Annotated in this window: 46 protein-coding genes and 3 pseudogenes (2 of these 49 running past the window's edge); 31 read left to right on the top strand and 18 right to left on the bottom strand. The window is 66.0% G+C overall.

Annotation, left to right across the window (positions count from 1 at the left end; all coding sequences use genetic code 11):
* Both BM43_RS21640 and uvrA read right to left on the bottom strand, forming a co-directional pair.
* Nucleotides 1-218, bottom strand: partial view of an AI-2E family transporter gene (locus tag BM43_RS21640; RefSeq protein WP_017918290.1) — the start only. 871 nt of this gene lie to the left of the window's left edge; 218 of the gene's 1,089 nt are visible here — the first part of the coding sequence; the start codon lies at nt 216-218; the stop codon falls past the left edge of the window.
* A gap of 201 nt (nt 219-419) precedes the next feature.
* Nucleotides 420-3,293 (bottom strand): excinuclease ABC subunit UvrA, encoded by a 2,874-nt coding sequence (gene uvrA, locus BM43_RS21635; protein WP_036049150.1) that lies wholly within the window; start codon nt 3,291-3,293, stop codon nt 420-422.
* A gap of 230 nt (nt 3,294-3,523) precedes the next feature.
* Here uvrA and BM43_RS21630 point away from each other — a divergent pair, with 230 nt between their 5' ends.
* Both BM43_RS21630 and BM43_RS21625 read left to right on the top strand, forming a co-directional pair.
* Entirely contained in the window at nt 3,524-4,711 is a 1,188-nt protein-coding gene (locus tag BM43_RS21630; RefSeq protein ID WP_013699394.1) for an MFS transporter, read from the top strand.
* Between the two features lie 79 nt (nt 4,712-4,790).
* On the top strand, nt 4,791-5,384 hold the full coding sequence (locus BM43_RS21625; RefSeq protein WP_036049151.1) for a single-stranded DNA-binding protein: 594 nt from the start codon (nt 4,791-4,793) through the stop codon (nt 5,382-5,384).
* A 364-nt stretch (nt 5,385-5,748) separates the two neighbouring features.
* Here the strand turns inward: BM43_RS21625 and BM43_RS39280 are convergent, their stop codons facing one another.
* Nucleotides 5,749-5,988 (bottom strand): helix-turn-helix domain-containing protein, encoded by a 240-nt coding sequence (locus BM43_RS39280; RefSeq protein ID WP_035945107.1) that lies wholly within the window; start codon nt 5,986-5,988, stop codon nt 5,749-5,751.
* 924 nt (nt 5,989-6,912) lie between these two features.
* Between BM43_RS39280 and BM43_RS21620 the strand changes: the two genes are divergently transcribed.
* From BM43_RS21620 to BM43_RS21605, 7 genes are all read left to right on the top strand, one after another.
* A complete protein-coding gene (locus tag BM43_RS21620) occupies nt 6,913-7,113 on the top strand; it encodes a BPSL0761 family protein (protein WP_035488867.1) in 201 nt (66 codons plus the stop codon).
* A 127-nt stretch (nt 7,114-7,240) separates the two neighbouring features.
* Nucleotides 7,241-7,852, top strand: coding sequence for a hypothetical protein (locus tag BM43_RS39275; protein WP_080742091.1), 612 nt, complete (start codon nt 7,241-7,243; stop codon nt 7,850-7,852).
* A 263-nt stretch (nt 7,853-8,115) separates the two neighbouring features.
* Nucleotides 8,116-8,832 carry a hypothetical protein gene (locus BM43_RS40700; protein WP_144417686.1) on the top strand — a complete coding sequence of 239 codons (717 nt, stop codon included), beginning with the start codon at nt 8,116-8,118 and terminating at the stop codon, nt 8,830-8,832.
* A gap of 91 nt (nt 8,833-8,923) precedes the next feature.
* Nucleotides 8,924-10,591 (top strand): VPA1262 family N-terminal domain-containing protein, encoded by a 1,668-nt coding sequence (locus BM43_RS39270; protein ID WP_080742090.1) that lies wholly within the window; start codon nt 8,924-8,926, stop codon nt 10,589-10,591.
* Nucleotides 10,588-11,994: a hypothetical protein gene (locus BM43_RS21615; RefSeq protein WP_036049154.1), complete on the top strand. Its 1,407-nt coding sequence runs from the start codon at nt 10,588-10,590 to the stop codon at nt 11,992-11,994. Before BM43_RS39270 ends, BM43_RS21615 begins: the two co-directional genes overlap by 4 nt.
* A 411-nt stretch (nt 11,995-12,405) precedes the next feature.
* Nucleotides 12,406-13,698, top strand: a complete 1,293-nt coding sequence (locus BM43_RS40695) for an SAVED domain-containing protein (protein ID WP_144417685.1) — start codon at nt 12,406-12,408, stop codon at nt 13,696-13,698.
* Between the two features lie 4 nt (nt 13,699-13,702).
* Nucleotides 13,703-15,049: a nucleotide-binding domain-containing protein gene (locus BM43_RS21605; RefSeq protein ID WP_227743018.1), complete on the top strand. Its 1,347-nt coding sequence runs from the start codon at nt 13,703-13,705 to the stop codon at nt 15,047-15,049.
* Between the two features lie 175 nt (nt 15,050-15,224).
* Here the strand turns inward: BM43_RS21605 and BM43_RS39265 are convergent.
* The 7 genes and pseudogenes from BM43_RS39265 to BM43_RS21575 all read right to left on the bottom strand — a co-directional run.
* Nucleotides 15,225-15,410 (bottom strand): annotated as a pseudogene (locus tag BM43_RS39265) (IS3 family transposase); the annotation flags it as partial.
* 12 nt (nt 15,411-15,422) lie between these two features.
* Entirely contained in the window at nt 15,423-16,475 is a 1,053-nt protein-coding gene (locus BM43_RS21600; RefSeq protein ID WP_036049159.1) for an IS110 family RNA-guided transposase, read from the bottom strand.
* A gap of 213 nt (nt 16,476-16,688) precedes the next feature.
* A pseudogene (locus tag BM43_RS39260) lies at nt 16,689-17,638 on the bottom strand (IS3 family transposase); the annotation flags it as partial.
* A 316-nt stretch (nt 17,639-17,954) separates the two neighbouring features.
* Nucleotides 17,955-19,607: a bifunctional aspartate transaminase/aspartate 4-decarboxylase gene (locus BM43_RS21590; RefSeq protein WP_036049164.1), complete on the bottom strand. Its 1,653-nt coding sequence runs from the start codon at nt 19,605-19,607 to the stop codon at nt 17,955-17,957.
* Between the two features lie 93 nt (nt 19,608-19,700).
* A complete protein-coding gene (aspT, locus tag BM43_RS21585; protein WP_036049167.1) occupies nt 19,701-21,386 on the bottom strand; it encodes an aspartate-alanine antiporter in 1,686 nt (561 codons plus the stop codon).
* A gap of 780 nt (nt 21,387-22,166) precedes the next feature.
* Nucleotides 22,167-22,847: pseudogene (locus BM43_RS21580) on the bottom strand (lytic polysaccharide monooxygenase); the annotation flags it as partial.
* A gap of 393 nt (nt 22,848-23,240) precedes the next feature.
* Nucleotides 23,241-24,563: an AraC family transcriptional regulator gene (locus BM43_RS21575; RefSeq protein ID WP_036049171.1), complete on the bottom strand. Its 1,323-nt coding sequence runs from the start codon at nt 24,561-24,563 to the stop codon at nt 23,241-23,243.
* A 266-nt stretch (nt 24,564-24,829) separates the two neighbouring features.
* Between BM43_RS21575 and BM43_RS21570 the strand changes: the two genes are divergently transcribed.
* The 7 genes from BM43_RS21570 (at nt 24,830) to BM43_RS21540 (ending at nt 32,594) form a co-directional block, all read left to right on the top strand.
* Nucleotides 24,830-25,603: an SDR family oxidoreductase gene (locus BM43_RS21570; RefSeq protein WP_036049174.1), complete on the top strand. Its 774-nt coding sequence runs from the start codon at nt 24,830-24,832 to the stop codon at nt 25,601-25,603.
* A gap of 411 nt (nt 25,604-26,014) precedes the next feature.
* Nucleotides 26,015-26,929, top strand: coding sequence for a LysR family transcriptional regulator (locus BM43_RS21565; protein ID WP_013699387.1), 915 nt, complete (start codon nt 26,015-26,017; stop codon nt 26,927-26,929).
* A gap of 181 nt (nt 26,930-27,110) precedes the next feature.
* The gene (locus BM43_RS21560; RefSeq protein WP_036049177.1) at nt 27,111-27,557 is read left to right on the top strand and encodes a MarR family winged helix-turn-helix transcriptional regulator; all 447 of its coding nucleotides are present in this window, start codon (nt 27,111-27,113) and stop codon (nt 27,555-27,557) included.
* Nucleotides 27,554-28,036: a MarR family winged helix-turn-helix transcriptional regulator gene (locus BM43_RS21555; protein ID WP_036049180.1), complete on the top strand. Its 483-nt coding sequence runs from the start codon at nt 27,554-27,556 to the stop codon at nt 28,034-28,036. Before BM43_RS21560 ends, BM43_RS21555 begins: the two co-directional genes overlap by 4 nt.
* A gap of 126 nt (nt 28,037-28,162) precedes the next feature.
* Nucleotides 28,163-29,719 (top strand): efflux transporter outer membrane subunit, encoded by a 1,557-nt coding sequence (locus BM43_RS21550; RefSeq protein WP_036049183.1) that lies wholly within the window; start codon nt 28,163-28,165, stop codon nt 29,717-29,719.
* A gap of 76 nt (nt 29,720-29,795) precedes the next feature.
* The gene (locus BM43_RS21545) at nt 29,796-31,010 is read left to right on the top strand and encodes an EmrA/EmrK family multidrug efflux transporter periplasmic adaptor subunit (protein ID WP_036049185.1); all 1,215 of its coding nucleotides are present in this window, start codon (nt 29,796-29,798) and stop codon (nt 31,008-31,010) included.
* Nucleotides 31,011-31,043: 33 nt separating this feature from the next.
* A complete protein-coding gene (locus BM43_RS21540) occupies nt 31,044-32,594 on the top strand; it encodes a DHA2 family efflux MFS transporter permease subunit (protein WP_042284464.1) in 1,551 nt (516 codons plus the stop codon).
* An 84-nt stretch (nt 32,595-32,678) separates the two neighbouring features.
* Here the strand turns inward: BM43_RS21540 and BM43_RS21535 are convergent, their stop codons facing one another.
* Nucleotides 32,679-33,596 (bottom strand): LysR family transcriptional regulator, encoded by a 918-nt coding sequence (locus tag BM43_RS21535; RefSeq protein ID WP_036049188.1) that lies wholly within the window; start codon nt 33,594-33,596, stop codon nt 32,679-32,681.
* Nucleotides 33,597-33,708: 112 nt separating this feature from the next.
* Here BM43_RS21535 and BM43_RS21530 point away from each other — a divergent pair, with 112 nt between their 5' ends.
* Nucleotides 33,709-34,458 (top strand): SDR family oxidoreductase, encoded by a 750-nt coding sequence (locus BM43_RS21530; RefSeq protein WP_036049191.1) that lies wholly within the window; start codon nt 33,709-33,711, stop codon nt 34,456-34,458.
* Between the two features lie 19 nt (nt 34,459-34,477).
* On the opposite strand, the gene BM43_RS21525 is transcribed toward BM43_RS21530, so the two are convergent.
* Nucleotides 34,478-35,782, bottom strand: coding sequence for an NAD(P)/FAD-dependent oxidoreductase (locus BM43_RS21525; RefSeq protein ID WP_036049194.1), 1,305 nt, complete (start codon nt 35,780-35,782; stop codon nt 34,478-34,480).
* A gap of 94 nt (nt 35,783-35,876) precedes the next feature.
* Nucleotides 35,877-36,896, bottom strand: coding sequence for an outer membrane insertion signal protein (locus BM43_RS21520; RefSeq protein WP_036049197.1), 1,020 nt, complete (start codon nt 36,894-36,896; stop codon nt 35,877-35,879).
* Nucleotides 36,897-37,300: 404 nt separating this feature from the next.
* Here BM43_RS21520 and BM43_RS21515 point away from each other — a divergent pair, with 404 nt between their 5' ends.
* A complete protein-coding gene (locus tag BM43_RS21515) occupies nt 37,301-37,735 on the top strand; it encodes a CHRD domain-containing protein (RefSeq protein WP_013699377.1) in 435 nt (144 codons plus the stop codon).
* A gap of 70 nt (nt 37,736-37,805) precedes the next feature.
* Complete coding sequence (locus tag BM43_RS21510; protein WP_036049199.1) at nt 37,806-38,744, top strand: alpha/beta hydrolase; 939 nt, start codon at nt 37,806-37,808, stop codon at nt 38,742-38,744.
* Here BM43_RS21510 and BM43_RS21505 read toward each other — a convergent pair.
* A complete protein-coding gene (locus tag BM43_RS21505) occupies nt 38,726-39,592 on the bottom strand; it encodes an EcsC family protein (RefSeq protein WP_013699375.1) in 867 nt (288 codons plus the stop codon). The genes BM43_RS21510 and BM43_RS21505 overlap by 19 nt on opposite strands.
* Nucleotides 39,593-39,696: 104 nt before the next feature.
* Here BM43_RS21505 and BM43_RS21500 point away from each other — a divergent pair, with 104 nt between their 5' ends.
* Nucleotides 39,697-41,292: an MFS transporter gene (locus BM43_RS21500; protein ID WP_036049202.1), complete on the top strand. Its 1,596-nt coding sequence runs from the start codon at nt 39,697-39,699 to the stop codon at nt 41,290-41,292.
* A 77-nt stretch (nt 41,293-41,369) separates the two neighbouring features.
* Nucleotides 41,370-41,849, top strand: coding sequence for a MarR family winged helix-turn-helix transcriptional regulator (locus BM43_RS21495; protein ID WP_036049207.1), 480 nt, complete (start codon nt 41,370-41,372; stop codon nt 41,847-41,849).
* A gap of 79 nt (nt 41,850-41,928) precedes the next feature.
* Here BM43_RS21495 and BM43_RS21490 read toward each other — a convergent pair whose 3' ends face one another.
* Both BM43_RS21490 and BM43_RS21485 read right to left on the bottom strand, forming a co-directional pair.
* Nucleotides 41,929-42,510 carry a DJ-1/PfpI family protein gene (locus BM43_RS21490; RefSeq protein ID WP_013699372.1) on the bottom strand — a complete coding sequence of 194 codons (582 nt, stop codon included), beginning with the start codon at nt 42,508-42,510 and terminating at the stop codon, nt 41,929-41,931.
* Nucleotides 42,511-42,697: 187 nt separating this feature from the next.
* Complete coding sequence (locus BM43_RS21485) at nt 42,698-43,978, bottom strand: amino acid deaminase (protein WP_036052990.1); 1,281 nt, start codon at nt 43,976-43,978, stop codon at nt 42,698-42,700.
* 119 nt (nt 43,979-44,097) lie between these two features.
* Here BM43_RS21485 and BM43_RS21480 point away from each other — a divergent pair, with 119 nt between their 5' ends.
* The 3 genes from BM43_RS21480 (at nt 44,098) to BM43_RS21470 (ending at nt 47,041) form a co-directional block, all read left to right on the top strand.
* Nucleotides 44,098-45,048, top strand: a complete 951-nt coding sequence (locus tag BM43_RS21480; RefSeq protein ID WP_230676247.1) for a MurR/RpiR family transcriptional regulator — start codon at nt 44,098-44,100, stop codon at nt 45,046-45,048.
* A 1-nt stretch (nt 45,049) separates the two neighbouring features.
* Nucleotides 45,050-46,525 carry an N-acyl-D-amino-acid deacylase family protein gene (locus BM43_RS21475; RefSeq protein ID WP_036049210.1) on the top strand — a complete coding sequence of 492 codons (1,476 nt, stop codon included), beginning with the start codon at nt 45,050-45,052 and terminating at the stop codon, nt 46,523-46,525.
* A 129-nt stretch (nt 46,526-46,654) separates the two neighbouring features.
* On the top strand, nt 46,655-47,041 hold the full coding sequence (locus BM43_RS21470; protein ID WP_006477830.1) for a RidA family protein: 387 nt from the start codon (nt 46,655-46,657) through the stop codon (nt 47,039-47,041).
* A 128-nt stretch (nt 47,042-47,169) separates the two neighbouring features.
* On the opposite strand, the gene queF is transcribed toward BM43_RS21470, so the two are convergent.
* Both queF and ilvA read right to left on the bottom strand, forming a co-directional pair.
* On the bottom strand, nt 47,170-47,994 hold the full coding sequence (gene queF / locus BM43_RS21465) for an NADPH-dependent 7-cyano-7-deazaguanine reductase QueF (protein ID WP_025101712.1): 825 nt from the start codon (nt 47,992-47,994) through the stop codon (nt 47,170-47,172).
* 17 nt (nt 47,995-48,011) lie between these two features.
* Nucleotides 48,012-49,535, bottom strand: coding sequence for a threonine ammonia-lyase, biosynthetic (gene ilvA, locus BM43_RS21460; protein WP_036049213.1), 1,524 nt, complete (start codon nt 49,533-49,535; stop codon nt 48,012-48,014).
* A gap of 491 nt (nt 49,536-50,026) precedes the next feature.
* Here ilvA and BM43_RS21455 point away from each other — a divergent pair, with 491 nt between their 5' ends.
* From BM43_RS21455 to ubiB, 7 genes are all read left to right on the top strand, one after another.
* Nucleotides 50,027-54,040 (top strand): DUF3683 domain-containing protein, encoded by a 4,014-nt coding sequence (locus BM43_RS21455; protein ID WP_036049215.1) that lies wholly within the window; start codon nt 50,027-50,029, stop codon nt 54,038-54,040.
* A gap of 33 nt (nt 54,041-54,073) precedes the next feature.
* Nucleotides 54,074-54,517 carry an HIT family protein gene (locus tag BM43_RS21450; RefSeq protein WP_036049218.1) on the top strand — a complete coding sequence of 148 codons (444 nt, stop codon included), beginning with the start codon at nt 54,074-54,076 and terminating at the stop codon, nt 54,515-54,517.
* The gene (locus BM43_RS21445) at nt 54,514-54,927 is read left to right on the top strand and encodes a gamma-butyrobetaine hydroxylase family protein (RefSeq protein WP_036049221.1); all 414 of its coding nucleotides are present in this window, start codon (nt 54,514-54,516) and stop codon (nt 54,925-54,927) included. The genes BM43_RS21450 and BM43_RS21445 overlap by 4 nt, the downstream gene beginning before the upstream one ends.
* 67 nt (nt 54,928-54,994) lie before the next feature.
* Entirely contained in the window at nt 54,995-55,726 is a 732-nt protein-coding gene (gene ubiE / locus BM43_RS21440; protein WP_025096869.1) for a bifunctional demethylmenaquinone methyltransferase/2-methoxy-6-polyprenyl-1,4-benzoquinol methylase UbiE, read from the top strand.
* 42 nt (nt 55,727-55,768) lie between these two features.
* Complete coding sequence (locus BM43_RS21435; protein ID WP_036052996.1) at nt 55,769-56,830, top strand: Tim44 domain-containing protein; 1,062 nt, start codon at nt 55,769-55,771, stop codon at nt 56,828-56,830.
* A gap of 123 nt (nt 56,831-56,953) precedes the next feature.
* Nucleotides 56,954-57,598 (top strand): ubiquinone biosynthesis accessory factor UbiJ, encoded by a 645-nt coding sequence (locus BM43_RS21430; protein ID WP_036049224.1) that lies wholly within the window; start codon nt 56,954-56,956, stop codon nt 57,596-57,598.
* 12 nt (nt 57,599-57,610) lie between these two features.
* A protein-coding gene (gene ubiB, locus BM43_RS21425; protein ID WP_013699360.1) for a ubiquinone biosynthesis regulatory protein kinase UbiB crosses the window boundary here: on the top strand, nt 57,611-57,671 show its start. It continues 1,517 nt past the right edge of the window; 61 of the gene's 1,578 nt are visible here — the first part of the coding sequence; its start codon is at nt 57,611-57,613; the stop codon falls past the right edge of the window.

The following is a 57,671-nucleotide window of genomic DNA, read 5'->3' as shown; positions in this document are numbered from 1 at the left end:
ATGGCATGGACCAGCTGATAGACGAGCAGCCCGGCCAGCAGGCCGGACAGCAGATGGAGATGGAGCACCAGGAGCAGGCCGGCGACGGCGAGGAGGTAGCTGCCGATCTCGATCGCCGACAGCTTGGGCAGGCTGAAATCGCTGGTCAGCCTGACACTGCGCAGATGAGGCTCGCGCGACGGGTTGGCGTCGCGCGTCGTCTCGGTTTGCTTCTCCATGAGGTTTCCTGTTTCCGGCAGGCCGGTTCGCGCGCTATGGACAGGCGCGCGTCGCCCGCATCGCGCGAGTATAGCAACGATTGGTGACCGAAAAAGCCGGTGCGGGTACCAAGTGACGGGGGCGGAACGCGCCGCGCGCGGCAGCGGGGCCGGCCGGCGCGACCCGGCTGGAGCGGATCGCGCGGCGGATGCAGAGGTAGCTTACTTCTTCTTGTCGCGCTTGAGCAGCGGCGCGAGATAGCGGCCGGTGAAGCTGGCCTTGGTCTTGGCGACCTGCTCGGGCGTGCCCTGGGCGATGATCTGGCCGCCGCCGGCGCCGCCTTCCGGGCCGAGGTCGATGACCCAGTCGGCCGTCTTGATCACGTCGAGGTTGTGCTCGATGATCACCACCGTGTTGCCCTGGTCGCGCAGCCGGTGGATCACCTCCAGCAGCAGGGCGATATCGTGGAAGTGCAGGCCGGTGGTCGGCTCGTCGAGGATGTAGAGGGTGCGGCCGGTATCGCGCTTGGACAACTCCAGCGAGAGCTTGACGCGCTGCGCCTCGCCGCCCGACAGCGTGGTGGCCGACTGGCCCAGGCGGATGTAGCCGAGCCCGACGTCGAGCAGGGTCTTGAGCTTGCGCGCCACCACCGGCACCGCGCTGAAGAACTCGTAGGCGTGCTCGACCGTCATGTCGAGCACTTCGCTGATGTTCTTGCCCTTGTACAGCACCTCCAGCGTCTCGCGGTTGTAGCGCTTGCCGTGGCAGACGTCGCAAGGCACGTAGACGTCGGGCAGGAAGTGCATCTCGACCTTCAGCATGCCGTCGCCCTGGCAGGACTCGCAGCGCCCGCCCTTGACGTTGAACGAGAAACGGCCCGGATCGTAGCCGCGCTCCTTGGAGGACGGCACGCCCGCGAACAGCTCGCGGATCGGCGTGAACAGGCCCGTGTAGGTGGCCGGGTTCGAGCGCGGCGTGCGGCCGATCGGCGATTGATCGACGTTGATCACCTTGTCGAAGTGCTCCAGCCCCTCGAGCGACTCGTAGGGCGCGGGCTCCGCCGAGGAGCCATACAGGTGGCGCGCCACCGCCTGGTAGAGCGTGTCGTTGATCAGGGTCGACTTGCCCGAGCCGGAAACGCCGGTGATGCAGGTCAGCAGGCCGACCGGCAGCTCCAGGTCGACGTGCTTGAGGTTGTTGCCGTGCGCGTCGCCGATCCGCAGCATGCGGTCCTCGTCCGGCGCGATGCGCTCGTCCGGGTACTCGATGATCTTCTTGCCGGCCAGGTACTGGCCCGTCAGCGACGCGCTGTTGGCCTGCACCTGCCTGGGCGTGCCCTCGGCGATCACCACCCCGCCGTGCTCGCCGGCGCCGGGGCCCATGTCGACCACGTAGTCGGCGGTGCGGATCATGTCCTCGTCGTGCTCGACCACGATCACCGAGTTGCCGAGGTCGCGCAGGTGCTTGAGGGTGGCGATCAGGCGGTCGTTGTCGCGCTGGTGCAGGCCGATCGAGGGCTCGTCGAGCACGTACATCACGCCGGTCAGGCCCGAGCCGATCTGCGAGGCGAGCCGGATGCGCTGCGCCTCGCCGCCCGACAGGGTTTCGGCGCTGCGTTCGAGCGAGAGGTAGTCGAGGCCGACGTTGTTGAGGAAGGTGAGTCGCGCGACGATCTCCTGGATCACCTTGTCGGCGATCTCGCGCTTGGCGCCGTCCAGCGTCAGGCCGTCGAAGTAGCCGAGCGTGTCGCGCAGCGGCCAGCCGCTGACTTCATAGATGGCGCGCGCCTGCTCGCCGCTGCCCACGCGCACGAAGCGCGCCTCGCGGCGCAGGCGCGTGCCGTCGCAGGACGGGCAGGGCTGGTTGTTCTGGTACTTGGCCAGTTCCTCGCGCACCGCGGCCGAATCGGTCTCGCGGCAGCGGCGCTCCAGGTTCGGGATGATCCCCTCGAACACGTGCTCGCGGATCGAGGTGCGGCCGCGCTCGTTGATGTAGGAGAAGGGGATGGTCTGCTTGCCCGAGCCGTAGAGCAGGATCTTGCGGACCTTTTCCGGCAGGTCCTCGAAGGCCGCGTCGATGTCGAACTCGTAGAACGCCGCCAGGCTCTGCAGCATCTGGAAGTAGAACTGGTTGCGCCGGTCCCAGCCCTTCACCGCGCCGGCCGCCAGCGACAGCGAGGGATGAGCCACCACCCGCTTCGGATCGAAGAAGGTGATCTGGCCCAGGCCGTCGCATTCCGGGCAGGCGCCCATCGGGTTGTTGAACGAGAACAGGCGCGGCTCGAGCTCCTGCAGCGAATAGGAGCAGATCGGGCAGGCGAACTTCGAGCTGAACAGGTGCTCCTGGTCGGTGTCCATCTCGAGCGCGATGGCGCGACCGTCGGCCAGGCGCAGCGCCGTCTCGAACGATTCCGCTAGGCGCTGCTTCATGTCGGCACGCACTTTCAGGCGGTCCACCACCACGTCGATGGTGTGCTTGTCGTTCTTCTTCAGCTTGGGCAGCGACTCGACCTCGTAGATCTTCGCCACGCCCTCGTTGGCCGTGCCGCCGCCCGAGCGTACCCGGAAGCGCACGAAACCCTGCGCCTGCATCTCCTCGAACAGCTCGGCGTGCTCGCCCTTGCGGTTCGCGACCACCGGGGCGAGGATCATCAGCTTGGTTTCCTCCGGCAGCGCCAGCGCCGCGTCCACCATCTGGGACACGCTCTGCGCCTCGAGCGGGATCTCGTGGTCGGGGCAATAGGGCGTGCCGACACGTGCGTACAAAAGTCGCAGGTAGTCGTGGATCTCCGTCACGGTGCCGACGGTCGAACGCGGGTTGTGCGAGGTCGCCTTCTGCTCGATCGAGATCGCCGGGGAGAGCCCCTCGATCAGGTCGACGTCGGGTTTCTCCATCAGTTGGAGGAACTGCCGCGCGTAGGCGGACAGGCTCTCGACGTAGCGCCGCTGCCCTTCTGCATAAAGGGTGTCGAACGCGAGCGAGGATTTGCCGGATCCCGACAGGCCCGTAATGACGACCAGTTTGTGGCGCGGCAGGTCGAGATTGACGTTCTTCAGGTTGTGGGTGCGGGCCCCACGGATACGGATCTGTTCCATGAACCTGGCGAAAGAGGAGGAAACCAAACCTGCTACTATAACGGCTTTTCGAGACCGTCGTTTCAGGCTCCCCAGGCCGCGATTCCGCCTGCGGCGCAGCGGGTTCGGGGCACGTGAGACGCACCTTGCCGGTGCGTTCGCGGCGAGCCGGCGGCGGCGCTCGGAGCCGGCTGGATTCCCGCCGCCCGCCAGCCGGGCGGATGCCGCTCAATACCGACAAGCTTCCCCCGATGTCCAATCCGTCAGCTTCCCCCGTTCGCATGAGCGCGCCCGAACTGCGCGCGACCACCTCGCTCGCGGCGATCTTCGCGCTGCGCATGCTGGGGCTGTTCATGATCATGCCGGTGTTTTCGGTCTACGCGAAAACCATCCCCGGCGGCGACAACGTCCTGCTGGTCGGCATCGCGCTGGGCGCCTACGGCGTCACGCAATCGCTGCTCTATATCTTCTATGGCTGGGCTTCCGACCGGTTCGGCCGCAAGCCCGTGATCGCCTTCGGCCTGCTGGTGTTCGCGCTGGGCGCCTTCATCGCCGCCTTCGCCCACGACATCACCTGGATCATCGTCGGGCGCGTCGTGCAGGGAATGGGGGCCGTATCTTCGGCCGTGCTGGCCTTCATCGCCGACCTGACCTCGGAGCAGAACCGCACCAAGGCGATGGCGATGGTGGGCGGCTCGATCGGCGTATCGTTCGCGGTGGCGATCGTCGGCGCGCCGATCGTGTTCCACTGGGTGGGCATGAGCGGCCTGTTCACCATCGTCGGCGTGCTGTCGCTGCTGGCGATCGGCGTGGTGCTGTGGGTGGTGCCCGACGCGCCGAAGCCGGTGCATGTCAAGGCGCCGTTCTCGGAGGTGCTGCACAACGTCGAACTGCTGCGCCTGAACTTCGGCGTGCTGGTGCTGCATGCCACCCAGACCGCGCTGTTCCTGGTGGTGCCGCGCCTGCTGGTGGATGCCGGCCTGCCGGTGGCCTCGCACTGGCAGGTGTACCTGCCGGTGATGGGATTGTCCTTCGTGGCGATGGTGCCGGCCATCATCGTGGCCGAGAAGCGCGGCAAGATGAAGCCGGTGCTGCTCGGCGGCGTGGCGGCTATCCTGATCGGCCAATTGCTGCTCGGCTCCACCCCACATACGATTGTGATCGTCGCGGCCGTGCTGTTCGTCTACTTCCTCGGTTTCAACATCCTCGAGGCCTCGCAGCCCTCGCTGGTATCGAAGCTCGCGCCGGGCTCGCGCAAGGGCGCGGCCACTGGCGTCTACAACACCACGCAGTCGATCGGCCTGGCGCTGGGCGGCGTGGTGGGCGGCTGGCTGCTCAAGACGGGTGGCGCCAACGAAGTCTTTTATGCCTGCTCGGCTCTGGTGGCCGTGTGGCTTATAATCGCCGCCAATATGAAGCCGCCGCCGCGCAAGGCCTGAGGGCGCCGCGCCGCTGCTGTTTCAGGCCGGCCGCCGCGGCGGTTCCGCCCGGCCGGCATCGAATCTTTTGGAGAAATACATGGCATCCGTCAACAAGGTCATTCTCGTCGGCAACCTGGGCGCCGACCCCGAAGTGCGCTACCTGCCGAGCGGCGATGCGGTGGCGAACATCCGCCTCGCGACGACCGATCGTTACAAGGACAAGGCCACCAACGAGTTCAAGGAAGTGACCGAGTGGCATCGCGTGGCGTTCTTCGGCCGGCTGGCCGAGATCGTCAACGAGTACCTGAAGAAGGGCTCGGCGGTGTACATCGAAGGGCGCCTGCGCACGCGCAAGTGGCAAGGCCAGGACGGCCAGGATCGTTATTCGACGGAAATCGTCGCCGACCAGATGCAGATGCTCGGCGGCCGCGGCGGCGCGGGTGGCGGCGGTGGTGGTGGTGACGATGGCTACGGTGGTGGCGGCGGCGGCGGTGGTTACGGCGGCGGCTCCGGCGGTGGCGGTTACGGCGGTGGCCGCGGCGGCGACATGGAGCGCGGCGGTGGCGGCGGTGGCCGTGCCTCGGGCGGTGGCGGCGCGCGCAGCGGTGGCGGCGGTGGCGGTTCCAGCCGCCCGAGCCAGCCGGCCAGCGGCGGCGGCTTCGACGAGATGGACGACGATATTCCGTTCTAGAGCCTACCTTATTGTTTTTTTGTTGATTGCGGCCCGCACTCCGAGAGGAGGCGGGCCTTTTCGTCTACCAACATGTTGCGTGGCCTCACTTTGAAAGCGGAACGAACTTGTGGAAATCAGTGGGCCGCTGCAAGTTTCTGACGACGGTTTGGTGTTCCGCTTCTTCAACATAAGGCAAGCCGGCAAAGCCGGCGCGTCAGACGTTCGAGTGTGTGCAACTCTGGTACCGCCCGGAAGGGCGGCTGTCCACACCCGTGTGGTGTGGGCAGCAGAGTTGTGCACACGGGGAACTCGCACCGTTACCTCACATCATCGGCACTTTTTTAGATGATGCTGCGCGTTCTCGGAGACCGCACCCGGCCGGTCAAAGCTTCTGCTCAAGTTCTGCGACGAACTGGCTAGCTGAAAGGCCCAGAGCGTCACACCAACTACATAGTTCGATAACATCCAGTCGGCGCTCGCCGCGCTCGCACTTACTGATGAAGGTCTGAGTGGTCTCAAGACGAGCCGCGACCTCTTCCTGTGTAAAGCCCGCCTCTTCTCTAGCTGCTCGCAGCAGCTTAGCGAACACAGCGTATCGGCGAGAGTAGATAGATTTTTCCATTTGCGGCTCGACGCGAAGAGCCGCAAGGTTGCAACCGATTTTGGAGTAGTCAAAAATGGACTATTTGCAAGGCAGAGCTTGTTCTGCGTCGCGCGGATTCGCGATGCCGCGCTACCGTCGAACGTCAACTTCAAGCGACGCACGTTCAACTGCAAATTTCCTTTTCAAAAATTCTTCTTGCGAAGGACGGGTCGTCCCGTCGCAGGTCGATGACGGAGAATTATTGGTGACTGCTCCTCGCGCAATGCGTCGCACGGTTTCGTGTGATAACTCGCCCGCGGTACGCCGGCTGGTAAAGACGGTTGAACGTGTGGACACCGAACTGCATCCCAAGCCCCGCTTGTGGATGGCGAACAGTAGGCAACGTGAGCTGTTTTCTTGCTTCCCACTGTTCTTTCGCGCCGTGCATCATCCTGAGTCGTACTTGGCGAACATCTCGCACTTTGGCATTCAGTGCGGCGTTGGCTGGTACCCAATCATCGAAGCGCTGGCGCGCGACGTTGAGGCCGAGCTTCGCACCTTGTGGCGAGAGCAACTTCAGTTTCCGGAGCAAATCGCCCAGATGGATAGGGCACTCCTGCATGGCCGAGCCACCTATCCCGCGCTTCCGCTCTGCACCGACATCACACAGGTCGGCGGCGAACTTACGGTAGTTCTCCTCAGTGGAAGCTGTGTCCTCCGGATGTGGAAGCGCGCATCCGAGCGCAGGTGCAAATCGCAGTTACGGGCGCTCGGCGCGTATGCGAGAGCTGCGGCAAGCCGGGCGAACTTCGGAAAGGCTATTGGCATCGCGTCTATTGCGACCAGTGCATCGCCCCAATCGCCGACCCGGGTCCGGCCGACTCGCACGGATAGGCCAGCGAAAGTTGCGGGCCTGCACGTGCGATTGCATAGGCAATTGCACCGTATATTGAGCAATATCCCATGACTACAGCATATGAGCGTACGAAAGCAGTCATCGAAACGCGCAAGCTTCTGCAACTGCTTGGCTCGTCCGCCGACACCACCACGCGCAACGAGATTCGGGACACCGCGCTGCTACTCCTTCGGCACTATCCGCTGGACGTGGACCTCGAGATATCAGCTGCGGCGATGCCGGGAATCTGGGCCGCCCCTCCGCGCTAACGCGCCGGCGCGACAAGAATCGCGAAGGAAATCCTGTCCGCTCGCGAGCTAGGGTGACGCTGCTTTGCGCTGAGAATTGGCTGGCCGAGACCCCGGCGTCGCAAACACCGACCTACCGGGAAGTAATATGACGCAACGCCTTCAGGACGTCGTTGGCAAGCTGTATCGGTCAGTAGCTGGCCACGCGCGGCAGGTATTCGCTCTGTCACGACGCGAAGCGGAAAGATTGCCCCGGCTGCCGTCAGTGGCCGTCATCTCCGTCACCGCTCCAGGACGCGCACCGGCCAATCTTGACGGCTTCGACCACGTGCTGCGTCTGAGCTTCGCCGATGTGGACTTCCTGAAACCTGGCTTGTCCAGAAAGGCAACGGAAAACCTCACTGATGCATTTACACGCAGGCACGCTGACATGATTTGCTCATTCGTCGAATGCCTACCGGACGAAATCACTGCAGTTGTCGTTCACTGTGAGGGCGGCTACTCGCGGTCGTGTGCCATAGCCCTCGGACTTCATCGGCTATATGGCTACAACGTGGAAATGGAACATCTCGGCCGCGCGAATTCCTCAATACTTTATGTGATGACCGGAGACGACTGCATGGTCTGCAGCCGTCCAGGGCGGGGCCAGCAGGTCAAGCTGGATAATGCACAGGATGTATTCAACGACGCGGTCGCAAGCAGGACGCGGCCTGAAAAAAAATTCCGCAAAACACTGCGACGGTCTGCCCATCGAAAATGAAGCAGGGCACCACTTCAAGCACTGGAGAGCGATTAAAGATTCGGTTTGCTGGCTGATTCGTCCGGCCAAACCGATACGCCCGCGGGGGTGTCGTGGCAGCGAATCCCGTACCATATGGTAAGAGTACGTCTAAATGTACGCTGGAGAGTCTTGTCATGGCACCGGAAAGATACAGGGCAATCGTATCCGAATTCGATTTCCTAATCGCTCACGCCGTTTCGATATCTCATCACCTCACAGGGCGTCCTATTGACGGTCGGCACATGCCATATGTCGACACGATTTTCACCAAACTGATTTGTCACGGCATCAGTCTTAGAAAGCTATCTCCGTCGACCGATGTCCCTCGGGGCGCGGAAATATGGGATTTGCCGTCAGCATGCGCAGTTGGACGAGCACTCATCGAGACCTACGACGCCATGGGATACATCGGGGCAGTCAATATCAGCGACGCTGAACGAGAGTTTCGAGTATTGATGTGGGAGTTGCACGACCAGAAGCGCCGTCTCGCCATGCTAGAAAGAATTCGGTCCGCCGACCCGCAAGTCGAAAGCATCCGCGCGAAAGGTGACTCACTAGCCAAGCAGATTGCCAACCACCCTTTTTATGCGAATGCATCGGATACGATAAGGAACAGAGTTGCTCGAGGCGAAGCGTGCCACTTGACCCACCGCGAGTTGAATGTAGCGAATGGAATCGACCACGGCTACTACGAGACAGTAATCATGTTTCTTTCGCAATACGTACATTCACTCCCCCTCTCACTGCATCAACTGATGCATCTCCGCGCAGGGCAGCCAGAAGCCCTTCAGCTTTCGTCGATGCCACTACAATACGCCATGCCATTCATTGCAAAGGCCATTGAGCGGATGACCGCGATATGGCCTGACAGCGAAGGCATAAGGAGTGACGAGCTTCGCCTTCTTTTGGAACAATGGCTAGCGGTAGCCACCAATGGTGTGGCTCGGTCCGATGACTGAGCCGGCAGGTTATTGCACGCATACTGACGCCTATCGGTGATTGAATTGAAACCGGGCGCCGCTGGACGAACAACAATGAGAGAAGAAAACCATGACGTGGGGAATTCCAGACCTGCTTGGGCACCTCGATAAGCTTCTGACGCCGAATCTTATTGGAACATATCGTAGCTTCGAGGTCACCGAGGTTGTTGGTTTTCATGAAAATGGACCCCCTATCAATTTTGTCAGTCTTTTGGTAGCAGAGCCTAGCCTCCCGGCCGAAACGCCCGTGTCCCCGTTCATAAATAAGAAGCCAATTCGGCTTCCGGGAACAAAGTGGAGATTCGGAATCTCTCGCTTTTGGGTCAGCCCCAATTACCTCAGCCAGGCACTTCGACATCTAGAGACGAGGGGGGAATGGAAACTTACCTCTATGCCGTTGAAGGTCGGAAAGCTATCCGCAGTACCACCGCAGTTCGTTCCCGCGGACACTCATGTTTCTCATCCCTGGAACGGCGTCCTAAAGAACAACTTTTTCGACGGCTCTCACGTTCTCGAACTCGTTGATGGTGAGAAAATTGACCATCGCTTTCTGCTCAGGGAGCCTCGACTGCTGCGCAAACTGGCAGAACTCGTGCGGCAATACGTGCCAATGGGAATCGATGGCCTATCTGACCGCATCGGCAATGTTCTCATCCAATTTCCGGTAACCGTCGCAGTCACAAAATACGGTAGAAATCAAAACGGCAAATTTTCTTTCGAGCCAGTTTGGCATTCTAGCGTCGCGGTTCGCCCACTGCGGGTTTCGTGGGAGATTTACGAAGATGCGACGATAGAAGACTTCGCATCGATGGACGTCAGTGCAGGCCCAGGAAACATTCCGGTTCATTCGAAGCGCACCGGCGCACGCTATGTTCTCTGGGACGATGCCAATGGCGTTATTCTGGGGGCGTCAGCGAGGAGTGCGTTCTTTGGCGGTCAGGTCAGTGTAACCAGCCATACAATCAATCCGACAACGCGCGAATTCCTCAAGCCACCAGCGGAGGGAGGGGCGGCCGAGCCATTCAGGCTGCTGCTCCGCGATGACCCACCAGTTCCCGCTAGCGGGCCTAGTTCGAATCCGCGAGAACCGTGGCGTTCCGAACGCATTTTCCGAGATAGTCTACATACATTACATGCTCGCAAAGAATTTGTTCAGTACAGGGGCGCAACCGGTACGGGCCGAAGCGAAGCCTTGGCCGACATAGAGTGGTTGATGGAAAAGCATGGTAGGAGCGGCGTATGGCTGTGGGACCCCTACCTGGCCGCCAACGACTTGCTAAGTACTCTTTTCCTATGCCCGTGGCCCGGTGCAGACCTGCGCGGACTAAGCGACGGCAAGACGCCGAAGGTTTGCAAGCACTGTGGAAAGAGACCGGACGAGTCGTCTAGTCATGCTTTGCACGAGTGCATCAGCACACCACGTAAGCTGGGGCGCCTGCCATGGCGGCTTGAGCAACGTGAGATGCTCGAACGGTCGAAAGGTAACTGCCAAGGGCTAACGCTCGAATTCCGAGTGCGCGAAGGTGGGGCGGGCTGGCCATTTCATGACAGGTTTTTAATTTTCCCGGCCGCCCCCGGTGGCGCCATGGCATGGTCGCTGGGAACATCAATCAACAGCGTGGGCCAACAGCACCACATACTCCAAAAAGTTCCTGACGGCGAGCTAATCCGCGAAGCGTTTCTCGACCTATGGAACTTGCTGGCCGACTCAAAATATCTCGTGTGGAAAACGCCATGAGCGAAGTTTTCGTTAGTCTCGCCCGCGAAGTATTCGCCGCCGCATGCGAAGCCGGTCGGTGCCAAATGCCTGCAGGAACGGCGAAATTTGCCGAGCATTTAGATAACGGTGGAAAATCCGCTCCCGACACTCTAGAAAGTCTTGGGCAACAGCTAGTAGCCCAATTTCCGTTCTTGCGCCATCGCTCGCTCGCGAGTGAGCAGTGCGACGAATCAGTGCGGGAAAAATGGGAAGCAGCGGTACGCGCTGTATTGGAGCGCCTGCGCAGCTGGACCGCATCTAATCCGCTTGCGTTCGAAGAGCTTTCGATATTGCTGTATACAATAGATGCGCTTGGGCTCGACTCAGCCGATGCGGAACACGTTGCATCACAGTTAAGAAACGAAGCACTAGCAGGAGGGCTATACCATTTCATATGCAGTGCGGAGGTCCGTTCGTTTTCGCCCGGACACGACCGCGTCCACAACGCGGACCAGGAAATAAAAAAGGCGGCAGCTGAAGGCAATTTCCTAAGGATAAGCCACATTGTTCCTCAAGTCATGCCGGAGCCTCGGGCAGCGCTCTGGTCAGCGGTAAGGCTGTTATGGAGACTCGACCCGGCAAAACTCGCTGACGCAGTTACCGTCAAAGACAGCGTCTTTCTCACCCTCCTGGTTCGCTTCACCCTTCAGGACGAGTTTTCTGCTCTGGCGGTCCTCGTTCCCATCACCTGGGTGAAATATGTCGGCATTGAGGACATGGAGAGTGCGCATCGACGCGCCGGCACGGACCTCAAGCAGGTCGACCTCATTCGTCAGCTACTTCTGCAAGCAGCAGATACCACCGCCTGGGCAGGGTTGCTGAATGCCTTGGTACGGGCCCCGGAAAGCGGTTCACTGGTGTGTGCCGCCTTGCCTAAAGTGCTTGCGTCCCTGCAGTTGCCACACTGGAAGGCCTTCGTATCGACGGTGAGTTTGAGTTTTTCGAAAAGGTCCGCAGACCCCATGGCCAGAATTATGGCAGCGCTCGCACTAGAGGTCGGGGACTCTGCAGCTAACGCATTGTGGTCGATGTGCTTCGACCAGTGGAACGATTGGAACTACGGAAAGAGCGAGCACCAAGTCTATCTGTTTTCTCCAACGGCCTGCGCGTTCGACTACCCGGTGGCGATGTACTACTCGAAGATTCCCGGTCACGAGCGAGACAAGTTGGAGGCTGCTCTGACACTAGCTGTCGATACGATTGAACAACAGTGGTTCAATTCGTCGACCGACCTCATCACTGAGAGAAACCGATTGTTGTGCCGCTTGCGACTTGTCGTCCATGGACGCATGCTCGCAAGCGGAGAGGTCCATTTGCTCCCCCCCGAAATCGAACCACCCGACGCGTACACGAGCGTTCGATACAGCTACTTTGAGATATAAGCGCAACTTAATCTCCGCAACAATTGCTAACGACCCGAAACGGGGGATTATCCGCGCGGAGCTCGCACTCGAATTAGCAGTTTGATGGGAATGCGCGGCGCGGGCGCGCTTCACCGACATGCGTACGATCTGCCCGAGGTTGCGTCGCAAGTCGCTGCACACCGTTCATTTGCTCGAAAATCGAAGCCCAACAGCTCCGCGCTGGCCACGCTAACGTTTGCGTGATTATTTCTGCCCCGACATCGTTGCACGCGTCGATATTTTCTATTGCACCGCAACCATAAAACACAAAATGTGGATATTGCGCGGCTCCATCTGCCTATATATAGTGAAGCGTCGGCTAGACGATTGTAGTACCTGGCCGCTCATTGCCCTAGAACAAACAATGCAGTAGTGCATGGGAAAGACACCGTGAGTTTCGGCGCATACCAGCTTCCGCCGCCCGCCGATTGGCAGGCATTCGAACGTTTTACGCGCGACCTGTTTGCCGCGCACTGGAACTATCCGACCGCTGAGATGAACGGTCGAGCCGGACAAGCGCAGGCCGGTGTCGACGTATATGGAATTAACTTCGGCACCGGAAAGCTCGAAGCCGTTCAATGCAAAGGGAAGGACGGCCGTTACGGACACTCGGTGACCAAAGAGGAACTGCGCGCCGAGGTGAAAAAAGCGCTCTTGTTCAAACCTGAGCCCAGCCACTACTATCTGGTAACGAGCAGCGCCGCAGACGTCGCTGTCCAAGAGGAAGCGCGACTAATAAGCGCCGCGCACGCAGCCGAAGGAAAGTTTGCTGTCCAGGTATTCGGCTGGGAGCAGTTACTTGCCCTACTCCAAAATTACCCGAAAGTCGCACGTGCGCATTTCCGCCCCTTGCTTGTGGCGCTATCCCAAATCGACGCGCCGGCGGAGCTAATCGCTATCTGCCATCAGTCGTTTCAGCACGCTGGCATGTTTGACGATGTGGACCCCGTAGCAGCCGCGGACGGATTTCACCCAGTGCACATGGACGCATCCGCCTTTTACGAGGGCGGCGTGCTTGATGCTCGAGGTGCTCTCGCGCTCCAACGCAATCTATATCGCGATGTGACTGCGCAACTGCGGGCTCACCCCAAAGCGACCGTGGCGTACTTCGGGATTGCACACATTCCGCTGGCAATGCATGCAGGTGCCGCTGTCTCGACCAAGCAGGCCGTGCGCCTCTACGAACTCGACGCTGCCGCAGCGGAGAGTGAGTGGAATCCTCTGCTTGACGGTGACGCGCCGCCTGACCTCGGCGTGGAACTGGTGGATATGGGCGGGCCTGTCGGTGGACCGGACGCTGTTATCCAAGTCGACGTTAGCGCACGAGTTGCTCAAGCCGATATCGGCCATACCATCGACCGACCATACCGGCACTTTGCCGTTCGAATCGCAGAGCCGAAGCGTGGGGTTATCACCCATCACGAACAAGCTAGTGCCATTGCTCAAGCATTTCGCGAAGCGCTAGACAAGATTCACAACGAGAATCCTGCGACCACCTACCACGTTTTCGCAGCGGCGCCAATGTCAGTTTCCTTCCGGCTTGGACAGATGGTGAGCTACACGATGCACCGTTCCGTACGTGCCTACAACTATTCGCAGCGCAGTACGCCGCCATACTTTTGGGCTGTAGACCTTGTAGCTGCAGACGGCCAACCTGGACAACTCTGGATTTCGGGGGAATAAGGCAATGTATGACGCGTCCAATGAATTGGCGGCCTTTTACGAGAATCACGTTCGCCTTGGCACGCAACTGCGCAACGACCTGGGCGGCTATCGCGACCTTAACCTCGACCGCCTGACTGCCGGCTTGAAGTCTCTAGGTGACAAGAGGAACGCCGTCTACAAAACGTTCGTAGATAGCAAGAATCAGGGAAGCTACGCCATGCATACCCTGAATCAGAGCGAGCACATCGACTACGACATTGACGTTGCCGTCATCTTCGAGGCGAGCGACCTCCCGGATAAAGCTGCCGATGCACGCGCTCGAGTTCGCGACGCACTGCTAGAGAAGTGCAGCAACTTCACCAAGGAACCTGAAGCGCGCAAAAATGCGGTTACGGTCTGGTATTCGGATGGGTACCACATCGACTTCGCAGTCTATCGGCGCCGAACTGACTGGTTCGGCAATCAAACGATTGAGCACGCCGGCGGTGACGAATGGACTGCACGCGACCCGATGGCATACACCAACTGGTTCAGCAAGCAAGTGGATTCGAAGAGTCCGCCGACGTACCTTGAAGTCCTCCTTGGCACGCGGGTCAACGTCGCAAAAGGTCAGTTGCGGCGCATCGTCCGGTTCGTCAAGGCATTCGCTCGGTCGCGGTCTGGATGGGCGCTGCCGGGCGGCATCATCATCACTACCCTCGTTTGCGAAGTGTATAGGCCACACCCGACCCGCGATGACGTTGCTCTCGTCCAGACGTTGAAGGCGCTGCTCGCGAGACTACAAGCTAACGTGGATGTCCAGAACCCCGTTCAACAGACCGCTTGGTTCACGTCATCAGACCGCAGGAAACGTGAGGTGGAGCGCCTTCGCGATACTCTCGCAGACAAACTGCCAAACCTCGACGTCCTGCATCAGCCGTTGTGTACGCCTGCTCAGGCATATAAAGCTTGGGACGCAATTTTCTACCACGACTATTGGACGGGTGCGCGGAAAGCTGTCGCACAATCCGCCGCGAATGGCCTCACCATTGAATGCGCGCTTGCCCGCGCGAGCAAGGGCAAGGTGTATAAAGCGCATGTAAGCGACTCGTCGGCTTTGCCGAAAGGCATTCATCTCCGCTTCATGGCGACTCCAGTGGGAGTTGAGCTTCCATACAGCGTGCGCTGGACCGTGCGCAATGAAGGCGACGAGGCACGAGAAGAAGGTCAGTTGACCCACAATAGCTTGCTGGGACCCGCAGAACCTTACTGGACCTCCACGGCCTTCAAGGGACGCCACACGATGGTTTGTGAAATCGTGAAGAATGGCCAAACGGTGCGCCAGGCCGAGCATATTGTTCGCATCGGTCCCGGAACGCGTTGCCTTTAAGCTTTCATGCAGCGGAAGGCGCGCAAACTTCAGCCCCAAAACGGCGATTCGTCGCACCGCCCCAATGGCCGGCTGCTCAAGCTGTGTGATGCCTTGAAGAGGTTGAGGATGCGCCCGTGGACAGAGACAGGCAGAAAATGTGGACTGCCCAGAGCACACTAGACACCCCCGACCCTCACGCCGCAGCCTGTTCAAAGGCCTCGGGACTCAGGCCGCCAAGATGACTATGGCGACGGGTTCGATTGTAAAAGACCTCGATGTAGTCGAAGACGTCGGCACGCGCCATATCCCGGGTTTTATAGATACGTTTGCGGATTCGCTCTTTCTTCAGGCTGCTGAAAAAGGATTCCGCCACGGCGTTGACGCTCCTATGTCAAGGGACGCGCGTCGAATCGGCCAGATCGGCCAGGATGAGCGGGTACAACTCCCTCACGATATAGCGCTTCAGGCAGCGATGAATTTCCTTGTTCGACATGCCTTCTTTGGTCCGGCGCTCGACGTAAGCACGGGTCCGAGGATCGCTTCTCATGCGCACCATTGCAATGGTCCACAAGGCATTGTTTGCAGACCGGTCGCCACCTCTGTTCAAGCGATGCCGGACCGTTTTGCCAGACGATGCCTGCAACGGGCTCGTGCCACAAAGCGCCGCCAGCGCAGCCTCACTTTTCAGGCGTTCGGGATTGTCGTCTGCGACGGCGACAAGCACTGCAGCGGTCTGTGGGCCAACACCGAATCTGTCACGAAGCCGGCTAGCGTGTTGGCTGGTCAGGCGATCAAGCATGGCATCGAGCGTATTGAGCTCCTCTGCCAGCGCCAGCCAGCGCTTGGCCAGCAAGCGCAACGTGGTCGTCAACGTTTGCAACATGGGCGTGTCGCCCAACGAGCGCAGGCGGGCACAGCTCGCAACGCATTCCGCCGTCTTCGTTTTCAGAAGGCGTTCGCGAATTTCCTGTGGCGCGCTGACTAGTAAAGCGCGCAACTGATTGATGGCTTGCGTTTTCGCTTTGACCGCGCTGCGTCTGGCAACGGAGACGGCGCGCATTGCTTCGGCAGCGCCGGACTGCTCCTTGGGAACAGCCGTTGCTCTGCCAGAAAGAACCGCGCGGGCGGCGTTTTCCGCATCAGTGGGATCGGACTTTCCTCGGGACCGGCGCATCGCCCGGTCAGGGCGATTGACTTCCAGCACCTCAATCTCGTGATCGCGTAGCACGCGGGCCAAACCCGCGCCGTAGGTGCCGGTCCCTTCTACGCCGGCGCGGCGCAGATGACCGAACGAATGCGCCCAGCTCACCAGGTTGAGATACCCTGCCGTATCGGTCGATACCGACAGCGTTCCAAGAAGTTTGCCCGTCTCGCTAATCACAGCCCCGACATGCGCATCCAGATGCGTGTCGACGCCCAGAATCACTTCGTTGTTTTGTTCCATGCGTGTTTTCGTCGTAGTGGGCACATCGCCAACCCCACTCGTAGGACAGGACACTCACGGTGCAGAACAAAGCTCCTATCAGGTCACAGACGGTGAGCCCGGCAACGCTCGGGGAACGCCGGAATCCGATCGACAGGTCAACGCCAAGGCAGCTTCGCCAATCCCAGCACGGGTCAGATCGATCCGACGTTCAGAGGCGATCTTAGACTGAGTGTCCCAGCAATTGCCACGCCGACTCATCGAAGGCTCGAGCTTGTGTGATTGGCAGAAGCGACGCCATTCGTCACTGCCGTATTGACTCCCCTGGTCGGAATGAACCAACACGGATTGCTTCGGTTGGCGGCGCACAATCGCCATCAACAGCGCGTCGAGAACCAGCTCGCGAGCAAGCGTGGGCTTCATTGCCCAGCCCACAACTTTTCTCGAATAGAGGTCCAGTACTACCGCCAGATAAAGCCAGCCCTGCCAAGTTCGCAGATACGTGATGTCCGTGACCCAGGCACGGTCTGCCGCTTCGACGGTGAATTGTCGGTTCAGTCGATTGGGCGCGAGAATCGACGCCCGGCCAGCAGCGCGACGAGGCGACTTGTATCCTCGAATCGCCTTGATACCGTTGCGTTGCATGATTTTGGCCACTCGGTTCTTGCTGCAAACTTCACCCACCTCGCGTAGGTCGCAGCACACGCGACGCGCACCATAAACGCCGTAGCTGGCTGTATACGAGTCCCGAATCAGTCCAAGCAGCCGCTGATCCTCGGTATCTCGGTCAGACATCGGGAAATGCAGCCAGTGATAGTAGCCCGCACGCGCAACGTCCAGCATTCGGCACATCGTAGCGACACGAAATTCATGCCGATGGTCGTTGATGAAGCGATACTTCACTCGGGCTCCCTGGCAAAGTATCGCGCGGCTTTTTTTAGGATGTCTCGTTCTTCTTCGAGACGACGCATCTGAGCTCGCAGGCGAAGCACCTCCTGCTTGGCTTCCAATAGTTCGCTGGCTTGCGCCTCGGACTTGTCGGGCTTGACCGCCTTGACCCACTTGTACAGGCTATGAGCAGATACGCCCAGCCTGGCCGAAACTTCGGCCACGGAGTAGCCCCGCTCGGTGATTTGCCGAACCGCTTCCTGTTTGAATTCCGGGGTAAATCTCTGTGCGCTCATGACGACCTCCTATGCTCAAATCATAGGCCAGCGGCGTCTAGTATTCCCTGGGCAGTCCAATCATAGGCCAGCGGCGTCTAGTATTCCCTGGGCAGTCCACTTTGGTTAGTCCGTCCCTCTCCGGACGGCTCGTGGAGTGAGATTAAGATGCTTACCAACAATTTCGGTGCGGATAACCTTTCTGAGTTTCCTTAAACGGAAACGGTAGAAGAAATGAACCCCGCCTTTGAGCGGGGTTTCTTGTTTCTGGGTTCAGCCGGTCTCGTACATCGATGCGAGGCCGTCGCCGCACGCCGCCGAAAGGGGGATTTGAAGCTTACTTCACGGTTTCGGTATCGAGCTTCCTGCCCGTATCGGCATTGAAGCGCTCGACGTATTCCTCGATCAGCTTGCGCAGCGCCTTGCCGATCTTGCGGTAATCCGATTCGTTGAGGTTTGCCAGCGACACGCGCCCCGAGGGATGCGCGGTGCCGAATCCGCGGCCCGGCAGCAGCACCACGCGCGCATCGCTGGCCAGCCGGAACAGCAGCTCCGAAGGCTCGGTGTTCTCGAACAACCAGTCGACGAACTCGCGTCCGAAGGCTCGTTCGCCGAGGAATTCCAGATCGAGGATCGTGTAGTAGTCGACCTGGTTCGGATCGTCGTCCTCGAACGAGATGCCCACTTCCTCGTACAGCGCGCGCTTGCGGCTGCGGATCAGCCGCTTGAGCGCGTTCTTGTAGGCATCGGGCGTGTCCATCAGCGAGAACAGCGAGAACAGCACCATCTGCACCTGCTGCGGCGTCGAGAGGCCGGCCGTGTGATTGAGCGCCACGGTGCGGCTGTCGGCTACCAGGCGATCGATGAACTTCAGCGAGTCGGGGTCGGTGGTGATCGACTCGTAGCGCGCATGCAGCTCGCGCTTCACCGCCTTCGGCAGCTCGCCGATCAGGCGGTCGAGCACGTTGTCGCGATGCGTCGCGATGGTGCCCAGGCGCCAGCCCGTCGCGCCGAAATACTTGGAGTACGAATAGACCAGGATGGTGTTCTTCGGCGCGAGCGCGAACAGGGAGACGAAATCGTCGGCGAAGGTGCCGTAGACGTCGTCGGTCAGCAGCACCAGGTCGGGGCGCTCCTCGACGATGCTGGCGATATAGCGCAGGCTCTCGTCGCTGATCTTCACCGAGGGCGGGTTGCTCGGGTTGACCAGGAAGAAGGCCTTGACCTTCGGGTCGCGCAGCTTGTCGAGCTCCTCGTTCGAGTACTGCCAGTTGTTCTCGACCGAGGCGTTCAGGTTGACGACGTTCAGCTGGTAGTCGTTGAGCTTGGGGATCTCGATGTAGGGCGTGAAGATCGGCATGCCCAGCGCGATCGTGTCGCCCGGCTGGATCAGCCGGTTCTCGCGCATCGTGTTGAAGATGTAGGTCATCGCGGCGGTGCCGCCCTCGACCGCGAACACGTCGAACTCGCCGACGAAGGGATGCTTGCCGATCATCTCGCGGCGCAGGTACTGGCCGACGATCTGCTCGGACAGCGCCAGCATGCGATCGGGCACCGGGTAGTTGGCGCCAAGGATGCCCTCGCACATCTCGTAGAGGAAATCGCCGGCCGACAGGCCAAGCTGGTCGCGCACGTAGGACACGGCGCCGCGCAGGAAGCCGATGCCGGGCTTGTCCTTCTCCTCGCGCAGGAACAGCTCGAAGCGCTCGACGATGCCCTCGTGCTTGGGAAAGCCGCCGATGCCTTCCGGCATGTAGGCGAACGAGCGCTCGGCCTCGCGCATCGCGAACAGGCCGAGCTGCCAGAAGCCGTGGCGCGGGATGGTGGCGAGGAAGTTCGGGTTGCCGCGCCCGGCATTGAGCATGGTCGCATTGGCCGGGCGCGCCACCGCCGCGCCGCCGGCCGCCTTGATCAGTTCGTCCTTCAGCTCGAACGGGCTGAGCGCCGCGAATTTGGCCCGGTCGTCCTGCTTGTTCTTGCGTTTCGCCATGATACGGACTCCATCCTAGGTGACTGCCTGGGCACGCCCTCTGGTGGCCGTTGCCGCCGGCACAGTGGAAAACGAAAAGCGACGCGTCCTCGCTCAGACCAGGCCGACGACCAGCGGTCCCAGCAGGGTCAGCAGCACGTTGGCGATCGCATAGGTGATCGCGAACGGCACGGTCGGCACGGCGCTCTCGGCCTTGTCGAGCACGCCCCCGAAGGCGGGATTGGCGCTGCGCGAGCCGCTCAGCGCGCCGGCCAGGATCGCCGCGTTGCGGTAGCGCAGCACGTAGCGGCCGAACAGCATGGTCAGGATCAAGGGGAACAGGGTGACGAACACGCCGAGCAGGAAGATCGTCAGGCCGCTCTGCTTGACCGTGGCCACCGCCTGCAGCCCGGAGTTCAGGCCGACCACGGCGACGAACACGGCGAGCCCGAAGTCCTGCAGCAGCCGCGAGGCGGCCGAGGGCATCACGCCGTACATCGGATGCTTGCCGCGCATCCAGCCGAACAGCAGGCCCGCGAGCAGGCAGCCGCCGCCGGAGCCCAGCGTGAGCGGTATGCCCGCCAGGTTCACCACGACCAGGCCGAGCAGCAGTCCGACCACCAGCCCGACGCCCATGTAGATGAAGTCGGTCTTGTTGGTATAGGGCAGTTCGTAGCCGGTTTCGTCGGCAGCCCGCCTGGTGTCCTGCGGCGATCCGTAGAAGGTCACCACGTCGCCGTGCATCAGCTCGGTCTCGGGCAGGATCGGCAGCGGCTGGCCCGCGCGCGTCACGCCCTGGATGAACACGCCGTGGCGCAGGTCGCGGTCGACATTGGCGCGTACCGCCGCGATCGTCGTGTGGTTCATGCCCTTGCGCGTGAACACGGCCTGGCGCGTCTGCATCACCGCGCCGAAGCCGTCGCCGCCGGGCAGTTCGTCGCCGATGGTGGCGGCCGCATCGATGATGCCTTCGCGACGGCCGACCAGCAGCACCACGTCTTCGGCTCGCAGCATCACGTCGGGACGCGGCTCGACCGCCTTGCCGGCGCGCCGGATCTTCTCGATCGTCAGGAAGTCCTGGTGCGCGACCTCGATCTCCTTCACGGTGCGCCCGGCGCCGCCGCGCACGCGGTACATGCGCCCGATCAGTTCCGGCAGCACGGCGACCTGTCCCGCGGCCGGCGCGGGCCTGCCGCCGGCCAGCGCCTGCTCGGCATCGAGCGCGGCCTCGCGCAGCCCCTGGCCCATGAACTTCGGCAGCACGTTCACGCAGACGATGATCGCGCCGAGCGAGCCGAACACATAGGTGACCGCGTAGGCGATGGCGACATCGGCCTGCATCGACTTGACCTGGTCGGCCGGCAGGCCGAGCCTGGCGATCGCGTCGCCGGCCGTGCCGATGATGGCGGACTGGGTCAGCGCGCCGCCCGCGAGGCCTGCCGCGAGTCCCTTGTTCAGGTGGAACAGCTTCGCGCAGACGATCACCGTGACCAGCGCGGAGACGGCCAGGAACACCGCCATGGCGATCTCGCGCAGCGAATTGCGATTCAGTGAATTGAAGAAGCCGGGACCCGAGTCATACCCGACGGCATAGATGAAGACCGCGAACATCACGGTCTTCACGCCGTCGTCGATGGTCACGCCGGCCTGGCTGATCACCACGGCCGCGAGCAGCGAGCCGCCGACGCCACCGAGCTGGAACTTGCCGAAGTTGATCTGGCCGATGAAGTAGCCGGCCGCCAGCGACAGGAACAGCGCGATATCGGGGGACTTCTGAAGGATGTCGTGAATCCAGTTCATCGTGTCCTCGTGCGAAATGGAGAGAATGCTTCGTCGGCCTCGGCGGGCCGTTACGGAGCGTGACGACGATCGTATGGTGGGGCTTGGGTAATGATGAGGACGCCGTAGCGATGCCCGCGTTCAAGTTCCGGACGGGATGGCTCGCTGGCAGTCGTCAGCGGCAGGAGGCGGGCAGGCGGTACGGTGCTGGTCACGGATGAACAATGGCTCGATAGGAAAGGCGATTTCACGGCAATGCCGAACAACCTTCCGCCACAATCCATGAGCGGTTGCGCCGGGACGAGCGAGCTTCCCGCTCGCCGACGACGATCCGTTCGTGCCTGTCGAGCAGGCGTATCTCGATCGGGACGGCCCTGATTCCCGCTGCGTACCTCATGGCCGAACCATACGACCATGCCTCGTGCAGTCATGCCCGGTCCGGGCGATGCATCGCCTCTTGCGCCGGCATTTTCGAGATAATGATCGCCGGCAAATTGAGTTGTCAACCTTCGAGGCGGCGAAGGCTTGATCGCCGTCCTGTCCGCGTGAAGCCGCGCGAGGGTGAGGCGCTTGCCGGCTCGCGAGCCGGTGTCTGTCGTGGTGGAATGTGTCGCTCGACGGGACATGCGCCCGACATCGGCATGGATTGCCGGGCGCGAGGCGTTACGGGCAGCGGTGCAGCGCTTGCCCGCCGATCAGGATTGTCGGCAGGCGAGCGCGATGGCCAGCTGCCGCCCGCTTGGCCTTTGCGAAGCCGCTCCAGGGACGGGCGAGCGGCGACGCGGCTCAGCGCCCCGGCAGGATCGTGATGTCGCTGCAGTTGAAGAAGCCCTCGTTGCCCGCATCGCGGCGTTGCCAGTAGCTGTACAGCACGGCGTCGCCGGTGCGGCCGGCCGGCAGCGGCACGCTCAGCTTGTAGAACGAGGTGACGGTGCCGGGCAGGTGGCCGCCGTCGTTGGCCGGCTGCGGAGCCGGTGCCGGTGCGTCGTAGATCTTGTCGAGATCGGCCCAGCGCAGCGGCTGTTGCGGGTTGTAGCCGGGCTTGCTCAGGTAGATGCGCATCACCGACGGCGTGTGGCTCTGGGTGTTTTCCCAGGTCACGTCGATCTTGCCGCCCACCGGCGTCACGCGGGTCTTGCGCCAGGCCACGGCCGGCACGTCGATGCCGGATTTCTTCTTGTCGCCGCCCGCGCAGAGCAGGCCGTCGGGCACGGCTTGCTGCAGCTTCTCCAGGTCGTCGCCCTGGCCGATCGGGTTGGCCGAGAACTCGTTCCACTGCGTGAATGGATAGGCCGAGTTGCCGCCGTTCTGGTAGGCGGCGCGGCAATCGGTATGCGGGATGCCGCTGCCGTCGGCCGGATCCCAGTAGCCGCCCTCGAGCCGGCATTGATACTGGCGCGCGATCGGCGTACCGATCGCGCCGTGCGCGCCGGCTTCCTGCATGCCGGCCGTGAGCGCGGCCGCGCAGATCGGCAGCAGTGCAAACATCCGGGCGAATCTGGCGTGTTTCGCTTGCGTGGAAAACAATTGGATCGACATGATGGATTCTCTCGGAAATTATTCGTGTTTTTGATCAGGAGTGCGTAGTGAGAAGCCGTGTCGACGTCAATCGACGGCCTTGACGCGGCCTGCACGCCTTTCGGGAATATGCACAACAACATTACGCGATGCAAGCTTTCGATCGCGATATGAAAGCGTTGTTGACGGAATGAATTTATTCGGGATTTTTACTTTGGTTCATAAACCGGAAGATCGTTGACTTAGCTCGTATCAAGCCATTGAGAATGGCGATTTCTCGTCAATGAACCAGGATATTTTTCCGCGATTTTCTTTTTGTTTTTCGAGCGAGATCGAAGGCGATATTCCCGCCCTCGATCATGCCCCGGTGCCGCGCCTGCGGATCTGGCCCGGCGTCTCGCCGAAATGCATGCGCATGGTTGCGGTCAGGTGGCTCTGGGTGCCGAAGCCGCAGGCCATCGCGATCGCGAGGATGGTCGCCGAGCTGTCGCGCAGCATGGCCCGCGCGTGCGCCAGCCGCCGCTCGATCAGGTATTGCTTCGGCGTGCGCGAGAAGGCGGCCTTGAAGGCCTCGATCGTGTCGTATTCGCTGAGCCCGACCAGTCTGGCGAGATCGCCGACGCTGATCGAACGCGAGAGGTTGGCGTCGATGTAGCGATCGATGCTGGCTTCGCACAGATCGCGTGTGCCCGCGTCGACGCGTGTCGCATCGAGCGGCCGGTTGGGATTGCGCCGCCAAGTCGAACTCGGCGCCTCGCCGAAACGCCGCTCATAGGCCAGCAGGAAGCGGTTCGAGATGGCGAAGCCGTGTTCGCGCAGGGTTTCGACGAAACCCTGGGCGCCGCCGGCCGAGAGCAGGACGCGATGCAGCCGGTCGAGCCGCGCCTGGACGAGCAGCTCGGCCGAGGTCCGGCCGGCATGGCGACGGATCGCGTGTTCGAGCATGCCGGTCGCGCAGCCGAGCGCATGGGCGAGGGTGGTGATCGACTTCCAGCGCAGCGGATCGGCGCGGATCATGTCGATGGCGCTGCGCGCCAGCGTCTCGTCGGCGGGATGCGGGTTGGTGAAGCGCTGGCGATGTTCGTGAGGCTGGCCCTCGAGCAGCATCTTCATCATGTGCTCGACGATTCCCTGCGCGGCGGCCTCGGGCACAGGCGCCATGAGCAGCATCTGCCGCAGGCAGCCGGCGGCGAGGTTCCATTGCGCGGCAACATCGGCACGCAGCGGTTTCAGGTCGAACAGGATGGGGGCGTCGAGCGGCTCGCCCAGCCATTGCGCGGCGAAGCGGTTCAACTGCCCGGCATCGACATGGACCGACAGATGCGCGAGCCCCTCGTCGTGCGCGATGCAGGTGGAATTGCCGGTCGACGAGATCGGGATCACGTCGCCGGGCGCGCAATCGATGGCCAGGCGCCCGCGCGAATAACGGGCGCCGCCGCGTGTGCAGGACAGGATCAGGTAATTCGGTCGTGCCAGTTCGGAATCGAAGCGAAACGGGATGTCGTAGTCGACGTCGCAGATGCTGATGCCGTTCCAGGCCTGCCCGGCGATGCTGATCTCGCGCGCTCCGGCGCGATGCGCGGCGAAGCGGTTGTCCGCGTAGATTTGACTGATGAATGCCGAGACTTCGTCGGGGTCGGCGCTCTGGAATCGATGGTGTTCGACAGGAGCTGGCTGCATCGTATGCCTCGTGCGGCGTGGGGGACGACCACGCTTCGCGCGATGCTAGTCGCAAATGGCACGAACGAATGTCAAGCATGGTGAGATCGGCGTCGCCGCGCCACGACCGCCGCGTTATCGGATTCCGGCGTGAAATTCCCGACAAATCCCGCCGCGATTCATTCCTATACTGGCGGGTCTGGCTGGGTCCGGCCGGCGCGGCGCGTCCCGCAGCGCGCCCGGTATTGATCCGGACCCCGAACATTTTGGACGCGAGGAGAACAGCGATGGCGGATCACGGAATCAAGGGCAAGACGGCGCTGATCGCCGGCGGCGCGAAGAACCTGGGCGGGCTGATCGCGCGCGACCTGGCCGAACAGGGCGCGCGGGCGGTGGCGATCCACTACAACAGCGCGAGCTCGCGCGCGGCGGCCGACGAGACCGTCGCCGCGATCCGCGCGGCCGGCGCCGAGGCGGTCGCCTTCCAGGCCGACCTGACCACCGGCGTGGCGGTCGAGAAGCTGTTCGCCGATACCGTCGCGGCGATCGGCCAGCCCGACATCGCGATCAACACGGTCGGCAAGGTGCTGAAGAAAGCATTCACGGAAATCAGCGAGGCCGAGTACGACGAGATGACGGCGGTCAACGCCAAGACGGCCTTCCTGTTCCTGCGCGAAGCGGGCAAGCACGTGCGCGACAACGGCAAGGTCTGCACCCTGGTGACCTCGCTGCTCGGCGCCTTCACGCCGTTCTACGCGGCCTACGCGGGCACCAAGGCGCCGGTCGAGCACTTCACGCGCGCGGCGGCCAAGGAGTTCGGCGCGCGCGGCATCTCGGTCACGGCGGTGGGCCCCGGCCCGATGGATACGCCGTTCTTTTATCCCGCCGAAGGTGCCGACGCGGTTGCCTATCACCGCACGGCGGCGGCGCTCTCGCCGTTCTCGAAGACCGGCCTGACCGACATCGAGGACGTGGTGCCCTTCATCCGGCATCTGGTCAGCGATGGCTGGTGGATCACGGGGCAGACGATCCTGATCAACGGCGGCTACACCACCAAGTAAGTGCGCTCGGGCAGGCGGCCAGGCCGCCTGCTTCGGCGGGGCCCGCGCGCCGCCGCCGGGCCATTGCCGCCTCTTCCCGCATCCTCCGCGCCGCTCCCGCGCATCGTCCGCGGCTCGATCGGCCCGCGTCGCGCGCGCATGATTCGCCAGACGATTCACAATATTCGCACGCGAGTCACGTCTTCACGACGTTACACTCGATCGCGCGATGAAGCAGTGCCGCCAAGCCCGGCGAGCTCCCATCGGACACGATAAAATACCGCCGCCGCCCTCCTTTTCGTACGGTTCCTCGTCGCCGCAATCGACGATGCGTTTCGCCACGAGCGAAACCCGACCGACGGCGATGTGGCGGCCGCGCGGCCATCCCGCGCCATCCGTGTCGAATCGCGCACGCTACCCGGAAAAGTCGTCATGGAATATATCGATAGCTTGCGTATCTTCTGTTCGGTCGTCGAAGCCCGAGGCTTCACGCGTGCGGCCGACATGCTGGGCCTGTCCACGCCGGTCGTCTCGCGCGCGGTCGCATCGCTGGAGAAGCGGCTCGGCGTGCGCCTGTTCCATCGCACCACGCGGCAGATCTCGCTGACCGAGGCCGCCGAGCAGTTCTACGAAGGCTGCGTGCGCGTGATCGCCGATCTCGACGCGCTCGAGGAGGGCGCCTCGACCCAGGCGCGCGAGCCCAGCGGCGTGCTGCGCGTGATCTCGCATGCCACCGCCACCACCCATCGCCTGCTGCCGCTGATCGCCAGCTACAAGCGCAAGTACCCGAAGGTCAGCATCGACGTGACGCTGGCCGAGCGCCCCGTCGACCTGGTGGCCGAAGGCTACGACATCGGCCTGCTGCTGCCCTTCATGCTGACCTCGGACACGGTGGTCACGCGGCTGATGGAGATGATCCCGTTCGAGCTGGTGAGTTCGCCCGAGTACCTGGCGCGCGCCGGCACGCCCACGCATCCCTCGCAGATCGCCGACCACATGGTGGTGGCCTTCTCGACCTCGATCCGCAAGCCCGAAATGCGCTTTCGCGTCGACGGGGAGGCGCTCACGGTGCCGTTTCGCTACGAGATCGAGTCGAACAACGCGCCCTTCAATCTCGGCTTGGTTCTGAAGGGCTTCGGGCTCGGCATGCTGCCGACCTCGGTGGTCGAGGAATACCTCGAGAGCGGGCAACTGGTCTCGGTGCTGCCCGATTTTCCGCTGGTCGACATGGGCGCCGAGATCCGTCTGGCTTACAGCTCCCGCACCCTGCTGCCGGCCAAGGTGCGCAGCTTCATCGAGCACACGGTCGGCTTCTTCGAAAGCGCGAACGCACCGCTGCCGCGCTGAGCCGGCTCGCCCAGGTGCGTGCTCGCGCCGGCTTATCCTTTCATTTTCATTTCGCCGGCTGCGCCTCGGCATTCCCGGCAGACGCTTAAAATCCTTGCCGCGTCGATTCTTGTCGTGACAGTGATAATGGGTTGCGTCTGGCGGCGTTGATGACCCGGCCCTCCATCTCTAGTCTGTGCGCATGCACAGAAAGCCCCCCGATACGGACCACTGTTTTGCGATTCGCCAGGCCGCGCGTCATGTCTCCCGGTTCTACGAGTTGTATCTGTCGCAAGCCGGCGTGACGCCGTCGCAATTCAGCATTCTGCGTTTCCTGAGCGAGCAGGCCAGCGCGACCATGGCCGAGTTGGCACGCGCCACCTCGACCGATCGCACGACCCTGGTGCGCACGCTCAAACCCTTGCTGCGCGAGGCGCTGGTGTTGCAGACGCAGGACGAAGGCGGCGGTCGGCGGCAGCGTTTCACCTTGACGCCGGCCGGCCAGCGCCGCCTGGCGGAGGCGATGCGGCACTGGCATGCCGCGCAGGCCGCCTTCGAGGGCCGCTTCGGCGCGCCGCGCGCGCAGGCGCTCGACCAGGCGCTGGCCGAGCTGGCACGCGAGTTCGCGCCGGACGGCGCGCCGGTATGAGCGGCGCGCCCGGCAAGCCGCTGCACCTGCCCGCGCAGGCGCTGACGGTGCCCAGCGACGAGCATGGCGCGAGCCTCGGCTACCTGCTGACGCAGACGCACGCGCGGATGATGCAGCGGATCACCCATCGCGCGCTGGCCGAGCTTGGCGTGACGGGCGTGCAGGGCAAGGTGCTGTTCCTGCTGGCGGCCGGCCATTGCGAGACCGCGGCCGATCTCGCGCGCGAATGCTGCGTCGATGCCAGCGCGATCACGCGCGTGCTCGATCGCGTCGAGTCGCGCGGGCTGTTGCAGCGGGTGCGCGCGCTGGAGGATCGCCGGGTGGTGCGGCTGGCGCTCACCACGGCGGGCTGCGAGCTCGCGGCGGCCATGCCGGCGCTGTTCGAGGCGGTGCGCGACGAGGGCCTCGACGGGCTGGTCGCGGAGGAAGCCGAGGCGCTGGTCCGGATGCTGAAGCGGATTCTCGCGAACGGCGGCTGAGTTCGGCGCACGGGGCGGTTTCGGGCGCGCTTATTGTCTTTTAATAGTTGTCTAGTCCATCAATGCAGGGAGTCGTTTTCCTATGAATACCGTCACAGGCAGGATGGTGCGCCGCGGAGTCTCACGATGATCGCGCAGCCCACTCCGATCTCGCTGCGCGCGATCCGCGCGGCGTCGATGGCGACGCTGGCGGCCTTCGCGCTGGCCGGCTGCGCCAACTACATCGGCATCCACAGCGACAAGCAGATCACGCCGGCCACCCAGCTCGAGACCAGCCAGAGCCTGCCCGCCGAGGGCGGCCATTGGCCGACGCTCGACTGGGCGAGCCAGTTCGGCGATCCGCAGTTGCCGAAGCTGATCGACGAGGCGATCGCGGGCAACCCGAGCATCGCCCAGGCGCAGGCGCGCCTCGCGAAGGCTTCGTCCTACATCGAATCCTCGCGCGCCGCGCTGATGCCGAAGGTCGACGCGAGCTATTCCTGGACGCGCGAGCTCTACTCGGGCAACGGCCTGTATCCGCCGCCCTATGGCGGCAACTGGTACAGCGAGAACAACGTGCTGGCCAGCGCATCCTGGGAACTCGATCTGTGGGGCAAGAACCGCGAGCGGCTACGCTCGGCGGTCTCGCAGCAGAAGGCCGCCCAGGCCGAGGTGCAGCAGGCGCGCGTGACGCTGGCGGTATCGGTGGCGCGCACCTACAACCAGTTGGCCCAGCTCTATGCGCTGCGCGACATCGCCCAGCGCGAGATCGGCAATCGCGAGACGGTCGGCAGGATCACCGAGGGCCGCGTCGGCGCCGGGCTCGACACCAATGTCGAGCGCCAGACCGCGCGCGGCAACGTGGCCACCAGCGAATCCTCGCTGTCGGAACTGGACGGGCAGATCACCACCACGCGCTACCAGCTCGCGGCCCTGCTCGGCAAGGGCCCCGACCGGGGGCTGGCGATCGCCACGCCGGTGCTCAAGCCCGGGGGCGCGGTCGAGCTGCCCGGCAACATTCCCGCCGACCTGGTGGCGCGCCGCCCCGACCTGATCGCCGCACGCTGGCAGGTCGAGGGCGCGATGCACGACGTGAAGGAGGCGAAGGCCGAATTCTTCCCGGATGTGAACCTCGCCGCCGGTTTCGGCTTCGATGCCTTTGGCTGGGGCCAGTTCCTGAAGTTCGCGAGCCGCCAGGCGCAGTTCGGCCCCGCCGTGCACCTGCCGATCTTCGACGCCGGCGCCTTGCGCGCGCAACTGAAGGGGCGCTACGCCGACTTCGATCTGGACGTGGCGAACTACAACCAGACGCTGATCGGCGCGCTCAACGACGTGGCCACCCAGGTCGCCTCGATCCGCGCGCTGGACAAGCAGATGGGCGACGCGCAGCGCGCGCTCGACGCCCAGACGCGCGCCTACGATCTCGCCGTGATCCGCTACAAGGCGGGTCTCGCGCCGCAACTGCAGGTGCTCAGCGCCGACATCAACCGCTTGGGCGCGGAGCAGACCGTCACCAACCTGGTGATGCGTCGCCGCGACCTGCAGATCGGCCTGATCAGCGCGCTGGGCGGCGGCTTCGACGCAAGCGGCACGCCGCTCGCGGCACCCGACGCGAAACCGCGGGCTGCGCCCGCCACCGCGGACGTGCCGGGCGAGGCGGCGGCCACGCCGGCCGCTGCCGCCTCGGGCGCGCAGGCAGGCTGAGTTTCCGGATTTTTTTCGAATCGATAGTGGATCAGGCCCGTTGCGACAAGCACGGGCCACGACGGAGAACCTCGCGATGAGCGAACCCCAACAGCAAGCCGCGGCACCCGCCGCGCAGAACGGCAAGCGCAAGCGCATGATGACGCTGCTGATCCTCGCGATCGTGATCGCGGCGATCGCCTATGGCCTCTACTACTTCCTGGTCGCGCGTTTCCACGAGGAAACCGACGACGCCTACGTGAACGGCAACGTGGTGCAGATCACGCCGCAGGTCACCGGCACCGTGATCGCGGTGAACGCCGACGACACGCAGTCGATCCGCATCGGCCAGCCGCTGGTCAAGCTCGATCCCGCCGACGCGGCGATCGCGCTGCAATCGGCCGAGGCGAACCTGGCGCAGACGGTGCGCCGCGTGCGCGGCCTCTATGCCGACGACGACCAGTATCGCGCCCAGGTGGCCCAGCGCGAGTCCGATTTGTCCAAGGCGCAGGACGACCTGCGCCGCCGTCTGGCGGTGGCGCAGACCGGCGCCGTCTCGCAGGAAGAGATCTCGCACGCGCGCGACGCCGTGAAGGCCGCGCAGGCCTCGCTCGACGCCGCGAAGCAGCAGCTCGCCGCCAACGTCGCGCTGACCGCCAACACCACGGTGGCCAACCATCCCGACGTGCTGGCCGCCGCCGCCACGGTGCGCAACGCCTACCTCAACAACGCGCGCAACACGCTGCCGGCGCCGGTCACGGGCTACGTGGCCAAGCGCTCGGTGCAGGTCGGCCAGCGCGTCTCGCCGGGCACGCCGCTGATGTCGGTGGTGCCGCTCGGCCAGATCTGGGTCGACGCCAACTTCAAGGAAGTGCAGCTCGACCATATGCGCATCGGCCAGCCGGTGAGCGTGACGGCCGATATCTACGGCTCCTCGGTGAAGTACCACGGCAAGGTGATCGGCTTCTCGGCCGGCACCGGCTCGGCCTTCTCCCTGCTGCCGGCGCAGAACGCCACCGGCAACTGGATCAAGGTGGTGCAGCGCCTGCCGGTGCGCATCGCGCTGGACCCGCAGGAACTCGAACGGCATCCGCTGCGCATCGGCCTGTCGATGCAGGTCGACGTCGACATCAAGGACGAGAGCGGCAGCCAGCTCGGCAGCGTGCAGAACAGCGTCTACCAGACCGACGTGTTCGCCAAGTACGGCGACGAGGCAGACGCGGAGATCGCGCGCATCATCGAGCAGAACGCGGCCGGCGGCCCGGCGCGCGCGGCCCAGGTATCGCGTCCCGCCACGGCGCCGCGCGCCTGAGGCGGCGCCCGCGCCTTCCATCGGATCATGGCCATGGATTCCTCCACCGTCCCGCGCCCCCTCACGGGCGCCAAGCTCGCGCTCGGCACGGTCGCCGTGTCGCTCGCGATGTTCATGAACGTGCTCGACTCGTCGATCGCGAACGTGGCGATCCCGACCATCTCGGGCGAACTCGGCGTCTCGGTCGACGAGGGCACCTGGGTGATCACGATCTTCGCGGCGGCCAACGCCGTGTCGATCCCGCTCACCGGCTGGCTCACCCAGCGCTTCGGCCAGGTACGCCTGTTCGTCACCGCGATCCTGCTGTTCGTGCTGGCCTCCTGGCTGTGCGGGAGCGCGCCGAACCTGCCGACCCTGCTGGCCGCGCGGATCCTGCAGGGGGCCGTCGCCGGCCCGCTCGCACCGCTCTCGCAGGCGCTGCTGCTGGGCGCCTGGCCCAAGCAGAAGTCATCGACCGCGCTCGCGCTGTGGTCGATGACGACCCTGGTCGGGCCGATCGCCGGCCCCTCGCTGGGCGGCTGGATCACCTACGACTACAACTGGTCCTGGATCTTCTACATCAACATCCCGGTCGGCATCTTCGCGGCCGCGGTGACCTGGTCGATCTTCCGCGAGCGCGAATCGCAGACGCGGCGCCTGCCGATCGACACGGTCGGGCTGATGCTGTTGATCGTCTGGGTGGCCTCGCTGCAGGTGATGCTCGACAAGGGCAAGGATCTCGACTGGTTCAATTCGCCCTTCATCATCGCGCTGGCGATCGTCGCGGCGGTCGGCTTCGCCTTCTTCGTGATCTGGGAGCTGACCGAGAAGAACCCGGTGGTCGACATCCGCCTGTTCAAGCAGCGCAATTTCGCGGGCGGCACGATCGCGCTGTCGGTGGCCTACGGCATGTTCTTCGGCACCCTGGTGCTGCTGCCGCAGTGGATGCAGGAGTATCTCGGCTATCGCGCCGTCGATTCGGGGCTGACCACCGCGCCGCTCGGGGTGTTCGCGATCCTGCTCACGCCGCTGATGGCGCGCATCTTGCCGCGCACCGATGCCCGCTATATCGCCACCCTGGCCTTCATCAGCTTCGCCGCGGTGTTCTTCATGCGCACCCGCTTCTACACCGACGTGTCGAACTGGGACCTGGTGCTGCCGACCTTGCTGCAGGGCATCCCGATGGCGATGTTCTTCGTGCCGCTGACCGCGATCATCCTCTCGGGCCTGCCGCCCGAGAAGATCCCGGCCGCCGCGGGGCTCTCGAACTTCGGGCGGACCTTCTGCGGCGCGGTGGGCACCTCGGTGATCGGCAATGCCTGGAACAACCGCACGGTGCTGCATCACGAGCGGCTGACCGAGCAGGCCAACGCGACCAACCCCGACTTCAGCCAGTCGATCGACTCGACGCAATCGCTGCTGCATGTCGGGCGCGATACGGCGCATGCGCTGTTCAACCTGTCGGTCGACGGGCAGGCCGCGGTGATGGGGCTCAACGACGTGTTCTACATCTCGGCGCTGATCTTCATCGCGATCATCCCGCTGATCTGGATCACCAAGCCGGCACGTTCGAACGCGCCGGCCGACGCGGGCGGCGCGCACTGAACGCGCGAGCGGCCCGCCGTCCTCGAGGGGCGGCGGGCCGCTTCGTCATTGTCCTTCCGGTTTTCTTCCCGTTCGCCGGCACCGTCATGCGAAGGCATCGGTGCCGCGCACCAGCCGCCGCGCCAGGCGCGGCGCCTTCAGTTTCTCGATCCACCATTGCAGGGCGCGGCCCTCGCGATCGCCGCGCCAGGCCGCGTAGAGCAGGTTCGGCTCGCGCGGATCGGCGGTGCGCTTCTCGAGCAGCGCGCCGCTGGCGAGCAGCGAGGCGATCCGCTCGCGCGGCAGCCAGCCCACGCCGAGCGCCTCGCGCTGCGCGACGATCTTCGCCTGCATGGTGGGCAGGGCCAGCGAAGGCTGGCCGCCGAGCACGCCATAGGCGCGGCCGGCCGTGGCGCGCGAGGAATCGGCCACTACCACGGCGCGATGCCGGGCGATCGCCTCCCGCGTGAGCGGCACCCGCTCGCCGGCGAGCGGGTGCCGCGGCGAGACGGCGAATACCCAGTCCATCGCCCCCAGTTCGAGCCAGCGCAGGTTCGCCATCGCCGGCGGCTCGTTGGTGGCGCCGACGATCAGGTCGGCGCGGCCGTCGCGCAGCGCTTCCCAGGTGCCGCCCAGCACCTCGTGCGTGATGCGCAGCGCCACGCCCGAATCGAGCCTGTCGAAATCGTGGATCAGCGGCGCCAGCAGGGCGAACTCGATCACCTCGTCGGTCACGATCCACAGCCGGTCCTCCCAGCCGCTGGCGACCTGGCGCACGCGCCGGGCGAGCCGCGCCACGTCCTGCATCAGCCGCGCCGCGTCCTCGGCCAGCAGCTTGCCGGCTGGCGTGAGCTGCAGCCGGTAGCGGCGCCGGTCGAACAGCAGCGCGTCGAAGCGCGCCTCGAGCTGCCGCGCCGCGTGGGAGACTGTCGACGGCGCCTTGCCCAGGCGGGCGGCGGCCCGCGTCAGGCTGCCGGTCTCGCGGATCGCGTCGAGCAGGGCCAGTTCATCCTCGGACAACATGTTCGACTCCTTCGAACGTGTTCATCGACGGGATGGTACGGCAAGGCAAGTTGAGGCGTCCATCATGGCTGCACCGAAGTCGAACGACTTCTTCTCTCCAAGGAGCACCGACATGAACCGTTTCACCGGCAAGACCGTCCTCGTCACGGGCGGCAACAGCGGCATCGGCCTGGCGGCCGCCCAGGCTTTCGTGGCCGAGGGCGCGCGCGTGATCATCACCGGCCGCGACGCGGCCACGCTCGACAGCGCCCGCGCCTCGCTCGGCGCCGACGCGCTGGCGATCCGCAACACCACCGGCGCGGCGGCCGCCGCGCGCGAGCTGGCCGAGGCGATCGCCGCGGCGGGGCTGCGGCTCGACGCGGTGTTCATCAATGCGGGGGTGGCGAAGCTGGTGCCCTTCGAGGACGCCGACGAGGCGCTCTGGGACCTGACCTTCGACAGCAACGTGAAGGGCGCCTATTTCCAGATCCAGGCGCTGCTGCCGCTGCTGAACCGCGGCGCCTCGATCGTGCTGAACGGCTCGATCAACGCGCATATCGGCATGCCGACCTCGTCGATCTACGCGGCCAGCAAGGCGGCGCTGATCTCGCTGGTGAAGACGCTGTCGGCCGAGTTGCTGCCGCGTGGCGTGCGCGTCAACGTGGTGAGCCCGGGCCCGGTGAGCACGCCGCTCTACGACAAGTTCGGCTTCGACGCGGCGGGCCTCGCGGCGGCGTCCGAGCAGATCCGCGCCCAGGTGCCGCTCGGCCGTTTCGGCGAGCCGGCCGAGATCGCCTCGACCGTGCTGCACCTGGCAGCCAGCGAATCGGCCTTCATCGTCGGCAGCGAGATCATCGCCGACGGCGGGATGGGCACGCTCTGAGCGAGGGCCCGGCGGGGGTTCAGAAGCGTTCGAGCAGCTGGTGGTAGAGCATGCCGAGCTCGAGCGCGGGCTGGCGCCAGGCCGGGCCGCCGGGGAAGCGCCGGTGCCGCAGCCGCGCGAACAGCTCGAAGCTGTCGCGCTCGCCGGCGATCGCCCGCGCCACGGCGCGCCCGGCGATGCCAGTCAGCGCCACGCCGTGGCCGCTGTAGCCCTGCAGGTAGAAGTAGTTGGGATCGAGCGCGCCGAAGTCGGGCGCGCGATTGCGCGTGACGTCGACGAACCCGCCCCAGGCGTGCTCGATGCGTGCGTCGGCCAGTTGCGGGAACACCTCGATCATGCGCGTGCGGATGGCGGCCGTCAGTTCGGCCGGCGCCGCGCCCGCCGAGCTCGCGCGCCCGCCGAACAGCATCCGGTGGTCGGCCGAGAGCCGGTAGTAGTCCAGAAAGACATTGTTGTCGCAGATCGCCTCGCGGCCCGGGATCAGCGCGGCGGCGCGCTCGGCGCCGAGCGGCTCGGTGGCGATGATGTAGGAGGGCACCGGGCCGATGCGGGCCTCGATCGGCTCGGGCAGGAAGCCGCCGGGGCCGGCGTTGACGCAGGACACGACGTGGCGGCAGCGCACCTCGCCGCCGCGCGTGCGCACCAGCGGGCGCTCGCCGCGAACCACGCCGGTGACCATCGAATGCGCGAACAGCAGCGCGCCCTCGCGGCGCGCGGCCTCGGCCAGGCCGAGGCAGTACTTGAGCGGATGCAGGTGGCCCGAGAGCGGATCGTGGACGCCGGCCAGGTAGAGCCGCGAGCCGATGCGCGCGCGGATCGCGTCGGTATCGAGCCAGCTCAGCGAGGGATGGCCCCAGCGCTGGGTCGCGGCGTCCATCCATTCGCGCAGCTCCGGCACGCGGCGCGGCTTGGTGGCGACCGTCAGGTAGCCGCGCGTGAAATCGCAATCGATGCCGTGGCGCGCGATGCGCTCGGCGATCAGCTCGACGCCGGCCAGCGAAAGCTGCCAGGCCGCGCGCGCGCCGTCGCTGCCGAGCTGCCGCTCGATCTCGCCGTCCTTGGCGAAACCGCCGATCACCTGGCCGCCGTTGCGGCCCGAGGCGCCCCAGCCGGGGCGGTAGGCATCGAGCACGGCCACGCTCATGCCGGCCGCGCGGCAGTCGAGCGCGACCGACAGGCCCGAGAAGCCCGCGCCGATCACGCAGACGTCGACCTCGAGCGGGCCGTCGAGGACGGGATCGTCGGCGGCCGGGCGGGTGGCCGTTGCTTCGTAGTACGAGTCACGCGCGAGCGCGTGCGCATGCTGGAGGAAGGTCGGTGTCATGGGCGGGGATCGTCTCATGCGCGGCGGCATCCCGCAACGCCGCCGAAATGGGTCGCGCGCCGCGGCGGCCCCCGCGCCATGCTGGGCGCGCCGATCAGAACCGGTAGCCGAGGCCGGCCTGGATCACGTCGGTATCGCGGTCGTAACGGGTCACCACGCGGTTCCAGGTCACGCGCGTGAGCCAGCGCTCGCTGAGTCGGTAGCTCGCCGAGATCGACACGATGCCCGACAGGCGGCCGTCGCCGATGTCGTTGCCGCGGATGTTGCGCTGGTCGACGGCGATGTACATCCCGGCGCCCGCGCTGAGCGTGAGCTTGTCGTCGAAGAAGGCGCGCGTGGCCCACAGTTCGGAGGCCACGCCGTTGCGGCGCGTGGCGCGCTTCGAGCCCTCGTAGAGATAGGTCGCGGTCCAGTCTAGGTACTTCATCAGCCCGCGCCGGTATTCGAGGCTCGCGCCCAACGTGGAGGGCGAGCTGCGGCTGTTCAGGATGGTCTCGCCGACCATCCCGGTGATCTCGTTGTGGGTCACTCGGTCGAGCCGGCCCGCCGCGTAGTCGCGCGGGCCCGGCGTGTCGGGCGCGTCGAGCTGGTAGCCGATGCCGAACATCACCGAGGTGGTATCGGGGCCGCTGAAGGTGTGGACGCGGTTGAGCTGCAGCTGCGTGACCCAGCGATGCGAGGTGTAGTAGGCCGCGCGGATGCTCATCAGCACGCCCCAGCCGTGGGTGTTCGAATAACCGCGCCCTTCGGCGGCGGCCTCGGTATCGAAGTAGCGATAGGGGCCCACGCCCGCGGACAGCACGAAGCGGCGCTGCGCGAGCGGCAGTTGTCCCCAGAACTGCACGGACTGGCCGTCGCGGTGATGGCCCGGCAGGTGGCCTTCGTTGTACCAGGTGAAGCTGGCGGCGGCGTACTTGCCGAGGCTCTCGCGGTAGTCGAGCGCCCAGGCGGTGGTGTGCGTGCCGGCGCCGTAGAGCGGGCCGGCGAACAGGGCGAATTCCTGCGCCTGGGCCGGCGTGGTGTGGAGGGCTGCCGCGCCGAGCAGGGACGCGATCAGGGTCGCGCGTGGCAGCCGTGGAACAGGAAAGGCGGGGAGGGGCGAGCGGACCGGCACGGGATTGTTCCTGGGTTTGTCGATCGGGCGGCCATTGTGGCGCTTTTGTAAAAATGCTGTCGGGAAGCGGCGTCGCAGTTTGGCGACCGGGGATTACGACGGTAAGAAACGCGTGGCGGCGCCGGAAGCCATGGAGCCGCGCCAGCGCGCGGCCCTGCCTGCGTTTGCGAGGGGCGCTGCGCGCTGGCGTCGCATGACGGGCGTAAACGGATGTAATGCGGCGGATGTAATGCAACGGATGTAATGCGAGCGGTGCCGATCGGGGCCGGCGGGCCGCCGTCCGGGCCCGTTCGCGGCGCGCGATGCGCACGGCGGCGGTGGTTGGTCTACCATCGCATCAGCGACGATCGGCCGGCCGCTTCGCGGCCGTTGCCGGCGCGCTCCAAAACGGACAAGGAGATCCCATGCGAATCCTGCGTATCCTGAACACCGGCGTGCTGCTCGGCGCCTTCGTGGCGGTGGCCGCGCATGCCGAGACGGCGAAGCTGACGGCGAACCTGCAGCCCTCCAGCGAGGTCCCGCCGACAGCCACCAAGGGCTCGGGCAAGCTCGACGCGAGCTTCGACACGGCGACCCATACGCTGGTCTGGACCGTCAGCTACAGCGGCCTGACCGGCCCGGCGACCGCCGCGCACTTCCACGGCCCGGCTCCGGTCGGCCAGAACGCCGGCGTGCAGGTGCCGATCGCCAAGGATGCGCTGGCGAGCCCGATCAAGGGCTCGGCGGTGCTCAACGACCAGCAGGTCACCGAGCTGATGGCGGGCAAGTGGTACTTCAACGTCCATACCAAGGAGCACCCGTCCGGCGAGATTCGCGGGCAGGTCGAGCCCGCCAGCTGAACGCGCGTCGCGCGGGCGCGGCGCAGGCGCCGTTCCCGCGCACGGCCGATTCCCTGCCCAAGGAGGTTCGATGAGCTGGCAGTCCGAACTGGCTTGCTGGTTGCTGCGCCGACAGGTGCGGCCCAAGACGCTGTCGCCCGTGATCGACGTGCCGGGCACGCGCGCGCTGGCCGAGCGCCGGCGCCCGTTCCAGACGCGCGTGCCGGCCGGCTGGCAACTGCGCGAATGCTACGGCGCGGCCGACGCGCCGCGCGGCGAATGGCTGGAGCCCGTGAACGGGCGGGCCGCGCCGACCCTGCTGTACTTCCACGGCGGCGGTTATTACTTCTGTTCTCCCGCCACGCATCGTCCCCTGGTCTTCGCGCTCACCGCGAAGGCCGGCGCGCGCTCGTTCTCGGTCGATTACCGGCTGGCGCCCGAGGCGCCGTTCCCGGCCGCCCACGAGGATGCGCTGGCCGCCTACGCCGCGCTGCTAGAGGCCGGTGTCGATCCGGCCACGATCGTGCTCGGCGGCGATTCGGCGGGCGGCGGCCTGGCGCTGGCGCTGCTGGTGGCGCTGCGCGATCGCGGCGCGCCGCTGCCGGCCGGCGCGGTGCTGTTCTCCCCCTGGACCGACCTGGCCGCCACCGGCGAGACGCTGCGCAGCAACGACGGTGCCGACCCGATGTTCGCCGGCGCCGCGCTGGGTCGCGCCGCGCGCCTCTACGTCGGCGACGCGAGCCCGACCGATCCCTATGTATCGCCGCTCTATGCCGATCCGGCGGGCCTGCCGCCGCTGCTGATCCAGGCCGGCAGCACCGAGGTGCTGCTCGACGATTCGCGCCGTTTCGCCGAGCGGGCCCGCGCGGCCGGCGTCGAGGTGGACCTGCAGGTCTGGCCGCGCATGCCGCACGTCTGGCAGATGGCGGTGCCCTTCATGCCCGAGGCGCGCCGCGCGCTGGACGATGCCGCGGCCTTCGTGCGGGGCGCGGCGGCGCCGCCGCGCGAGGCTCAGGTGGCGATCGCCTGATAGGCGGCCTCGACGGGCGCCGTGCCGTATTTGCGCTCGAGCCGGCGCACCGCGAAGTGGCCGTGCGCGGCCTGCTGGAAGTGGTCGATGAACAGCGTGTTGACGGTGGCGCCGAGCACCGCGCCGAGCGCCGGGATCGACTTGGCGGCGATCTGCTCGGTCACCTGCGCCGAGAAGCGCGAGGCGATCGACTGCACCAGCCGCAACAGGGCCGCCGAGCCATGCGTGGCGAAACCCTTCGAGGCGATCTCGGACGAAGCCTTCGATACCGCTTGCGCGAGCGCGCCACGCAGCACGAAGTAGCCGAAATCGGCATCGCGCTCCGCCTCGCCGTCGCCCGATTGCCTGCCCGCGTTGGCGAACCCGCCGCCCATGCCGAGCACGGCCAGGCATTGCAGCTGGGCGTCGATCGAGCTCAGGTCCTCGCCCTCGCTGCGCGCGATATCGCAGATCGAGCGGAACATCAGGGTGGTGGTGACCGGCAGCTCGACCGGCAGCGCGAACAGGCCGAAGGCGCCGCCCGCCGCGCCGGTGGTGGCCACCGCGAGCTTGTGCAGGAAATTGCTGGGCTTGTCGGGCGTCTCGCCCGCGCTGGCCACGCCGCCGGACTTGCCGAGCGTGCGCAGCGCCAGGTGCAGGCACTTGCGCAGCGCGATCTCGGTGGCGTCGTTGATCTTGTCGGTGGCGAAGCCGGGCAGCCTGGCGATCATCTTCTCGATCGGCGCGCCCACCACGCTGGTCAGCTTCATCGTCAGGGACGGGCTTTCGAGCGCCAGCTTGGCGCGCCGCAAGGTGTCCAGGTCCTCGGGCGACAGGGTGGCGCCGACGGCGCCTGAAATGGGTTCCATATCTCTCCCATGAGCAGGATCAGGCAAGACGCCATCGGCGTAGCCTACCCGTGCATGCTATTATCTCGCAATCGTTGACTCGTCAAACGTTGCGCGATCAAAAGATGGCCGTCCATACCCGAGCCCACCATTCGAGTGGGCAAGTCCTGCCGTTTCGTGAATCCCTGTTGGCAATGCTGGGCATTTCCTTCGTCACGATGCTGGTCGCCTTCGACCAGACCGTGGTCGGCACCGCCTTGCCGACCATCGTGGCCGAGCTGCGCGGCTTCGATCTCTACGCCTGGGTCGCGACCTCCTACCTGTTGACCTCGGTGATCACCGTGCCGATCTTCGGCCGGCTGGGCGACTATTACGGCCGCAAGCCCTTCGTGATCGCCTCGATCGTGGTGTTCACCGCCGCCTCGGCGCTGTGCGGGATGGCGGGCAGCATGAGCTTCCTGGTGGCCGCGCGGGTGCTGCAGGGCATCGGCGGCGGGATGCTGGTGGGTACCGCCTTCGCCTGCGTGCCCGACCTGTTCCCCGATTCGGTGGTGCGCCTGCGCTGGCAGGTGCTGATGAGCACCGCCTTCGGCATCGCCAACGCGATCGGCCCCTCGCTGGGCGGCTTTCTCACGCAGTTCTGGGGCTGGCGCTCGGTGTTCTACGTGAACCTGCCGTTCGGGCTGCTCTCGCTGTTCTTCGTGATCCGCTACCTGCCGCACCTGCGCCATGCCAAGCACGAGGGCAAGATGCGCCTGGACTGGCCCGGCGCGCTGCTGATCGCGGTGGCGCTCGGCGCGCTGCAGTTGTTCGTCGAATGGCTGCCCAGGCGCGGGCTGCTGGGCTGGCCGGCGCTGCTGCTGTTGATCGCGGTGCTCGCGGGCCTGGCGCTGTGGCGCTGGGAAAAGCGCATCCCGCATGCGCTGCTGCCCACCGACATGTTCGCCAACCGGTCGCTCGCGATGCTTTTCTCGCTGGCGGTCCTGGCCGGCTTCTCGATGTTCTCGCTGCTGTTCTTCGCGCCGCTGCTGTTCCAGGGCGGCTTCGGCATGTCGCCCAAGGCGGCCGGCGTGGTGATCACGCCGCTGGTGGTGTTCATCACCATCGGCAGCATCCTGAACGGGCGCATCGTGACGCGCATTCCCAGCCCGAACGCGATGCTGCCGACCGGTTTCGCGCTGCTGGCGCTGGCCTGCGCGGGCATCGCGCTGTCCTCGCACAGCACGCCCCAGGCGGTGCTGCTGGCGGTGATGGTGGCCGGCGGCATCGGCCTGGGCTTCGTGCTGCCGAACCTGACCGTGTTCGCCCAGCAGACCGCCGGCCGCGAGCACCTGGGCATCGCCACCGCGCTGCTGCAGTCGCTGCGCATGGTTGGCGGTATGATCGGCACGGCGCTGACCGGCACCCTGGTCAACCAGATGTACGCCGGCGGCGTGCGCGAGGCGCTGGGCGGCGATCGTGCGCTGCAGTGGTTCGCGCGCCTGTCCGATCCGCAGATCCTGATCGACCGCGAGGCGCAGGCGCGCGTGGTGGCCGAGCTCACCCAGCAGGGCCATCCCGGCGCGCAGTTGCTGGAGGCGGCGCGCGCCTCGCTGGTCGGCGCGATCCATCTCGGCATCGCGATCGGCGCGCTGGTGGCGGTGATCGCGGTCTGGCAGAGCCGGCGCGTGCCGCCGATCCGCCTGCGCAGCAAGATCGAGCCCGCCGTGGTCGCCGAATGAGCGGCGCGGCCGGCCCGCAAGCCGGGCTTCAGCCCGGGTTCCGACCCGGGGTTTCATTGTCATCGTCGTTCTGAATCATGGAAGCACAAGACCGCGTCGCGATCCTTCAACAATTCGGGCGCACCTATCGCGCGTTCCTTTCCGCCTTCGAGTCGCATGTGGGCCAGCCGATGCCGCGCTGGCGCATCCTGCTCGCGCTTCACAACGAGAACGGCACCGCCTCGCAGAAGCGGCTGGTCGAGCTGGTGCGCACCGATCCGGGCGCGCTGACGCGGCAGTTGAAATCGATGGAGGCGCTCGGCTGGATCGCGCGCGCGCCCGATCCGCGCGACAACCGCGTCACCAACGTGACGCTGACGGGCGAGGGCCGCGCGGCCTTCGACGCCTGCATGCCGCGGCGTACCGCGTTTCTCGACGAGACCATGTCGGCGCTGCCCGACGAGGCGCTCAATGCGCTGTCGGGCGCGCTCGCGCTGCTGGAGGCGCGCATCGCCGAGGTCGGCGCGGCGCCGGCCGAGGTGCCGGCCGGGATCGACCGCAACCGTTCGGCGGCCTGAGCGCGAGCCGCCCGGGCGGGGGGCGGGCGGTGGAGGAAATGGGCGGCGGGCGCCGCGAGGCGCGCCGCTGCCCTGGCGTTTACAGCTCGATGCGGGTGCCCAGCAGGGCCAGGAACTGCGCGAGCCAGGCCGGATGCGCAGGCCAGGCCGGCGCGGTGACGAAGGGCGCGTCGGTGACGGCCGCATCGACCGGGATATCGGCGTATTCGCCGCCGGCCAGCCTGACCTCGGGCGCGCAGGCCGGGTAGGCCGAGATCTTCTTGCCGCGGATCACGTCGGCGGCGGCCAGCAACTGCGCGGCATGACAGATCGCCGCGACCGGCTTGCCGGCCTCGACGAAGGCGCGCACCAGCGCGATCACCTTGGGATCGAGACGCAGGTATTCCGGCGCGCGCCCGCCGGCGATCGCGATCGCGTCGTAGCGTGCCACGTCGACCTCGTCGAAGCTCGCGTTCAGCGCGAACAGGTGGCCGGGCTTCTCGGTGTAGGTCTGGTCGCCCTCGAAATCGTGGATCGCCGTCTTGATCTTGTCGCCGGCGCGCTTGCCGGGGCAGACCGCATGCACGGTGTGGCCCACCGCCTGCAGTGCCTGGAACGGCACCATGGTCTCGTAGTCTTCGGCGAAATCGCCGGTCAGGAAGAGGATCTGCTTGGCTGCCATCATCTGCTCCGCGGGTTGAAGACGGGAGCGGGCAGTGTACGCCTCGCGTCGGTTCCGCGTCGTGACAGGCGGCTGCGCGGCGTGCGCGAGGGCGCATGCACGGCGGCGGCCGGCCCGCTTCATGCCGCGAAGCCTCGCGACACGAAGGCGCCGGGCCGCCGCCGGGACGGTCCGGCGGGCGCCGGCCTCAGAAGTACGTCTCGATCACCTCGGTGACGCGGTAGTCGCCATCCACCACCAGGATCTGCCGCCACTTGTCGAAGGTCAGGCAGGGATGCGAGATGTCGAAGGCGACCATGTCGCCGACCTTCACGTCCGCGCCCGGCGCGATCTTCAGGTAGGCGTGCTGGTCCATCATGCCTGTCACCTCCCAGCCGTCGGCCGGCGTCACCGCGCGCGGCGCGGCCGCGCTGCCCGGGCGGAAATGCCGGGCGGGTTCCGGGTAGCCGGCGTCGAAGGCCGCGTCGCGCTTGCCGAGCGCGACGATGGCGCGATCCGGCTCGGGGATCGACTGCACGTAGGCCCACAGCTGCAGCGCCGGCTTGAGCGCCTCGCCCATGCGCTTGGCGACCGGGTTGCGCGCGAGGATGTCGTTCTGCGCCTTGCGATAGATGCCGACGTCGTGCGTCAGGTAGCAGCCGGGGCGCAGCACCACCTCGATCACGCCCTCGGCGCGCGCCTGCGAGAACTCGTCGGCGACCACGTCGTACCAGGCCGAGCCGGCGCCCGACAAAATTGCCGGCGTGCGCGAGAAGCGGCCCTCGTCGGCGAACTGGCGCGCCAGCGCGACCGTGTCCTTGAGGAAGGCGCGCACCTCGCCCTCTTCCTTCAGCACCCCTTCGTAGACCTCGATGCCGGCCAGCTTGATCACGTCCGCGTGGCGCGCGATGGCCTCCAGCACGGCGGCGCGCTGCGCGGCATCGCGCACGCCGGTGCGCCCGCCCGGCACGCCGAGCTCGAGCAGCACCTGCAGCGTGCGCCCGGCGGCGGCGAAGAAGCGGCCGAGCTGTTCGACGTTGTCGGCCGAGTCGACCAGGCAGAAGAATTCGAATTCGGGATCGGACAGCAGCTCGGCGACGATCGCCATGTTGTGCTTGCCGACCAACTGGTTGGCCAGCAGCACGCGGCGGATCCCGCCCTGGTAGGCGGCGCGGGTCTGGTGCGCGGTGGCCAGCGTGATGCCCCAGGCGCCGGTCTCGATCTGGCGGCGGAACAACTGCGGCGCCATGGTGGTCTTGCCGTGCGGCGCGAGCTGCACGCCGTATTCGGCGACGAAGGCCTGCATCCACTTGAGGTTGTGCTCGACCCGGTCGGCATACAGCACCGCCGCGGGCAGGCTGACGTCCTCGTCGAGCAGGTTCCAGTCCAGGCGGCCCGCGTCCGACAAGGGCACGCTCGCGCTCGGCACCCGGCCGAGCCCCTTGCCGCTCGGCTCGATCGCCGCCTCCTGATAGTTTGTAACTTTCATCGTGAGATGCTCCATCGTCTCGTCGTGTTTGTAGCGAAGTTGACGGCAGGATAGTACAGAAAGTAGCATCCGCCCGGTAATGTTATTTATTAACACGAGCCGTCCATACGATTGATCCGATGAATCCCGCCGCCTCCGATCTCGCTTCCCCCGCCGAGCCGCTCGACGCGGCGGGCCAGCCGGTGCCCGCCACCGCCCAGCTCGGCTTCGACATCGTGTCGCGCATCGCCGAATGCGCGCCGGCGCTGCGCGATGCCGAGCGCAAGGTGGCCTCGCGGATCCTCGACGATCTGGCCGCGGCCGCCCATGCCAGCATCGGCGAGATCGCCGCGCAGGCCGAGGTCAGCGTCGCCACCGTGACGCGCTTCGCCAAGGCGGTGGGCTGCCGCGACGTGCGCGAGCTGAAGCTGCGGCTGGCCCAGGCGGCCGCGGTCGGCGAGCGTTTCCTGGCGCCCGCGGCCGGCTTGCAGGACGACGCGGCCAGCGCCTCGCGCGTCTACGAGGACGTGCGCGCCACGCTCGAGCAGCACCACGCGCTGCTGCGGCAGACCGCGTTCGAGGCGCCGGCCGCGGCGCTGGCCAGCGCGCGCATGATCTATGTCTATGGCCAGGGCGGTGGCTCGACGGCGCTGGCCGACGAGCTGCGCTTCCGGCTGGTGCGCTTCGGCCGCCCGGTGGCGAGCTACCAGGACGCGCTCTTGCAGCGGATGGTGGCCAGCACCATGGGCGAGGATTGCGTGCTGGTGGCGCTGTCGGTGACGGGGCGCGTGCCCGAGTTGCTGGAGAGCTGCGCGCTGGCCAAGCGCTACGGCGCGCGCGTGATCGCGCTGACCGCGCCGGCCTCGCCGCTCGCGCGACTGGCCGACGACCTGATCCCGGTGGTCGCCTTCGAGACCGATTTCATCTTCAAGCCCTCGACCTCGCGCTACGCGCTCATGATGGCGCTCGACGTGCTGGTGACCGAGGTCGCGCTGCGGCTCGGCGACACCTGCCGCGAGACGCTGCGCCGCGTGAAGCACGCGCTCGACCAGCACCGCGGCGGCGGTGAACGACAACCCATCGGAGACTGACATGCATTCCCATCCCGAAGCGGCCGATACGCTGATCGTCGACGCGCTGCTGATCGACGGCACGGGCGCCGCGCCCGTCCAGCGCGATGTCGCGATCCGCGGCGAGCGCATCGTCGCCATCGGCAACCTGTCGAACTGGCTGGCCGAGGCGGTGATCGAGGCCGACGGCCTGGTGCTCGCGCCCGGCTTCATCGACGTGCACACGCACGACGACACGCACGTGATCCGCGCGCCGCAGATGCTGCCGAAGATCTCGCAGGGCGTGACCACGGTGGTGGTCGGCAACTGCGGGATCAGCGCCTCGCCGGTGACGCTGCGCGGCGAGCCGCCCGATCCGATGAACCTGCTCGGCGATCGCGAGGCGTTTCGCTACCCGAGCTTCGCGGCCTATGTCGAGGCGCTCGGCGCGGCCCAGCCTGCCGTCAACGTGGCGGCCCTGGTCGGCCACACGGCGCTGCGCAACAACCAGATGGACCGGCTCGATCGCGCCGCCAGCGGCGAGGAGATCGCCGCGATGCGCGCGCAGCTCGAGGAGGCGCTCGACAACGGCGCGCTCGGGCTCAGCTCGGGGCTCGCCTACGGTTCCGCGTTCGCGGCGCCGGTGGAGGAGGTGATGGCGCTGGCCGAGCCGCTGGCGAAGGCCGGCGCGCTCTACACCACCCACATGCGCACCGAGTTCGACGCGATCCTGGAGGCGATGGAGGAGGCCTACCGGGTCGGCCGCCACGCGCGCGTGCCGGTGGTGATCTCGCACCTGAAATGCGCCGGCCCGTCGAACTGGGGGCGCAGCGCCGAGGTGCTCGATTCGCTGGAGCGCGCGCGTCGCATCCAGCCGGTCGGCTGCGATTGCTACCCCTACAGCCGCAGTTCCTCGACGCTCGACCTGAAGCAGGTGACGGGCGATATCGAGATCACCATCACCTGGTCCGAGCCGCATCCCGAGATGGCCGGCAAGAAGATCGCCGCGATCGCGGCCGAGTGGGGCGTGAGCGAGCAGGAGGCGGGGCGCCGCCTGCAGCCGGCCGGCGCGGTCTATCACAACATGTCCGAGGACGACGTGCGCCGGATCCTCTCGCACCCGGCCACCATGGTCGGCTCGGACGGCCTGCCCAACGATCCGCTGCCGCATCCGCGCCTCTGGGGCGCGTTCCCGCGCGTGCTCGGCCATTACGCGCGCGACGAGCAACTGCTGTCGCTGGAGGAAGCGGTGCGCAAGATGAGTTCGTTGACGGCGCGGCGCCTGGGCCTCGACGGGCGCGGCGAGGTGCAGGTCGGCTACCAGGCCGACCTGGTGCTGTTCGATCCCGCCACGGTGATCGACCTGGCCTCGTTCGAGCAGCCGCAGCAGGCCGCGCGCGGGATCCACGCGGTGTGGGTCAACGGCGCGCTGTCCTATCGCGACGGCGCCAGCACCGGCGCGCGCGCGGGCCGCTTCGTGCCGCGCGGCACGCGCCGCGCCGAGGATGCGGCGTTCTGAGCATCGATTGTCCGGTGGGGCTGCCAGCCCCGGCCGAAACCGCAACTGCCGGCGCCTTCGCGGCGCCGCGCGAACCGGCCGCGTCGCGCTGACGGCGCGGCCCGAACCAGCAAACCGAAGGAGAAAGCGATGAAGCGTTACGGAGTGGGCGAAGCGAAGGGAACGGGCGGCCAGGTGATGCCGTTCGCGCGGGCGGTCGAGGCCGACGGCTGGCTGTATGTGTCGGGCCAGACGCCGATGGTGAACGGCGAGGTGGTCGAGGGCGGCATCGTCACGCAATCGAAGCAGACCATCGAGAACGTGATCGCGATCCTCAAGGAAGCCGGCTACGGCCTGGAGCACGTGGTCCGCTGCGGCGTCTGGCTCGACGACGCGCGCGATTTCGCCTCGTTCAACAAGGTGTTCGTCTCGTACTTCGGCGAGCATCCGCCGGCGCGCGCCTGCGTGCAGTCGAGCATGGTGATCGACTGCAAGGTCGAGGTGGACTGCATCGCCTACAAGCCGCCGGTCAAGTGAGCGGGCGGGCCGGGCCGTGAGGGTCCTGCCGGATGACATGGGACGCGGCAGCGGGAGCCTGGGGGCTCGCGCTGCCGCGTCGGTCGTTTACGGTGCCGCTGCCGGCGCTTGCGCTTCGGCGGGCGGGATCACTGCCGCGCGGTGCGCGCGTTGTCCGGCATCGGCTGGTTGAAGTTGGTGCGGAACGGATTGATGTCGAGCCCGCCGCGCCGCGTGTAGCGCGCGTAGACGGCCAGCTTCACGGGCCGGCATTCGCGCAGGATGTCGACGAAGATGCGCTCGACGCATTGCTCGTGGAAGCCGGTGTGGTTGCGAAACGAGATCAGGTAGCGCAGCAGCCCGGCCTGGTCGATCTGCGGGCCGACGTAGTGGATCTGCACGCTGCCCCAGTCGGGCTGGCCGGTGACGGGGCAGTTCGACTTCAGCAGGTCCGACACCAGGGTCTCCTCGACCGGCGATTCCTCGTGCGCGGCGCTCAGCAGCGAGGGATCGGGATGGTAGATGTCGGTGTCGAGGTCGAGGCGGTCGAGCGGGATGCCGTCGAGTTCGTCGAGCCTGAGCTTGCGGAACTCGGCCGGCGAGGCCAGTTGCACGGCCACGCTCGCGCCGCAGGCCGCGGATACGTCGCGCTTGAGCGCGTCGCGCACGGCCTCGAGCGAGTCGAAGGCGGTCTGCGCGAACGAGCCCAGGTACAGCTTGAAGGACTTCGATTCGACGATGTTCGGCGAATCGGCCGGCACCAGAAAGGTCGCCACCGCGATCTGCGGTTTGCCGCGCCGGTTCAGCCAGGACAGCTCGTAGGCGTTCCAGATGTCGGTGCCGAAGAAGGGCAGGGCGGCGCCGATGCCGATCTGCTCGCGCGCGCCGGCGCGCGGGATCGGGAACAGCAGGGCCGCGTCGTAGTCGGTGGTGTAGGCGGTGGCCTTGCCGAGCGGGGAATGTTCGGGTGTCATCGATCGGGTCTCCGTGGTCAGGCCAGGAACAGCCGGTAGGCCGGGTTCGCGGTCTCTTCGTGGAACGGGTAGCCGAGCGCGTCGAGGAAGGCGTCGAAGCCGGCGTGGTCGGCGGCCGGCACCTGCAGGCCCACCAGGATCGAGCTGTAGTCGGCGCCCTGGTTGCGGTAGTGGAACAGGCTGATGTTCCAGTCGGGGCCCATCGAGGACAGGAATTTCATCAGCGCGCCGGGGCGCTCCGGGAACACGAAGCGGAACAGCCGCTCCTCGCGCGACAGCGGCGAGCGGCCGCCCACCATGTAGCGGATATGGTCCTTCGAGAGCTCGTCGCCGGTCAGGTCGACGGTCTGGAAGCCGTGCGCCTCGAAATTCGCGGCGATCTCGGCCGATTCCTCGCGGCGGCGGATCTGCACGCCGACGAAGATGTGCGCCGAGCGCTCGTCGGCGATCCGGTAGTTGAACTCGGTCACGTTGCGCTCGCCCACCAGCTCGCAGAAGCGCCGGAAGCTGCCGCGTTCCTCGGGGATCGTCACGGCGAACACCGCCTCGCGCGCCTCGCCCACCTCGGCGCGCTCGGCCACGAAGCGCATCCGGTCGAAATTCATGTTGGCGCCCGAGGTGATCGCGATCAGCGTTTGGCCCTCGATGCCCTCGCGCTCGGCATAACGCTTGGCGCCGGCCACGGCCAGCGCGCCGGCCGGCTCGAGCAGGCTGCGCGTGTCCTGGAACACGTCCTTGATCGCCGCGCACAGCGCGTCGGTATCGACCGTGATCACGCCGTCGAGCAGCTCGCTGCAGAGCCGGAAGGTTTCGCCGCCGACCAGCTTGACCGCCGTGCCGTCGGAGAACAGGCCGACCTCGCTCAGGGTGACGCGCTCGCCGGCCTCGATCGATTGCGCCATCGCGCAGGAGTCGTCGGTCTGCACGCCGATCACGCGGATCTCGGGGCGCACCGCCTTCACGTAGGCGGCCACGCCGGCCGCCAGGCCGCCGCCGCCGATCGGCACGAAGATCGCGTGGATCGGGCCCTGGTGCTGGCGCAGTACCTCCATCGCCACGGTGCCCTGGCCGGCGATCACGTCGGGATCGTCGAAGGGGTGGACGAAGGTGAGTTCGCGCTGTTCCTGCACCTTTAATGCGTGGGCATAGGCATCGCTATAGGATTCGCCGGCCTGGATCACCTCGACGGTCGGCCCGCCATGGGCGCGCACCGCGTCCACCTTCACCTGCGGGGTGGTGACCGGCACCACGATCACGGCCTTCACGCCGAGCCGCGCCGCCGAAAAGGCCACGCCCTGGGCGTGGTTGCCGGCCGAGGCGGTGATCACGCCGCGCGCCAGCGCCTCGGCCGACAGATGCGCCATGCGGTTGTAGGCGCCGCGCAACTTGAACGAGAACACCGGCTGGTTGTCCTCGCGCTTGAGGAACACCGGGTTGCGCACGCGCGCGGACAGGTTGCGCGCCGGTTCCAGCGCGGTTTCGACGGCCACGTCGTAGACGCGCGCGGTGAGGATCTTCTTGAGGTAGTCGTGAGCAGCCATGACGGTCGCGCGGGTATCGGCCGGCGCGCCAGATAAGCGGGGAAAACCGCGATTCTAGCGCCAACCCCGCCCCGGCGGGCCTGCGCGAGCAGTGACCGACCGGACGGACGGGGAATTCCCGCCCGGCGGCGTTTCACGGGCCTGCCCGCCGGATCCGGGCGTCCACGCCGGCGCCGATCATGAGTTAGAATCCCGATTTGAATCAAGGATCGGAAGATGCAACGGCAATTTCGGACCGCCCACGTGAAGCCATCCCCGCGCGCAGCTTGTCCCGCGGCGGTTCGGCACGCGCACTGCGCGCGATCGTGCTGAGGGCTCCGAACGCCGCCAGGCGGCCGTGTCGACCGGACGTGGCGCGTACATGCGCATGCCGGTCCCGCGCCAAGCCGCGCGCCTGGTAACAGAAGATTTTCCCCAGATTCGCGCACCACGCGCATGCTGGTGTCGTGCCTTCGATGCGCACGGCCGCCGGCCCTCCGAACCGTCCGAACATGAACGCACCACAAGTTTTCGATCCGCATGGCGCGGCAACCGCCGTCGCAGCCGACCTCGCCCCGCGCCTGCGCGAAATCCCGTACAACTACACCTCGTTCTCCGACCGCGAAATTGTGATTCGCCTGCTCGGCGAGGAGGCCTGGGCCGCGCTCGACGAGCTGCGTGGCGAGCGCCGCACCGGCCGATCGGCCCGGATGCTGTACGAGGTGCTGGGCGACATCTGGGTGGTGCGTCGCAATCCCTACCTGCAGGACGACCTGCTCGACAACCCGAAGCGCCGCCAGATGCTGATCGACGCGCTGAGCCACCGGCTCGCGGAGATCGACAAGCGCCGCCAGGCCGACCTTTCCGAGCACGGCGACGAGCCGGGCCGCGAGCGTGCCTCGCGGGTGGCGATGCTGACGGTGGCCGCGCGTGGCGCGGTGGACGCCTTCGCGCGCGAATTCGAGCAGATGGCCGAGCTGCGCCGGCGCGCCACCAAGGCGCTGGGCCGCTGCACGCAGAAGGACAACATCCGCTTCGACGGCCTGGCGCGCGTCTCGCACGTCACCGACGCCACCGACTGGCGCGTCGAGTACCCGTTCGTGATCCTCACGCCCGATACCGAGGCCGAGATCGCCGGCCTGATCAAGGCCTGCTTCGAGCTCGGCCTGACCGTGATCCCGCGCGGCGGCGGCACCGGCTACACGGGCGGCGCGGTGCCGCTCACGCCGTTCTCGGCCGTGATCAACACCGAGAAGCTGGAACAGCTCGGCGCGGTCGAGCTGACCGAGCTGCCGGGCGTCGCGCACAAGGTGCCGACCATCTTCTCGGGCGCGGGCGTGGTCACGCGCCGCGTGACGGAGGCGGCCGAGGCCGCCGGCTACGTGTTCGCGGTCGACCCGACCTCGCTGGACGCCTCCTGCATCGGCGGCAACGTGGCGATGAACGCGGGCGGCAAGAAGGCGGTGCTGTGGGGCACCGCGCTCGACAACCTGGCCTGGTGGCGGATGGTCGACCCGGACGGCAACTGGCTGGAAGTCACGCGCCACGACCACAATCAGGGCAAGATCCACGACATCGCGGTGGCGCGCTTCGAGCTGAAGTGGTTCGACGGCGCCCACGCGCCGGGCGAGAAGCTGATCAGGAGCGAGATGCTCGAGATCGAGGGCAAGCGCTTCCGCAAGGAAGGGCTCGGCAAGGACGTCACCGACAAGTTCCTGGCCGGCCTGCCGGGCGTGCAGAAGGAAGGCTGCGACGGGCTGATCACCTCGGCGCGCTGGGTGCTGCACAAGATGCCGGCGCACACGCGCACCGTCTGCCTGGAGTTCTTCGGCCAGGCGCGCGAGGCGATCCCGAGCATCGTCGAGATCAAGGACTACCTGTTCGAGACCTCGAAGCAGGGCGGCGCGATCCTGGCGGGCCTGGAGCACCTCGACGAGCGCTACCTGCGCGCGGTCGGCTATGCCACCAAGAGCAAGCGCAACGCCTTCCCCAAGATGGTGCTGATCGGCGACATCGTCGGCGACGATGCCGACGCGGTGGCGGCCGCCACCTCGGAAGTGATCCGCATGGCCAACGGCAAGAGCGGCGAGGGCTTCGTCGCGGTCAGCGCCGAGGCCCGCAAGCGCTTCTGGCTGGATCGCAGCCGCACCGCGGCGATCGCGAAGCACACCAACGCCTTCAAGATCAACGAAGACGTGGTGATCCCGCTGAACCGGATGGGCGAGTACACCGACGCGATCGAGCGGATCAACATCGAGCTGTCGCTGAAGAACAAGCTGCAACTGGTGGATGCGCTGGAGGCCTTCTTCCGCACCGGCGAGCTGCCGCTCGGCAAGAGCGACGACGCCAACGAGATCCCCAGCGCCGAGCTGCTGGAAGATCGCGTGCAGCACGCGCTGGAGCTGCTCAAGCAGGTGCGCGCGCGCTGGGAGTTCCTGCGCGACCGGCTCGACATGCCGCTGCGCGAGGCTCAGCACTATCTGGTCCAGCTCGGCTACGAGAAGCTCGCGGCCACCTTCGCGGCGCGCGCCGACGCGCAGCCCGAGGCCAGCGTGTTCCACATCACCCAGGACCGCACGGTACGCGTGTCGTGGAAGCAGGAAGTGCGCGCCGAGCTGCGCAACATCTTCAACGGCGGCGCCTTCAAGCCGATCCTCGACGAGGCGCAGGCGATCCACAAGCGCGTGCTGCGCGGCCGCGTGTTCGTCGCGCTGCACATGCACGCCGGCGACGGCAACGTCCACACCAACCTGCCGGTCAACTCCGACAACTACGAGATGCTGCAGGACGCGCATGCCGCGGTGGCGCGCATCATGCAGGTGGCGCGTTCGCTGGACGGCGTGATCTCGGGCGAGCACGGCATCGGCATCACCAAGCTGGAGTTCCTGACCGACGAGGAGCTGCGCGAATTTCGCGCCTACAAGCAGCGCGTCGATCCGAACGGCCGCTTCAACAAGGGCAAGCTGCTGGAAGGCGCCGACCTGCGCAACGCCTACACGCCCAGCTTCGGGCTGATGGGCTACGAGTCGCTGATCATGCAGCAGTCCGACATCGGCGCGATCGCCGATTCGGTCAAGGACTGCCTGCGCTGCGGCAAGTGCAAGCCGGTCTGCGCGACCCACGTGCCGCGCGCCAACCTGCTCTACAGCCCGCGCAACAAGATCCTCGCCACCTCGCTGCTGGTGGAGGCCTTCCTGTACGAGGAGCAGACGCGCCGCGGCGTGTCGATCAAGCACTGGGACGAGTTCAACGACGTGGCCGACCACTGCACGGTCTGCCACAAGTGCGCCACGCCCTGCCCGGTGAAGATCGACTTCGGCGACGTGACCATGAACATGCGCAACCTGCTGCGCAAGATGGGCAAGAAGAAGTTCAATCCGGGCCAGGCCGCCGGCATGTTCTTCCTGAACGCCACCAATCCGCAGACCATCAATGCCGCGCGCGGCGTGATGATGGGCGTCGGCTACAAGGCCCAGCGCCTGGCCAGCGACATGCTCAAGAAGGTCACGAAGAAGCAGACCGCGCGGCCGCCCGCCACCACCGGCAAGCCGCCGGTGGTCGAGCAGGTGATCCACTTCGTGAACAAGAAGATGCCGGGCAACCTGCCGAAGAAGACGGCGCGCGCGCTGCTCGACATCGAGGACAACAAGATCGTGCCGATCATCCGCAACCCGAAGACCACCAGCGTGGATTCGGAAGCGGTGTTCTACTTCCCGGGTTGCGGCTCGGAGCGGCTGTTCTCGCAGGTCGGCCTGGCCACCCAGGCGATGCTGTGGGAGGCCGGGGTGCAGACCGTGCTGCCGCCGGGCTACCTGTGCTGCGGTTATCCGCAGCGCGGCTCGGGCCAGTACGACAAGGCCGAGCAGATCGTCACCGACAACCGCGTGCTGTTCCATCGCGTCGCGAACACGCTGAACTACCTCGACATCAAGACGGTGGTGGTGTCCTGCGGCACCTGCTACGACCAGCTCGCCGGCTACGAATTCGAGAAGATCTTCCCGGGCTGCCGGATCATCGACATCCACGAGTTCCTGCTCGAGAAGGGCATGAAGCTGGAAGGCGTGGCGGGCACGCGCTACATGTACCACGACCCCTGCCACACGCCGATCAAGACCATGGACCCGGTCAAGCTCGTCAACGAGCTGATGGGCGCGGAGAAGGACGGCTACCAGATCGCCAAGAACGACCGCTGCTGCGGCGAGTCGGGCACGCTGGCGGTCACGCGGCCGGATATCTCGACCCAGATCCGCTTCCGCAAGGAGGAGGAGATCCGCAAGGGCGCGGCGCGCCTGCGCAACATCCCGGTGGTGTCGGGCGATGGCGCGAGCGGCGCGGGCGAGGCCGAGGTGAAGATCCTGACCAGTTGCCCGTCCTGCCTGCAGGGTCTGTCGCGCTACAACGAGGATGCCAACATCGAGGCCGACTACATCGTCGTCGAGATCGCGCGCAACGTGCTCGGCGAGAACTGGATGGCCGACTACGTGGCCCGCGCCAACAACGGCGGGATCGAACGGGTCCTGGTGTAAAGTCGGGGCGTTCCCCTCTGCAAGGAACTGACGATGGATTGCGTATTCTGCCGCGAGGACGGCGGCGAACTGCTCTGGAAGGACGAGCGGCTGCGGGTGGTGCTGGCGAGCGGCGAAACCGATTATCCGGGCTTCTGCCGGGTGATCTGGCAGACGCACGTGGCCGAGTTCACCGACCTGACGCCGGCCGACCGCTCGCACCTGATGCTGGTGGTGGCGGCGGTCGAGCGCGCCGTGCGCCGCGTGATGCAGCCCGACAAGGTCAATCTCGCGAGCCTCGGCAACCAGGTGCCGCACGTCCACTGGCACGTGATTCCGCGCTTCTCCAACGACGCGCACTTTCCGCAGCCGATCTGGGCGCCGCGCCAGCGCTCGGTGTCCGAGCCGCTGCTGCGGCTGCGCGCGGCGCAGGCGAGCCTGCTGCACAATGCGGTGCACGAGGAAATCGAACTGATCCTGAACGAGAGGGATGCATGAGCGGCTTGACCCCGACCACGCCGATTCCATCCGGCGTGGTGGTGCACGCGGTGTCGCGCGTGCTCGAACTGCAGTACCCGAACGGCGAGAGCTATCGCGTCCCGTTCGAGCTGATGCGCGTCTATTCGCCGTCCGCCGAGGTGCGCGGCCATGGCCCCGGCCAGGAGACGCTGCAGACCGGCAAGCGCGAGGTGTCGATCACCGCGCTCGAGGGCGTCGGCAACTACGCCTTGCAGCCGACCTTCTCGGACGGCCACTCGACCGGCATCTATTCGTGGGACCTGCTGTATGAGCTCGCGACGCGCCAGGATGCGCTCTGGCGCGACTATTTCGACAGATTGCAGGCGGCCGGCGTCGAGCGCGACGCGCCGATGCCCGGGGCGGGCTCCCCGCGCGGCCACTGCCACTGATTGACCACCGACTGAACCGACGGCGCCCCACCCGGCGCCGTCTTGCCATTTCCAGAGGATTCACGCGATGAGCAAAACCCACTTCGGTTTCGAGACTGTCGACGAGGGCGACAAGGCGAAAAAGGTGGCGGGGGTGTTCCACTCGGTCGCGAGCAACTACGACCTGATGAACGACCTGATGTCGGCCGGCATGCACCGGGCCTGGAAGGCCTTCACGATCGCCCAGGCGAACGTGCGCCCCGGCTACAAGGTGCTCGACCTCGCCGCAGGCACCGGCGACCTGACCAGGGCCTTCGCCAAGGCCGCCGGCCCGACCGGCGAGGTCTGGCATACCGATATCAACGAATCGATGCTGCGGGTGGGGCGCGACCGCCTGCTCGACAAGGGCGTGGTGACGCCCTCGCTGCTCTGCGATGCCGAGAAGATCCCGTTCCCCGACAACTACTTCGACGTGGTGACGGTTGCCTTCGGGCTGCGCAACATGACCCGCAAGGACGCGGCGCTGGCCGAGATGCGCCGGGTCACCAAGCCGGGCGGCCGGGTGATGGTGCTCGAATTCTCGAAAGTGTGGGACCCGCTGAAGAAAGCCTACGACTTGTATTCTTTCAAAGTATTACCGTGGCTCGGGGATAAATTCGCGAAAGATGCCGACAGTTACCGGTATTTGGCCGAATCTATCCGCATGCACCCGGATCAGGACACCCTGAAGACGATGATGGAACTCGCTGGCCTCGACGCCGTCAAATATTACAATTTGTCAGGTGGCGTGGTAGCGTTACACCTCGGAACCAAGTATTAAGGGGTTCTTTCCATACAGTTGTCTTTCAATTTGGAGATGGTGATGTCTGATTCCCGTTCGTTCAACAACCGCAGCAAGCAGCCGAGGCCGTGGGCGCGACGGATCGGCACCCTGTTCATGGTCGGCCTGCTGACGGCCGGCACCTTCGCGTCGCTCGACGCCGAAGCCCGGCGGATGGGCGGCGGGCGCAGCGTCGGCCGCCAATCGCAGATGGTCCAGCAGCGCCAGGCCACGCCGCCGGCGCAGCAGCAGCCGATGCAGCAGGCGGCGCCGTCGCCGGCCCAGCGCGGCGCGCAGCCGGCACCGGCCGCGCAGCCGAACCGCTCGCGCTGGCTCGGGCCGATCGCCGGCCTGGCGGCCGGCCTCGGCATCGCGGCGCTGCTGTCGCATTTCGGCCTGGGCGGCGCCTTTGCCAGCATGATGGCCAACGTGATCGTGATCGCGCTGCTGGCCTTCATCGGTATCTGGATCGTGCGCAAGCTGATGAACCGCAATCGCAAGCCCGAGCCGGCTTATGCGGGCGCGGGTTCGTCGCCGGGTTCGTCAATGAACCGCGGCGGCTACGACGCCGGTTCGAACGGCGGTTACGCGAGCCAGAACCAGGCTTATGCCCCGGCGCCGTCGCAACCGGCTTCGTCGAGCAGCTATGCCAACGAGGCGGCCGGCGTGTTCGGCGGCGGCGCGGCGGCAGCGGGCGCGGGCCTGGCGGCCGCCGGCACGGCGTCGTCGGTGCCGGCCGGCTTCGACAGCGAGGCCTTCGTGCGCAATGCCAAGGTCTACTTCATCCGCCTCCAGGCGGCCTGGGACGAAGGCAACATGACCGATATCCGCGAGTTCACCACGCCGGAGATGTTCGCCGAGGTGAAGGTCGACCTGGCCTCGCGCGGCGCGGACAAGAACCAGACCGACGTGGTCCAGCTCGAGGCGGAGCTGCTCGGCGTCGAGGAGCGCGGCAACCAGTACGAGGCGAGCGTGCGCTTCCACGGCCTGATCCGCGAGGCGCCGGGCGCCTCGGCCGAGCCCTTCGAGGAGGTCTGGAACCTCACCAAGTCGGGCAACGAAGGCTGGCTGCTGGCCGGCATCCAGCAGATCAACCTGCACTGAGCGAAGGCGGCACGCCGGCCCTGAACGCACCCGGTATCACGCCGGAACAGGGCCGGACCGATCCGACGTTACAATAGAAACCCGCGCGGGCACCCTGCTTGCGCGGGTTTTTTACTCAGTCCGATGACCTTTGCCGCCAAGTCTGTCGCCGCTGCTGTCAACCACCTGCTCGCCCGCGAATCCTGGGCGCGCGAACGCCTGATTCCCTACGCCGGGAAAACCGCCCGGCTCGAATTCCCCCCGCTGACCCTGTTGCTGCTGGTGCAGCCCGATGGCTATTTCGCCGCCGTCGAGGCTCACGAGGCGCCGCAACCCGACGTCTCGATCGCCCTGGGCGGTGCGCGGCAATCGCCGTTCGACGCCGTCACGGCCTTCGTGCAGGGGGGGCAGGCCGCCGTCATGAAGCACGTCAAGCTGGAGGGCGATGCCGAATTCGCCACCCAGCTCGCCAAGCTCGCCGAACACCTGCGCTGGGAGCCCGAGGAGGATCTCGCGCGCGTGCTCGGCGACGCTCCCGCCCATCGGATCGCCACCCTGGTGCGTTCGGCGGGCGACCAGGCGCTTCGTACCAGCCGTAATCTGCTCGACTCGCTGAGCGAATATTTTCTCGATGAGAACCCGCAAGTCGTGCGCCGCGCCGCGCTCGGCGAGTTCGACGCCGAACTGGCCCGCGCACGCGATGCCCTGGCCCGCGTCGAGAAGCGTATCGAGCGCCTAGAACAACGATCCGGCACCCCGGCGGGCGACAGCTCGCGCGGTGGGCACTGAGGGCTGTACCGCATGCGCATTTTCCGTTTCATCAAAATCGTCTACACCGTGATCCGCTTCGGCCTCGACGAGG

The sequence above is a fragment of the Burkholderia gladioli genome (assembly GCF_000959725.1).
GTDB classification, from domain to species: Bacteria; Pseudomonadota; Gammaproteobacteria; order Burkholderiales; family Burkholderiaceae; genus Burkholderia; species Burkholderia gladioli.
Note: the sequence above shows the minus strand (reverse complement) of the source record. Positions and strands in the feature narration are given on the sequence as shown.

Bases quoted from the DNA above. Each gene is read 5' to 3' on its own strand.
- BM43_RS21445 (WP_036049221.1), top strand. From the start codon at position 54,514: ATGAGCGGCTTGACCCCGACCACGCCGATTCCATCCGGCGTGGTGGTG.
- BM43_RS21545 (WP_036049185.1), top strand. From the start codon at position 29,796: ATGAGCGAACCCCAACAGCAAGCCGCGGCACCCGCCGCGCAGAACGGC.
- BM43_RS21525 (WP_036049194.1), bottom strand. From the start codon at position 35,782: ATGACACCGACCTTCCTCCAGCATGCGCACGCGCTCGCGCGTGACTCG.
- BM43_RS21560 (WP_036049177.1), top strand. From the start codon at position 27,111: ATGCACAGAAAGCCCCCCGATACGGACCACTGTTTTGCGATTCGCCAG.
- BM43_RS21495 (WP_036049207.1), top strand. From the start codon at position 41,370: ATGGAAGCACAAGACCGCGTCGCGATCCTTCAACAATTCGGGCGCACC.
- BM43_RS21430 (WP_036049224.1), top strand. From the start codon at position 56,954: ATGACCTTTGCCGCCAAGTCTGTCGCCGCTGCTGTCAACCACCTGCTC.
- BM43_RS21535 (WP_036049188.1), bottom strand. From the start codon at position 33,596: ATGTTGTCCGAGGATGAACTGGCCCTGCTCGACGCGATCCGCGAGACC.
- BM43_RS21555 (WP_036049180.1), top strand. From the start codon at position 27,554: ATGAGCGGCGCGCCCGGCAAGCCGCTGCACCTGCCCGCGCAGGCGCTG.
- BM43_RS40700 (WP_144417686.1), top strand. From the start codon at position 8,116: ATGCCATATGTCGACACGATTTTCACCAAACTGATTTGTCACGGCATC.
- BM43_RS21605 (WP_227743018.1), top strand. From the start codon at position 13,703: ATGTATGACGCGTCCAATGAATTGGCGGCCTTTTACGAGAATCACGTT.
- BM43_RS21565 (WP_013699387.1), top strand. From the start codon at position 26,015: ATGGAATATATCGATAGCTTGCGTATCTTCTGTTCGGTCGTCGAAGCC.
- BM43_RS21450 (WP_036049218.1), top strand. From the start codon at position 54,074: ATGGATTGCGTATTCTGCCGCGAGGACGGCGGCGAACTGCTCTGGAAG.
- BM43_RS21455 (WP_036049215.1), top strand. From the start codon at position 50,027: ATGAACGCACCACAAGTTTTCGATCCGCATGGCGCGGCAACCGCCGTC.
- aspT (WP_036049167.1), bottom strand. From the start codon at position 21,386: ATGAACTGGATTCACGACATCCTTCAGAAGTCCCCCGATATCGCGCTG.
- BM43_RS39275 (WP_080742091.1), top strand. From the start codon at position 7,241: ATGACGCAACGCCTTCAGGACGTCGTTGGCAAGCTGTATCGGTCAGTA.
- BM43_RS21510 (WP_036049199.1), top strand. From the start codon at position 37,806: ATGAGCTGGCAGTCCGAACTGGCTTGCTGGTTGCTGCGCCGACAGGTG.
- BM43_RS21575 (WP_036049171.1), bottom strand. From the start codon at position 24,563: ATGCAGCCAGCTCCTGTCGAACACCATCGATTCCAGAGCGCCGACCCC.
- BM43_RS21625 (WP_036049151.1), top strand. From the start codon at position 4,791: ATGGCATCCGTCAACAAGGTCATTCTCGTCGGCAACCTGGGCGCCGAC.
- BM43_RS21470 (WP_006477830.1), top strand. From the start codon at position 46,655: ATGAAGCGTTACGGAGTGGGCGAAGCGAAGGGAACGGGCGGCCAGGTG.
- ilvA (WP_036049213.1), bottom strand. From the start codon at position 49,535: ATGGCTGCTCACGACTACCTCAAGAAGATCCTCACCGCGCGCGTCTAC.
- BM43_RS21485 (WP_036052990.1), bottom strand. From the start codon at position 43,978: ATGAAAGTTACAAACTATCAGGAGGCGGCGATCGAGCCGAGCGGCAAG.
- BM43_RS21515 (WP_013699377.1), top strand. From the start codon at position 37,301: ATGCGAATCCTGCGTATCCTGAACACCGGCGTGCTGCTCGGCGCCTTC.
- BM43_RS21490 (WP_013699372.1), bottom strand. From the start codon at position 42,510: ATGGCAGCCAAGCAGATCCTCTTCCTGACCGGCGATTTCGCCGAAGAC.
- BM43_RS21500 (WP_036049202.1), top strand. From the start codon at position 39,697: ATGGCCGTCCATACCCGAGCCCACCATTCGAGTGGGCAAGTCCTGCCG.
- BM43_RS21570 (WP_036049174.1), top strand. From the start codon at position 24,830: ATGGCGGATCACGGAATCAAGGGCAAGACGGCGCTGATCGCCGGCGGC.
- BM43_RS21600 (WP_036049159.1), bottom strand. From the start codon at position 16,475: ATGGAACAAAACAACGAAGTGATTCTGGGCGTCGACACGCATCTGGAT.
- BM43_RS21620 (WP_035488867.1), top strand. From the start codon at position 6,913: ATGACTACAGCATATGAGCGTACGAAAGCAGTCATCGAAACGCGCAAG.
- BM43_RS21590 (WP_036049164.1), bottom strand. From the start codon at position 19,607: ATGGCGAAACGCAAGAACAAGCAGGACGACCGGGCCAAATTCGCGGCG.
- BM43_RS21480 (WP_230676247.1), top strand. From the start codon at position 44,098: ATGAATCCCGCCGCCTCCGATCTCGCTTCCCCCGCCGAGCCGCTCGAC.
- BM43_RS21615 (WP_036049154.1), top strand. From the start codon at position 10,588: ATGAGCGAAGTTTTCGTTAGTCTCGCCCGCGAAGTATTCGCCGCCGCA.
- BM43_RS21530 (WP_036049191.1), top strand. From the start codon at position 33,709: ATGAACCGTTTCACCGGCAAGACCGTCCTCGTCACGGGCGGCAACAGC.
- BM43_RS21630 (WP_013699394.1), top strand. From the start codon at position 3,524: ATGTCCAATCCGTCAGCTTCCCCCGTTCGCATGAGCGCGCCCGAACTG.
- ubiE (WP_025096869.1), top strand. From the start codon at position 54,995: ATGAGCAAAACCCACTTCGGTTTCGAGACTGTCGACGAGGGCGACAAG.
- BM43_RS21475 (WP_036049210.1), top strand. From the start codon at position 45,050: ATGCATTCCCATCCCGAAGCGGCCGATACGCTGATCGTCGACGCGCTG.
- BM43_RS21550 (WP_036049183.1), top strand. From the start codon at position 28,163: ATGATCGCGCAGCCCACTCCGATCTCGCTGCGCGCGATCCGCGCGGCG.
- BM43_RS21505 (WP_013699375.1), bottom strand. From the start codon at position 39,592: ATGGAACCCATTTCAGGCGCCGTCGGCGCCACCCTGTCGCCCGAGGAC.
- queF (WP_025101712.1), bottom strand. From the start codon at position 47,994: ATGACACCCGAACATTCCCCGCTCGGCAAGGCCACCGCCTACACCACC.
- BM43_RS21435 (WP_036052996.1), top strand. From the start codon at position 55,769: ATGTCTGATTCCCGTTCGTTCAACAACCGCAGCAAGCAGCCGAGGCCG.
- BM43_RS39280 (WP_035945107.1), bottom strand. From the start codon at position 5,988: ATGGAAAAATCTATCTACTCTCGCCGATACGCTGTGTTCGCTAAGCTG.
- uvrA (WP_036049150.1), bottom strand. From the start codon at position 3,293: ATGGAACAGATCCGTATCCGTGGGGCCCGCACCCACAACCTGAAGAAC.
- BM43_RS39270 (WP_080742090.1), top strand. From the start codon at position 8,924: ATGACGTGGGGAATTCCAGACCTGCTTGGGCACCTCGATAAGCTTCTG.
- BM43_RS21540 (WP_042284464.1), top strand. From the start codon at position 31,044: ATGGATTCCTCCACCGTCCCGCGCCCCCTCACGGGCGCCAAGCTCGCG.